Below are 55243 nucleotides of genomic sequence, written 5' to 3' on the forward strand. Positions count from 1 at the left end.
ATGCCCTCCGGCCCCCATGCCCTCCGGCCCCCATGCCCTCCGGCCCCCATGCCCTCCGGCCCCCATGCCCTCCGGCCCCCATGCCCTCCGGCCCCGTACCTCCGGCCCCGTACCTCCGGCCCCGGTGTCCGCGCCAGTGACGGTGCCCGCGCCCGTGGCAGTAGCGGTGCGCCCGGTGGCGGTGCCGTGACGGTTCAGCTCACCCTTGATCCCCGTGTGCGCTACGAGGAGACCGGCGCCGACACCAACTACAACTTCGAGGTCATGCTGCCCGAGATGGCCGACGTGTGGCGACAGTCCGGCGACCCGAACCTCGTCACGATGACCAGGAGGTACACCGACTGGCTCGGCTACAGTCTGCTGCGCGAGCCCGACGGCTCCGGGTGGTTCGCCAACATCGCCCCGAACTCCCGCACCTCGTCGCGGTTCTACGCCGACGTGCGTCCCGACCCTGAGCGGACCGCGCTCGGCAACCAGTTCGTCCCCGTCGTCCCCGGCCTCGCCGCGTTCGTCTCCAGCCGCGAGGACCTGGCGGCGGCGCGGTCCGCGTAGGCCGCCGACCCGGCGCCCGTGCCGGCGTTGGTCAAGCCGGACACCTCGCCGCGCGTCCTGAGCCACTCGATCTACGGCGAGCGCCACCCGAGCAGGGCCGAGCGGACGGCGGCCATCGCGCGGCTGCCGTACCGGCGGGCGCACTTCACCGAGCTGCGCAGCGACCAGGGACAGGACTTCCTGTTCGTGCGGCGGCCGAAGTTCCACCTCGGCGGCTACTTCGGTGTTCGACGAGCAACGTCGTTGGCGCGCACCGGTTTGACGTTTCTGTGGCATCCGGTCGCGGGCACACTCGTGCAGTCGTCCAACAACAACGACCACGCGTGCTGGGGCACCGTGTTCCCCGGCCAGGTCGTCGACTCGGACGGGCCCCAGCGGGCGGAGTTCCACGGGGGCGAGCCCCACCGGTTCCGCTTCCGCGCGGCCTCCGGCTCGGTCGTGACGGACGTGACCGTCGGCGACCGGATCACCAGGACGGTCCGCGCGAACGCGCCCGCGACGGAGCAGATCCCCTTGGTGATAAGGGATTCCGGCACCGTGGCGCTCGACGCGCGGTCTCTCGCTGACCCGCGGCGGGGTGCTCGTGCGGTTCCGCTGGGGCCAGGACCTCGATCCCCCCGGCTGCGCACCGCCACGACGATCTCCTACCCCAACCGGAGGTTGCTGATCCTCACCGTCCCGCACGCCGGGTCGACCACGGTGGTGGTCACCGCGCGTTAGTCCATTGTGGACGAATCGGTTCACCCTGATGTCGCAACGGTTTGACGAATGTTCGCGCTGGTCACGGGGTATTCGAGGGACCCCAACCCCACTGGTTCACCGCTCACACGCGAGGGAGTGGTTGTGATGGCACACGTGCGTCATTGGATCGACGTCCGCACTGGTGACGAGTTCGACCAGCCGGTTCCCTTCGGTCTCGTCTACCCGGTCCGCACCGGGGACGGATCGGCGCCGCCGAGCCAGCGCGGCCGCACGTGGGAGCACCTCGTGGCGTGCGACCGGGAGCTGCGCCCCTTCTCCGAGTCCGTCTCCCTGGCCCCCGCCTCCTGAGTCCTTCGTGGACCCCCTGCCCAAGTGAACTTCGTGTGAAGTCGTCCCGTGCCGGGTATCCCGGCACGGGCGACCCGTGTCGGGCGCCCGCGGGGAAGGGAGCTCGACGTGGACTTCGGACAAGGACTGACCGACGCCTGGCGGGCGGTCGCGACGTTCGTTCCCAAACTGGCGGCGTTCCTGCTGATCCTCCTGATCGGCTGGTTCATCGCCAAAGCGGTGGCCAAGCTGGTCGACAAGGTGCTCGAACGGGTCGGGTTCGACCGGCTCGTCGAGCGCGGCGGTGTGCGGCAGATGCTGGCGCGCAGCAAGTACGACGCGTCCGACCTGATCGCGAAGCTCGTCTACTACGCCCTGCTGCTCATCACCCTGCAGATCGCCTTCGGCGTGTGGGGACCCAACCCGGTCTCGGAGCTGCTGACCGGGATCGTCGCGTGGCTGCCCAGGGCCGTGGTCGCCATCGTCATCGTCGTGGTGGCCGGCGCGATCGCCAGCGCGGTGAAGGACTTCATCGGCAGTGCCCTCGGCGGCCTGTCGTACGGGCGGGTGCTCGCCACCACCGCCTCGGTGTTCATCTGGGCGCTGGGCATCATCGCCGCGCTGAACCAGATCGGCGTCGCCACGACCGTGACCACTCCGGTGCTGATCGCGGTGCTCGCGACCGTCGGTGGCGTCATCGTCGTCGGCGTCGGCGGTGGCCTGATCCGGCCGATGCAGCAGCGCTGGGAGGGCTGGCTCGGCCGGGCCGAGCAGGAGCTGCCGCAGGCCAAGGCCCAGGCGGAGGCGTACCAGCGCGGTCGTGAGGACGCGACGCGGGTGACCGCCGCGGAGACAGAGGTGATGGAGCCGGTGCGGCAGCCGGTGGCCACTACCCGCGGCGAGGTGCCGGTGGAGGACCCGGTGCTCGGCGCGCGCAGGCCCGAGGACCGGTGAGACGCGGGTTCTGACGGAGGCGGGGCGTGCCGCGGCACGTCCCGCCTTTTCAGTTGACCTCGGGCAGTGCCGGCGTGGACAGCGGCCGCACGTCGTGCGCGTGCGCCAGCCGGCAGACCGCCATCAGCCGCAGGCCCAGCCAGGACGTGGGCGACCAGTCGGGGGAGTGGTGGTCGACGAGCCCGCGGGCGTAGGAGGCGAGCAGCACGACGGCGGCCACCGTGCCGCCGCCCTCGACGCCGAGCAGCAGGATGTCCCGCACCGCCGCGCCGTGCTGGTCGACCTCGGCGGCGAGCGCGGGGGTGACGGCCAGGGCCGCCCACCCGGCCACGCCGATCCGGTCGGACAGCTCGGAGATCCACTGCCGCGCGGTGGTCTCGTACCAGGTCACACGCATGCGAACACGGTAGCGGCGTCTTTTCGAAGTGCTGGTTTGAGGGTCCTTCAACCGGGTACACGGGCCGGAAGTGCGTCAAGCAGTCGGCGCGTGACTCCTGGCTGTAAGGCGGAAGATGATCATGGGTACCGGACTTGAGGACAGGTCGTCGCGGCGGGTGGGCGTGATGGCCCTGGAGAACCTGGACAACGCGGTGTGCCTCGCGCTGGCCAACGTGGAGAACGCCCACGAGGTGCTGTGCGACGCGCTGGCCGGCTGCGCGGACACCGTCCTGCCCGCGCAGGTCAGGGCGTGTGTGGAGGCCGCGGAGGAGCACGCGGCGTTCGGTGAGTGGCGCGAGGCGCGGATGCTGCTGACCGTCGCCCACCGCCTGCTCTCGCGCGGCCGTCGCGCCGTCGCGGTGCCCGCTCCGTCGACGCCTGGTGACGTCATCGTCAACCAGAGGTGATTGAGCCGCGTTCGCCCCGGGTATCTCGAACGGGTGTTCGAGCGAAAGGGGACGATCGTGAACCGCACGCCGGAGAAGGACCCGCAGGACTGGACGACCGGTGACGAGCCGATGACCGGTCCGCAGGAGTCCTACCTGCACACCCTCGCCCAGGAAGCGGGCGAGGAGGTGCCGGGCGGGCTGACCAAGGTCGAGGCGTCCCAGCTGATCGACCGGCTGCAGGAGAAGACCGGCCGGGGCGCCTGACCCGTTCGCGGCTCGCTGTTTGCGCGTCGTCGCCGTGGGTAGTCATCGGTGTGGAGATCGATCAGGAAGTCACCAGGACCGAGTCCGCCCAGTCCCGCCCGTCGGCTCTGCTGGCGAGCTTCGAGGACTACGCCGACGCCCAGCACCTCGTCGACAGGATGTCCGACGAGGGCTTCCCGGTGGAGAGCGTCCGCATCGTCGGCGAGGGCGTGCGCACCGTCGAGCAGGTCACCGGCCGGATGACCAGGGGCCGCGCGGCTCTCGCCGGAGCCGCCAGCGGCGCGTGGTTCGGCGTGTTCATCGGACTGCTGTTCGGCCTGTTCACCACCGGGACGGGCTGGATCTGGTTCGTGCTGATCAGCCTCGTGATCGGTGCGTTCTGGGGAGCGGTCTTCGGATTCGTCGCGCACTGGGGCACGCGGGGCCGCCGCGACTTCTCCAGCGTCATGACGTTGCAGGCGAAGAGGTACGAGGTGCACGTCGACCAGGCGATGGCCGCGCAGGCCGCCAGGTACGTGCTGTGAGCTGATGCAGACCTTCCTGCCCTACCCCGGCTTCGCCGAGACGGCGCGCGTGCTCGACCAGCGCCGTCTCGGCAAGCAGCGGGTCGAGACGCTGCAGGTCCACCGCGCGCTGGTGGTGCCGGGCCACGGCTGGCGCCACCACCCGGCGGTGAAGATGTGGGCGGGCCACGAGGAAGCCCTCGTGCGCTACGGCGTGGAGATCTGCGCCGCCTGGCGGGAGCTGGGGTTCGTCGACACCTGCGAGGCCACGATGAGGGCCGACCTCGCGCGGGCCAGGGAGCTCACGACCGTGCGCACCCAAGAGGAGCTGGCCGCCGCGGGCGACCTGCCGCCGTGGCTCGGCGACGAGGCCGTGCACCGCAGCCACCAGTCGGCGCTGGTGCGCAAGTTCCCCGAGCACTACCGGCGGTTCTTCCCGGACGTGCCGGACGACCTGCCCTACGTCTGGCCGGCCACGCTCGCCCGCACGGTGAACCCGTCGGCGTCGCGGCCCATGGACACGTAGTCGCAGGTCCGGTGCAGGATCCACAGCCCCAGGCCCGCCGTGCGGGTGTCGGTGGTCGGCATCAGCCCCACCACCGGGTCCGCGGGACCGGGCCCCTGGTCCGTCACCGCCACGACCACCCGTGACGAGTCCGCCCACACCCGGAACCGCACCGGCGCCACGCCGTGCGTCAGCCCGTTCGAGACCATCTCGCTCGCCGCGTAGACGACGTCGAGCACGCCGTCCTCCGACAACGCCGTCCCGGCCACGGCCGCGCTCACCGCGTCCCGCGCCGCACGTGCCGTCACGTCGACCAGGTCGACCAGCGGTGGGCCCTGCTCCAGCGGGTCCGCCACCTGCCGTGCCCGCGCGGGACCCTCCCGGAACCCGGGGTTCGCCTCGTGCCGCCCCGGCGCCGCCGCGATGTTCGGGTGCGTCCGCACCACGTCGTCGAGCACCTCGGCGGGCGTCGTCCTCGTGTCGTACGGGCACAGGCCCCACACCGGGAACTCCGCGTACGCCCGGTTCACCGCGGCCTCGTACCGCGCCCACCAGTCCCACGACGCCCCCATGCCGGGGTGCGGAACGTCCCCGACGACCCGCATGCCGCGTGCGCCACCCTCGGTGCCCTCGGCGAACAGCGCGCGATACGTGGCGATCGACTCGGACGGCCGCGAGTACTGGTCCGCACCCGGCAGGTACGTGATGTCACGGCCCAACGCGCCGCGCAGCAGACCCGTGTTCCGTTCCGCGCACGCCGCCACCACGGCCTCACCCGCGCGCAGCCCGTCCTCGAGGAACGGCACCACCAGCGCCAGGAAGTCGTCGTCCGAGCCGTAGAAAGCGGTCTCGTGGAAGAAACCGGTCACGACCCCCGATGCTACGCGGAAAACCCGGTGCGCCATATGAGCGAATCCACCGCCCTCCGGTTCACCGGCGAGCCTCTGACGGCGTAGACACGGGGACTGCGCTACGGTCGGGCTGGGTTGAGCAGGCAGCCCGCGTGCCGTCCTCCAGGAGGTTGCCGCGTGCAGGCTTACGGTGAAGTCCCGTTCCGCACCACCAGCGAGAGCAAGGGCACCACCGTGCTCGTGCACGTCGCCGGTGAGCTCGACCATTCCACAGCCCCCGAACTGGCCGAACGCCTGGGCGACGCCGTCCGCGCGGTCGTCCCGCCCGCCCCCGTCGTCGTCGACCTGTCCGGCGTGCGGTTCCTCGGCGCCCAGGGCATCGGCCTGCTGCTCGACCACCAGGACCTCTGCCTGCGCCGCGGCAGCGCGCTCGTGGTCGTCGCGAACACGGCCCCGGTGCTGAGGCCGCTGGAGGTCCTGGAGCTGACGACGGTGCTGGGCGTGCGGTCGTCGGTGCCGGAGATCCCGGCACAACCGGTGGCCGGGAGACTCGGGGAACGCCGCTAGCCGGCCGCCGCGCGTTCAGCCGCGCTGCGCAGCACGCAGAACTCGTTGCCCTCGGGGTCGGCGAGCACGACCCAGCCGGTGCCGTCGGGGTTGCGGTGGTCGGAGACGAGCGTGGCGCCGATGCCCCGCAGCCGTTCGACCTCCTCGTCACGCGTGGAGTCCGGCCGCAGGCACACGTGCAGCCGGTTCTTGCCCCGCTTCGGCTCCGGCACCTGGTTGAAGAACAGCACCGGCCCGTCCTCCAGCAGCACCTCGGTCTCGTGGTCGCCCGGCTTGTCGTCGGGGTGCAGCGGACGGCCCGTCACCTCGCTCCAGAAGCGGGCCAGCTCGTAGGCGTTCGCGCAGTCGATGGCGACGTTCTGCAGGACCGAGACCATGCCGCGCAGCCTAGATCGTCCGGCCCTCCCGCTGGAGCGCGGAGCACTCGACGACCTGTCCCCAAGGTTCTGTCCCTTCTCCCGCCACACCCCGCCCGTGTGTCACCACTCAGCGGTCCCCGCCTCCTCTGCGTGACGTGGCTTTAGTACGCGGGGGCCCCGCGTGCGATCCACGCGAACGAAGGGGCCCCGCGTGCGACAGGGGAAACGCGAAAGAGAGTCGCGGGCGGGGCCGGGGGGTTACGGAGAGTGCTTGTGGAGGCAGGCTTAGAGCATCGGCGGCATCAGCCGGTAGCTCTCCTCGTAGTACGAGGCCGTGCGGTCGCGGTAGTCCTCGTTGTCCTCGCTGTACTCCGGAGCCTTCTCGATCTGTTCCTTGGTGCGGTCCACGAAGACCTTGCGCTCCTCGTGGTCCACCCGGTGCACGACGCCGACCGGCAGCACGACCTTGCGGCCGAAGATCCACCCTCCGGTGTCCACCATCAGGCAGTCGTGGGGGAGCTTGGCGTTGTCCTCGTCGATCTTCCCGATGTCACCGTCGGTGGCGACGACCTCGTAGCCGATCAGGCCGGTGTCCGGACGGCCGGACAGGTCGTCCGAGCGCTGCTCGGTCCACGACGTGTCGCGCCACACCCAGGGCAGGAACGGGATCGGTTGCATGCGTGTCCTCTCGATCGGGGGTCAGCGGTCTCGCGTCACGCCGTCGGCGAGGAGGGACAGGCCGATGCCGAGCATCCACACGTCCTTCGCCAGGCCGGTGCCCTGCTCGGTCGGCCAGATGCTGCCTTCCTGGCGCATCCCCGGCGTCTTGGCGTAGAGGCCGAGCAACGCTCCGGCGAAGCCGGTCAGGGCGGCGCCGGCCACCGCGGCGGGCACGAACGGGGCCAGCAGCAGCGCGCCGGTCGCGATCTCGCCCGCGGACAGCAGGGTCGCGAAGCGGCGGGCGTCCAGCTTGCCGAGCACCGGGTACGTGCTCGACGCCCACCCGTGCATCTGCTCGGCCGCCTCCTGGTCGGCGTTGCGCTTGCCGAGACCGGAGTGCAGCACGAACGCGCCTGTCACGACGCGGACGGGCAGCTGCCGCAGCAGCGAGCGGCTGATCATGTCCAGACCTCCTCGAGGGCGTGGACCCGCCGGGTACCCGTCACACGCCGTCGAGGAACGTCCTCATGAGAGTGATCTGGGCTGTCCGCGACTGCTCGATCCGGCCCGCCAGGTCTTTGACCTCTTGGTGGGCGCCTCCGGCCGCTTCCCAGCGCGCCAGCTGGACGGCGTCGTCCTGGTGGGCGATGAGGACGTTGAGCAGCCGCCGGTCGAACTCCCGGCCGGTCAGCGCCGCCAGCCTGCCCACCTCCTCCGGGTCGGACCTGCGCACGCCGCCGTGACCCGTGTGCGCGTCCGGCGGGGCGGTCAGCGGCTGGCCCCACGCCGTGAGCCAGTTCCGCATCGTCTCGGCCTCGGTCCGCTGGGTCGAGGCGATGGCGGCGGCCAGCATGCGCACCCGGCCGTCCTCCGCGCGGTCGGTGGCGAGCGAGGCCAGCTCCACGCCCTGCTGGTGGTGGGGCAGCATCATCTGCAGGAACATCACGTCCAGCGGGTCGCCGCGCAGCACGGTGTCCGGTTGCGCGGAGCAACCGGACACCATGAAGGCGAACAGCAGTACGAGGAACCGCATCAGAGGCGTCGCCACAGGGCGGGCGTGGTGGGCGGTTCCCACCCGGCGAGCGCGGTGTGCGCCTGCACGCACTCGTAGCTCGCGCCGCCGTAGGTGACCCGGTTGCCGGCTTGGTAGGTCGTGCCTGCCGTCCAGGTCCCACCGGCGGGCGGGGGTGTCGTGGTGGTGGTGGTCGTCGGGGGCGGGGTGGTCGTGGTGGTGGTCGGGGGCGGGGTGCTGCCGCCGCCGAAGTCGACGTCCGAGCACGTGTAGAACGCTTCCGCGCTGCCCACGACGCGCTGCCAGATCGAGTAGATCAGGTGACGGCCGGAGCGTTGCGGGATGGTGAGTGTCCAGCTCGTGTACGTCGTCGGGTTCTGGTTGTTGAACGTGGCCAGGTGCACGAGGTCCGACCAGCGCAGCGGCTGCGTCGGGTTCCAGCCCTCTCTCGTGATGTAGAACTCGAAGTTGCTGTTCGAGTGGGGTGCGGAGGCGTGGTAGGTCACCGAGAGCGACCCGGCCGAGATCCGCTTGGCAGGCCAGTCCGCGCGTTGCAGGTCGAGACCGCGGTACTTGTCGCGGCCCGCGCTGCACAGCTTGCCGTCCGGGATGAGCTGGCGGTGGCGGCCGCCCGCTTCGAGCAGGGAGACCTCGTTCCAGTCGTAGAACGCCTGCGTGCCCCCGGCGGCGACGGCCGCCTTGCAGGCGGCGGACTTCGGGGTCTCCGGACCTTCCTGCTTGCACGTGTAGACCCGGCTCGGCGGGTCGGACAGCGTGCCGTGGGCGCTGGCCGTCGTCGTGGGGACGAGGAAGGCGACGGCCAGAGCGGCGGACGAGGTGAGGCTCGCGAGGGCGAGCCGGGTGCGTGCCTTCATGGCACACCTCCTGGCAGGGGGAGGCGGCGAACGCGGTGAGGGGAACGCGTTCGCGGTGCGGGTCGGCGGCCCGTTCCCGAGTGTAGTCAAGTGGTTCAACCAATCGCGACGGCCGTCCGACATGAATCGATGCAGCTCGCGGGCGGTGTGCGGGTTGTTCGTCGGCGCCCGGCAGCGGTCGGTCGTAGAGTCGGCGGGATGAGCGACGAGAACGTGCTGGGCCACATCACCGAGCTGGTCGACGAGGAGCACCGGCTGCGTCGGCAGCTGGCGTCCGGCGAGATCACGGCGGAGGAGGAGCACGCCCGTCTGCGGTCCCTGGAGGAGGCGCTCGACCAGTGCTGGGACCTGCTGCGGCGGCGCCGGTCCGCGCGGGACCAGGGCGAGGACGCCGACGACGTGCGGTCCCGGCCCACCGGTCAGGTCGAGGGCTATCTCCAGTGAGCCTCAGGCGTTGAGCCGCCGCCAGGCCGTGGGGCTCATGCCGTGCAGCTTGCCGAACGTCCTGGCGAAGTACCCGGCGTCCGGGAAGCCCACCTGCCGCCCGATGTCGCTCACGGTCAGCTCCGTCACGGCCAGCAGCCGCCGCGCCTGCACCATCCGGCGTTCGGTGATCCACTCCTGCACGGTGCGGCCGGTCCGCCTGCGCACCGTCGAGGTCAGGTGGCCGGGGGAGAGGCTGACCGCGGCCGCGACCTCACGCAGCGACAGCGGTTCCGGGTAGCGGCGCTCGATCACGTCGAACACCTCGGCGAGCAACGGCTCCGCGTTCTCACGCAGGTCGCCGACGACGTCCGCGGCCAGCCGGGAGACCCCGACCAGCACCAGCACGAGATGTGCCGACACGGCTTCGCGGTAGCCCTCGCGGCGGTGCCGCAGCTCGTCCTCCAGTGCGTGGATGCGCCTGGTCCACTCGTCCCGCTGTCCCGGCGGCACCTTGAGCCGCAACGCTCCCACGGCCTTGCCCCGCACGAACGGGAAGAGCAACGGGTGCGTGCGCCACGCCAGGTGCGCGCCGGGGGTGTCCGGGCCGAGCGCGTCGGCGGTGAAGAACACGCCCCAGCCCTGTGCGTCCGCGAGGTCGTCGTGCTCGGACCGGCCCACGACGTCGCCGGGGGCCAGGACGAAGAGGTCGCCGGCCTCGACGCGCCTGGGCTCCTTGCCGATGCGGACGATCCCGCCGTCGGCGGCGAAGTAGGCGATGCCGGGGAAGTCGTGCGAGTGGTCCTCGTGGCCGCCGGTGATCTCGGCTTCGTGGCTGAGCGACATCACCGCGACCGCCAGCTCACCGGGCGGCGGTCGCCACGTGTAGGTCGCGGGCTCGTCGCCGGTGAGGGGAGTCCGTCGGGTGCGCACCGTCAAATCGTCCCATTCGAACCGTGGATCGACGCAGAAATGGCGGTATCAACCGGAACAGAATCGGTGCATGACCGGAACTTCGTCCCAGGAGCGGGACTACATACCAGGCATGGGCAAGCACTACCTGCTGCCGTTCTACGAGGTCTTGCACCGGGTGACGGCGCTCGGCCGGGTGCACCGGGACATGGTGGAGCTGGCGGCACCGCGGCGCGGAGACCGCGTGCTGGACGTCGGGTGCGGCACCGGAAACCTGTTGCGCACGACCGGGAAGACCGGTGCCGACCTGTTCGGCGTCGACCCCGACCTGAAGATGCTCGCGCGGGCGGAGCGGAAGCTGCGCAGGGCCGGGATCAGGGCACGGCTGGACCGCGGCTACGCGCAGGAGCTGCGCTTTCCGGACGGGTCGTTCGACAAGGTGTTCTCCAGCCTGATGCTGCACCACCTCGACGTCGCGTCGAAGGACGAGATGCTCGCCGAGGTGCGCCGCGTCCTCAAGCCCGGCGGCGTGTTCGTCCTCGCCGACACCACGCGGGAGAACGCGGGCGAGCGGATCGCCGCGGCCGGGTTCACGGTCGAGCCGACCCGTACGCGCAAGCTCCGCGTGTTCAGGGAGGAGATCGGCATCGAGGTGGCCACTGCCCACTAGCTCGATCGTCGGCACGCCCGCGGTGGTGGCAGGCACGAAACCAGTGGCGGACAGGGAAGGTGGAGCAGAGATCGCCGAGCACATCCAGTCGGCGGACCACCGAGCGGGCTGACTGGGCAAGATCGCTCCCGGTCCGACAAACTGCACGTCATGCAAGAACTCGCGTTGCTCGCCGTGGCGGGCGTGCTGATCATCGTGGCGGTGTCCTACTTCGCCCCGAAGCTGGGCGTGGCGGCGCCCGTGCTGCTCGTGCTCGTCGGCATGGCGTGCAGCCAGCTGCCGGGCGCGCCGCACGTCGCCGTCGCTCCGGAGTGGATCCTCACGGTCGTGCTGCCACCGATCCTGTACTCGGCGGCGGTGAACGTGCCGGTGGTCGACTTCCGGCGCGACTTCACGACCATCGGGTCGTTGTCGGTGCTGCTGGTGGCCGTCTCGGCGTTCGGCACGGGTCTGCTGATCTGGTGGCTGCTGCCGGACATCGGCTTCGCCGCGGCGCTGGCGCTCGGCGCGGTGATCAGCCCGCCGGACGCGGTGGCCGCCACCTCGATCGGCAAGCGGCTCGGCCTGCCACCGCGGCTCGTCACGATCCTGGAGGGCGAAGGGCTGGTCAACGACGCGACGGCGTTGGTGCTGCTGCGCACCGCCATCGTCGCGATCTCGGCCAGCGTGACGTTCGGCGGCGCCCTCGGCGACTTCGCGTACGCCGTGGCGGTGGGCGTGGCGATCGGGTTCGTCGTGGGGCTGGTGACGGTCTGGGTGCGGTCCCGCATCCAGGGACAGCCGGTGCTGACGACCGCGATCTCCTTCGTCGTACCGTTCCTGGCGTTCATCCCGGCAGAGGAGCTGCACGCGTCGGGTGTGCTCGCCGTCGTGCTGGCGGGCCTGGTCACCGGCCACCTGAGCGCGCGCAAGTTCAGCGCCCACGACCGCGTCTCCGAGCGCACCAACTGGCGCACCATCCAGCTGCTGCTGGAGAACGGCGTGTTCCTGCTGATGGGCTTCGAGCTCACGTCGGTGGTCGCCGACGTGGAGGACGACGGCCTGGGCAGGGCGATCACGATGGGCGTGCTGGCGACGGTGGCGCTGGTCGTCCTGCGGGTGACGTTCATGATCCCGCTGATCGCGGCTCTGCGCCGCCAGCAGCGCAGAGCCGACGCCGTCGGCGACAAGATCGCCACGTTCCTCGAACGCTTCACCGCACGCGGCCCCGGCGGCAACGACCGGCGCTACGACCGCGGCATCCGCGCGATCCAGCGCAAGCAGGCCGATGTGGCGTTCTACGCGAGCGAGGGCTTGAGCTGGCGCGGCGGCGCGGTGCTGGCCTGGTCCGGCATGCGCGGCGTGGTGACGCTGGCCGCCGCCCAGACGCTGCCGACGGACCTGCCGCACCGCCCGGAGCTGATCCTGGTCGCCTTCACGGTCGCGATCCTCACCCTGGTCGTGCAGGGCGGCACCCTGCCGCTGGTGATCCGCCGGCTCGGCATCCGCGGCAACGACGAGGAGCACGAACGCCGCGAGTACGCGCGGCTCGCCGTGGAGCTGTTCGCCGCCTCCCAGGAGGTGGTGCAGAACCCGGAGCTGCGCCGGGAGAACGGCGAGCCGTTCGACCCCGGGGTGCTGGACGAGATCCGCACGCGCACCGCGGCGCTCAGCGCGAACGTCGACAAGATGCTGCTGATGGAGCAGGAAGCGCATGACCGCCGGCACCAGTTCATGGAGCTGCAACGGATGATGGCGGACGCGCAGCAGAACGCCCTGCTCGACGCACGGGCGAGCGGCACCTACTCCTCGCACACCCTGGCACGCGCCCAGAACTTCGTCGACAGCCAGGCGGTCCGGATCCTGTAGGAGCCCTCAGAACGGGTCGCCGCCGAACCGCGCCTGCACGTCCACCGTGCCGCGCGCGGCGGCGTCGCCGAGCGTCAGCCGGGACACGATGCGGTACCGGTCGCCCCGGTAGATCGAGTGCACGTACTCGACCTGCCGCCCCTCCGCGTCGGTGGTCAGCCGTTCGAACAGCAACGCGGGCGCGAAGACCGGCACACCGAGGATCGACGCCTCGGACTCGTTCGTCACCGTCGGCTCGATCGACTGCACGGCCTCGTGGACGTGGACGCCGTGCTCGCGCAGCCGGTCGTAGAAGTCGCCGGACTCCATGTCGTGCACCGTGAGCCCTGGCGCGATCGACGCGGGCACGTGCAGGTACTCGACGGCCATCGGCTCGCCGTCGACCAGGCGCAGGCGGGCGATGTAGTGGATCTCCGCGGCGGGGGAGAGGTGCAGCCGCCTGCCGACGCGCGCGCCGGCGGGGATGCGGGCGTGTTCGAGCACGCGGCTCTCCCAGGTGCCCGAGGCGCGAGGGAGCGCCATCGCCCCGGTGTCCGCGACCATCTCCTGGGTGATCTTGGCCCTGGCGACGAACGTGCCGCGGCCGTGCTGGCGGACGAGCAGGCCGGTGTTCACCAGCTCGTCCACGGCCGAGCGCACGGTGGGGCGGGAGACCGAGAGTCGCTGGCACAGCACGCGTTCGGCCGGGATCGGGGCTCCCGCCGGATGGGTCTCGATGAGTTCGAGCAGGTAGTCGCGGACCTGCTCGCGCTTCAGGATCGCCTCGCCCATGCCTCTCCGCTCCGTCGGCGGCCAGTATGTCATACCACTGGTAAGTAACCAGTCCGTTCGATCACGGAAGCGCTCTCATGCGTCCGAGCTGGGTATTGACCTGACAAGTGGTCTATGCCACTTTCTACTTCGCCCCATCGACCTGACCAATTGGTCACATCTCGGCGAGAGGTGAGTCGTGTCGCGCTCCGCTGCCTTACTGGTCCTGGCGCTCGCGCTGTCCGCCTGCGGCACCTCCGCGGGAGGGGGTGATGAGAAGCAGGAGATCACCGTGTGGCTGATGAAGGACACGGCCACCGAGGACTTCGTGACGCGGTTCGAGAGCGAGTTCGAAAGCGAGCACGCGAACCTCGACCTGAAGATCCAGATCCAGGAGTGGAACGGGATCACGCAGAAGGTGACGAGCGCGCTGGCCAGCACCGACCCGCCCGACGTGATCGAGGTCGGCAACACCCAGGTCGCCCAGTACGTCGCCAGCAAGGGCGTCACCGACCTGACGGACAAGAAGGCCGAGCTGCAGGGGGACGACTGGATCCCCGGCCTCGCCGATCCGGGCGCCGTGGACGGCAGGCAGTTCGGCATCCCGTTCTACGCGGCGAACCGCGTGGTGATCTACCGCAAGGACCTGTTCGAGGCCGCCGGGGTCACGCCGCCGAAGACCCGCGACGAGTGGCTCGCCACCACCGCCAAGCTCGACCAGGGCGACCAGCAGGGCATCTACCTGCCGGGACAGAACTGGTACACGCTGTCCGGCTTCGTCTGGGACGAGGGCGGCGACCTCGCCCGGCAGGACGGCGGCAGCTGGAAGGGCACGCTCGACACCCCCGAGGCGTTGGCGGGCATGGACTTCTACAAGCGGCTCCAGGCCCTCGGCGACGGCCCGAAGGACTCCGACGAGGCCAAGCCGCAGCAGACCGACGTCGTCGCGGGCGGCACGGTCGCGCAGTTCATCGCCGTGCCCGGTGCGGCGAAGGTCGTCACCAAGGCGAACCCGGCGCTGGAGGGCAAGCTCGGCTTCTTCCCGATCCCCGGCAAGACCGCGGACTCGCCCGGTGCCGTGTTCACCGGCGGCTCCGACCTGATCATCCCGCTCGCGTCGAGCCGGCAGGAGGGCGCCTACGCGGTCGTCAAGGCGCTCGCCGGACAGAAGTGGCAGGTCGAGCTCGCGAAGGCGATGAACTACGTGCCCAACCGCAAGACGCTCGCGTCCTCGGTCGGTGACGACCCCGGCACGGCGGCGATGGCGGCCGGCGCGGTCAACGGGCACGCCACCCCGAACTCGCCGAACTGGGGCGCGGTCGAGGCGCGCAACCCGATCAAGGAGTTCCAGACCGCCGTCCTCACCGGCACGGACCCGAAGACCGCGGCCGCGAGGGCGGACGAGGTCATCACCCAAGCGCTGAACTCCGGCACATGACGCTCGTGGCCGAACGGCCGGTGCGGGAGACCGCGCCGGCCGCCCCGAAACGCCGACGGCGGCCGGTCCTGCCGTACCTGCTGATCGCGCCGACGCTGCTCACCACCGCGTATCTGCTGGTGTACCCGTTGGTGCGCAACGTGGTCATCTCGCTGCAGGAGTTCGGCCTGCCGCAGCTCGTGCGCGGTGACGCGAAGTTCGTCGGGTTCGCGAACTACGTGCGGGTGCTGAACGACCCGGAGTTCTGGGGCGTCGTGCGCAGGACGCTGTGGTTCACCGCGATCAACGTCGTGCTGATCATGGTGCTGTCCACGCTCGTCGCGCTGCTGCTCGTCCGGCTCGGGAGGTGGTTGCGGTTCCTGGTGATGGGCGGGCTGGTGCTCACCTGGGCCACGCCGGTCATCGCCGCCACCACGGTGTTCCAGTGGCTCTTCCAGTCCCGGCTCGGCGTCGTGAACTGGGCGCTGGTCGAGCTGGGCTTCGAGCAGTACCGCGACTACACGTGGTTCGCCGACGGCGAGGCGACGTTCGGCATCCTCGTGACGCTGATCGTCTGGCAGTCGGTCCCGTTCGCGGCGCTGTCGCTGTACGCGGCGATGACCACCGTGCCGCAGGAGCTGTACGAAGCGGCGCGGATCGACGGCGCCGGGGCGTGGCGGGTGTTCTCCACCATCACGTTCCCCATGCTGCGGGCCATGTTCGGACTGATCACGTGCCTGGAGGTGATCTGGGTCGTCAAGGCGTTCGTGCAGATCTGGGTGATCAGCCAGGGCGGACCGGGCCAGGCGACGACGACGTTGCCGGTCTACGCGTTCCAGGTCGCGCAGTCGTTGCAGCGCTACGACCTGGGCGCGGCCGTGTCGATGCTCATGGTGCTGCTGCTCGTGCTCGCGCTGCTGGCGTACTTCCGCCAGCTCTACCGGCAGGAGCAGGAAGCATGATCGGCCGGATCTCCCGCACCACGGCGGCGCTCGTCGTGTTCGTGGTCTCGGTGTTCCCCGTCTACTGGATGGTCCTCACGGCCTTCAAGCCCACCAGGGACATCCAGAGCGCGACGCCCACGTTCTTCCCCACCTCGATCACCTTCGAGCACTTCGGCACAGCGGTCGCGGCCAAGGGCTTCTTCTCGTTCTGGCGCAACAGCCTCCTCGTCGCGGGCGGCGCCGTGCTGCTCGCGTTGCTCGTCGCCCTGCTGGCGGCGTTCGCGGTCGCACGGCTGCGGTGGAAGGGGCGCAAGGCGTTCGTGCTCATGGTGTTCGTCGCGCAGATGACGCCGTGGGAGGCGCTGCTCATCCCGATCTACGTGATCGCCAGGGACACCGGCATGCTCGACACGCTCTGGATGCTCACGCTCGTCTACTTCATGATGACGCTGCCGTTCACGATCGTGACGCTGCGCGGGTTCCTCGCCGCCATCCCGGTCGACCTGGAGGAGGCGGCGCAGGTCGACGGCTGCTCGCGCGGGGAGGCGTTCCGCAAGGTCGTGTTCCCGCTGCTCGCGCCCGGCCTGCTGGCGACGTCGCTGTTCGGGTTCATCACGGCCTGGAACGAGTTCGCCTTCGCCAACGTGCTGATCATCAAGAACCAGGACGACCGCACGTTGCCGGTCTGGCTGTCGTCGTTCCAGAACACCTTCGGCACCGACTGGGGCGCAACGATGGCCGCCTCCACGCTGTTCATGGTGCCGGTGCTGCTGATCTTCGTCGTGTTGCAGGGCCGGGTCACGACCGGCATCGTCGGAGGGGCGGTGAAGGGATGATCGTGCCGCTGCCGAGCAGGTTCGTGCGGCGCAGCAGGGGTTTCACCCTCGACGCGGACACGGCCGTGCGGGTCACACCCGGCGCGGAGAAGGCGGCGCGGCTGCTGCGCGGCCTGCTGCGGCCGGCCACCGGGCTGCCGTTGCCGATCAACGACCATGGCCAAGTCCTCATGGCCCTGGACGCCAAGCTCGTCGGGCTCGGGGCGGAAGGCTATGCGCTGACCGTCAACGAGCACGGCGTCATGCTGCGCGCGGGTACGGCGGCGGGCCTCGCGCACGGCGTGCAGACGATCCGGCAGTTGCTGCCCGCGGAGGTCTTCCGCTCCAGCCGGGTGTCCGGTGTGGACTGGACGTTGCCCGGCGCCGACATCCGCGACGTGCCGCGGCTGCCGTGGCGCGGGTTCATGCTCGACGTCGCCCGGCACTTCCAGCCGGTGCCCGTGGTGCGGCGGTTCATCGACCTGATGGCCCTGCACAAGCTCAACGTCCTGCACCTGCACCTGACCGACGACCAGGGCTGGCGCCTGCCGGTGCCGGGCCACCCGCTGCTGACCGAGGTCGGCGGCTGGCGCGCCGAGACCAACGGCGACGGCACCCCGCACGGCGGCACCTACACGCGGCCCGAGCTGGAAAACCTCGTCAGCTACGCGGCCGACCGCGGTGTCCGAGTCATGCCGGAGGTCGAGATGCCCGGCCACGCCCGCGCCGCGCTCGCCGCCTACCCGGACCTCGGCGTCACGCCGGAGCCGCTGCCGGTCTGGACCCGGTGGGGCATCAGCGATGCCGCGTTCGGCCTGCACGCGCTCCCGTTCGTCCGCGAGGTGCTGGCCGAGGTGCTGGAGATCTTCCCTGGCGAGCACGTCCACCTCGGCGGCGACGAGTGCCTGCTGCCGCCCGACGTGCACGGCCGGTTCCTCCGCGAGGCGGGCGAGTTTCTGCTCGACCGCGGCAGGACGCCGGTCGCGTGGGAACCGACCGGCGACCCGCGTTCGGTCGTCATGCCGTGGAAGGACGAGGCCCAGGCCGCCGCGGCGCTGCGGCGCGGCCAGCCGGTGGTCATGGCCCCGCACACCTCCACCTACCTCGACTACCCCCGCTCCGGCGACCCCGGTGAACCGCCCGGCCAGCCGGGGTTCGTCGTCACCACCCGCGACGTCTACGACGTGCCGCTGCCCGACGGCGTGCTCGGTGCCCAGTGCCAGCTGTGGACCGAGCACGTCCGCACCAGGGAACACCTGGAGTACCTGGCGTTCCCCCGACTCGTCGCGCTGGCCGACACCCTCTGGTCGGCGCGTCCCGAGTGGACGGGCTTCACCACCCGGATGCACCGCCACTCGGAACGGCTCGCCGAACTGTCCGTCCCTGCCCACCCGAGGAGAGAACCTTGCGAGCGCTCCTAGCCGCGTCCTGCGCGGCGATGTCCGTGATCGCGCTGGCGGTGGCCCCCGCCGCCTTCGCCGCCGACGCGATCACCGCCCAATACCGGACCAGCGCGTCCGGTGCGTCCGTCGACCAGGCCGAACCGTGGCTCAAGCTGGTCAACAACGGCACGACGAGCATCCCCCTGTCGGAGCTCAAGGTCCGCTACTACTTCACCGGCGACACCCCGGACGTGGGGTACCGCTTCGCCTGCTCGTGGGCCGTGCGCGGCTGCGGCAACGTCACGGGCCAGTTCGGCACCCTGACCGGCGGCCCCGCCGACCGCTACCTGGAGGTCGGCTTCACCTCCGGCGCGGGCGCACTGGCCCCCGGCGCCGACTCCGGCGACCTCCAGCTGCGCTTCTACCGCACCAACTGGGGCCCGATCACCCAGTCCGACGACTACTCGTTCAAGGCCGACACCGCGTACTCGGCGTGGAACAGGGTGACCGTCCACCGCGGCGGCACCCTGCTGTGGGGCACCGCCCCCGGCGGCACCGCGCCGACCACGACGACCACCACGACCACGCCGGGCAACCCCAACGGTCCCAAGCTGTTCGACGACTTCGCCTACACCGGCTCGACCGACTCCCGGATCAGCCAGCGCGGCTGGACCGTCCGCTCCGGCGGAGGCGGCCCCGGCGTGCCCGGCGCCGAGTGGGACGCGTCCCGCGTGACGTTCCCGACCGTCGACGGCCAGAAGGTCCTGCGCCTCGACTCGTGGAACAACGGCTCCGCCGCCCGCCAGACCGAGCTGTACCACCAGCGCAAGTTCTTCGAGGGCACCTACGCGGCCAGGGTGAGGTTCAGCGACACCCCGGTCTACGGCCCGGACGGCGACCACGTCGTGCAGACGTTCTTCACCATCACCCCGCTCGACCGGCCGATGGACCCGGACTACGGCGAGATCGACTTCGAGTACCTGCCCAACGGCGGCTGGGGCGAGCCGGCCAACGTCATGTACGAGACCACCTGGGAGACCTACCAGAACGAGCCGTGGGTCGCCGACAACATCCACGACGCCCAGCGCCGGAGCTACAACGGCTGGCACGACCTCGTCTTCCAGGTCGCGAACGGCCGGGTGAAGTACTACATCGACGGCGCGCTCGTCGCCGACCACGGCGACAAGTACTACCCCGAGACGCCGATGTCGATCAACTTCAACCTGTGGTTCATCGCCGGTGGGTTGCAGGGCAGCTCGGCGGAGCGGGCCTACCAGCAGGACGTCGACTACGTGTACTTCGCCAAGGACCAGGTGCTGAGCCCGGCCCAGGTGCGCAGCGCGGTGCAGGACTACCGCAACGCGGGTGTCACGCACGTCGACAACGTGTGAGTTCGCGTCCCGGGGCCGTCCGGCGTCGTGCCGGACGGCCCCGGCCGTGTGTTCCGGCTGCGCGGCATAGAGCCCCTCTGTTCCCGTGACCAGAGAACATATTTCCCGGGAAAATGTTGGGTAGCCTGTTTCAGGCGCTGCGTGCAACCTTTGTTGCGACCGCAATGTGTGTTGGTACGCGAAAAAATCCGGTACGGGAGTTATTGCTGGATTGGCTGAACAGGTCGAGGCTGGACGGCCTCGCCCATCGCTCGTCGTTCTGTGCGGTCAATCGAGAGTGTCAACCATTGAGTGTTGCTCGCCACTCCGGCGCGTTAGGGCTCTGAGCAGGATTTTCTTTGGGGCAGCGACCGTGTCGGCACCGTTGCTCTGGGTGCCGCGTTCAGCCAAGGTGACACTCACCGGCAATACTGACGATGGAAACATTAATCCGAGATGCCCGGGGGGAGATGCAAGAATGGGACGAGACGAGGAGTCGATCGTCGTGTGATGCGTACGCAAGCAGGGACGTGGCCAGCTGTGCCGCCGCGTCAAGTTGCGAACAGGTGTTTGTCGGCTCGTTGCACGAGACTTTGGCGTGAGAAATAGCCGAATCGGCTACTTTGCATCTTTCACGTGCGCATTTTCTGCAGGCGTTTCCGATCGTGTGTCCTGCCATTTTCCTAGCTTGCCTAGGTTTAGGAGTCTCTCGGTGGATGGTGGAGCCGGAAGCGACGAGACCCCGTCGGTTACGTTAGAGAAAGTCACTGCGTGTCAAGTCGGTACCCACCTGCCACTGCGTCTAGTGCGAAACTTGGCAACTGCCGTCGCGGGATCTGTGAACGCAATGGCTCGTGATTCCGGGCTTGCTCCAGTCGTTGTGCCTATTCGAAGGTGACGTTCGCCGAAATCGAAAATTGGTCCGACCGCCGCGTCATGAATTCGTGCGGTGGATAGCCGGGAGGGATCTCCGGTCTAAATGCTTCTGTTCGTCCTGTGTCATGTGCTTGTCGAATAGATCTCGTGCTCCTGCTGGGCAAACTCGTACTACGCCTCGGGTTGAGGTCTTCAACCTCGATTTTTATCTTCTTTCAGAAGAGCGTCGCGGATGATGGTTTTGTGGTCAAAAGCTATCGTGGTCGCGTCCGAAAGGACTGTCTGCACGGATACCCAACTGGCGTCAGCAGCGTCGCTTCCGGCGTTCGGGATCAGCGGTTCAGGCAAGTTCCCCATATATGATGAGCTGACGACACGTCCGCGGGGATCCCTGCCTGGGTCATCGTAGATGCCGAGTAGTGTCAAGGACGCCGGCTCGACGTTGATTCCAGTCTCCTCGCGCAGTTCGCGCGCCGCCGCGTCATGTGACTGCTCTCCTGGGGCGACGTGACCTCCTGGCAGGGCAAGTACACCGAGGTAAGGCTCTTTGCCGCGTCGCACGGTCAGCACGCTCAGATGGCCCTCGATCACGGCGAAGAGCACGACGTCTGCGGTGAACACTGTTGGCTCGGCGCTCGGCTCCGATGTCGTCACGTGGATGACGATACCTTTTGGTGAATCTGACGGCAATCAGGTGCGAAGCGAGCTGGGCATCAGGATCGGGCGTGATAGAACTTCTGCCTTGCCTGAGCGGTACAGTGCGGCGGGCCGTCCGTTCGTCGATTCTTCGTTGTCGGTCCGCTCCACAAAGTTCGGCGTTTCCCTGACCTTGCGGTGGAAATTCGGCGCGTCCAGCTTCACGTCCCACACGGTCTCGTACACCTCCCGCAGTTCTTTGATCGTGAACTCGGATCGGCAGAAAGCAGTGGCGATGGTGGTGTACTGCAATTTGTCCCGCGCCTTGGCGAGTGCGTCGGAGACGATCTGCCGATGGTCGAAGGCGAGATTGAAGTCGTTGATGACCTGCCGAACAGAAAGCCATCCGGCGAACTCAGCGTCGGAGTCCCCGCGAGCATCTGCCAGGTCGGGGGCGATCGCCAGGAAGGACGTGGTGATGATTGGTCCTCTTGGATCACGTCCTGGTTTCGAATAGGTATGGACTTGCTCGAGCGGGAGGCTCTTCGCTGGAACGGACGTCTCTTCGACGAGTTCCCTCTCCGCAGCGTCTTCGAGTGACTCGCCAGGGCGCACGAAACCACCAGGAAGGGCGAACCATCCCTTGAACGGTTCCTTCTTGCGGGTGACAGTCAGTACGCACAGTTCGGGGTCATCGCCCGGTGGAGGGGTTCCTGGAGCACGGTCGGGCGTGCGGATGGTGAACACCACCAGGTCGGCTGTGCAGCGGAACGGCTGATGTGGACGCGAAGTGGACACGTCGCATTTTAGCTTGTGGTTGCTTTGGCGAAAAAGTAGACTGCGCCGATCAGTTCCCGCACCCGCGGAGGAGTGATCTTGTTGAGCAACTCCGCAGGCGACGTCCCGACCTTGCGGGACTGCCTGCGGGCCGCGAAAGCCGTTTCTGCGAGCCCGAATTCCAAGCGGGTGATGGCGACTGTGCGCCCGCGTGCTGTTGGAGGGGTGGTCCGTGACCGCTCGCCTCTTGCGCTGATCCTCTACGTGGCCGCGCTTGACCGTCGCCTGGTCTGGCAGGGGATCGACGGCTTCGCCCTCCTCGAACCGCCCCCGGTGCGGCCGGGACGGACCAGGTGGTGGGGCGCTCGTCATTGGCTGTTGAACCTGGCGGATCGGCATTGGCCGGCGACGATGATGCTCGCTCCGAGTCTGCTGGCCTTTGTCGTCGCCCTGGCGATGACCCCCTTTCCTGCTTTACGCCTGACCGCGGTCTTGATCGCCGCCGCACCGCTGCTGTGGATCACCTTCTTGATGACGGGCGGTCTGGTGCGTCAGGTGTTCGTTCGCGACTCGTCGCACAGCGACGCGGTCGCCCTACGGCTCTTGTCCGGCGAGAACTGGACGATGAGCCTGTTCCACCAAGACAACCACCAACGTGACGACGAGTTGTTCGATCGTGTTCGCGCACGGCTCCTCGAGTTGATCAGCCGCGACGTGAGGAGTTTCGGAGACGAGTCGGGGCTCACCTTCCAGGAGGCCCACATCACGGGCAGGCTCGTCTGCCTGCACGACGGAGTGACGTCTGACAGGGCCCGTTCGCGGCTGGCGGAACGTCATCCGGACACGACTTGGATCGAGGGAGCGAGGTTTTCCGTGTCCGACTTCCCCACGCGGCGAGGCGACGCTGAGAAGGGGCCTCTCCGGCTGCTGAGCTTCGGGCGGTTCTACGTGCTGTGCGTCGGAGCGGTGGTTCTGATACTGGCGTTGATGCTGTATTGGGGCGAGTTGAGCGCGTGTGCACAGCGAACCTGCGCCGCCCCCGTGGACTCCTACGGGGACGCTGTCATCTGGATGGCGTACCGGCTGGTGTACCAAGAGCCTCCAGGGCTGACCGCCGTCAGCGCGAACGCCACCGCGTGGGGATGGATGATGGGCCTGCTCCTGCCCATGACGGCCGCGGTTGTTCTAGTCGCGTCTGTTCGCAAGGCGGGTCAGCTTCGCAGGGTCGCCGTTCGGTACAACGGGGGATCGGCCAAGGCTCGCCTCTTGGTGGTAGCTGTGACCGAGGTCGAGTGCTCCGCGATCATCGACGTCTTCGAGGCATACACGAATCGCACCGCGGAGGTCGATTACGAGCTTTCGGTCCCGGTGTTCAGGTTGGGCCCGGTCAGCGACGTAGAGGTGTTCCTGGTGCAGGCGGGCGACGCGGGTTCTGTCGACGTCGCTGCGGTCCCCAGGGTGGCCGGAGACGCGATCAGGGATTTGAAACCGTCCTGTGCTGTGATCACTGGGATCTGTTACGGGCTGAAGCCGAAGGAACAGGACTTCCGGCAGATCCTGGTGTCCTCGCGCATTCGCGACTTGGACCACGCCAAGATGCTCCAGAGCGGTGACATGATCGTCAGCCAGGACCGGGGAGAGGTCGTGTCGCCGTCTCCTCGTCTGCTTCAAGCGGCGAAGACGGCGAAGAGGCAGTGGGAGCGGGAGAACAACGTTCCCGTCCACTTCGGGCAGATGTTGTCATGGAACAAACTGGTCAACGCCGAGCTTGTGGTGTCGGACCTGCGAGAGCGGTATCCGGACGCCATCGGGGGGGACATGGAGGGGACCGGGTTCTACGCCGCTGTCCGGTGGGCTGGGATCGAGGGGATCCTGATCAAGGCCATCTCGGACTTCGGGCAGGAAAAGGACGACAGCCACCAGCGCCCGGCAGCGGTGAACGCCGCTCGATACGTCCTTCACCTGGTGAAGGTCGGCGCCTTGACGAACGTGGGTGGACGGCGCGACGCGGGTCCCACCGGCAGAGGATGACGAAGGCCCGGCGCCGGATGCGGGATCCCAGACGCCGGGCCACCATGTCGAGCAGTCGCTTCGTCAGCACTTCAGCGCGACGACGAACCGCCGGTTCAGCGCGTCGGACACGGGGTCCGGCGCAGCCGTCTTGGAAGGGAACGGTCCCCAGCCTTCTCCGGCGGTGCGGACCCTGTTCTGCTCGACTCCGCTTTCACGCAAGACGCGGCGGACCTGTTCCGCGCGTGCCAGTGAAAGCCCGTTCGGGTCATCGTCCCCGTAGTGGGCGACCGACCCCGTCACCGTGGCGGTGGTGCCGGGGTTCCCCACGAGCCAGTCCGCCACCTTCTTCAACGCGGCACGTGCCGCGTTCTCGTCGCGAAAGGCCGTCTCTCCCTCGACAAAGCCGGTGTCACCCTTGTCCTGGTAAGGCAGCGTCACATCGCATCCGAGTGAGACCCCCTCGGACGAAGGGACCGGTACCTGACTGACCATCGGCAGCTCGGTTCCCGAGGCGGTGGTGTTCGGTGCCATCACGGTTACCACTTCGCGCGCCCCCGACTTTTCGGCGATGCGCTGCCACAGTTCGATGAGGCGTCCTCGCTGGCCTTCGTCCAGAGCAGCCTGCGGTGGCGCGGTGTACCCGATGTTGGCCAAGATCACTTTGCGGCCGGAGAGATCTGGTAATGCTCTCATGCGGACGAGTTCGGAGACGATCCGGTCCGGGTCGCCGTCGAGAAGGCCGTCCGAGCGGAAGTCGAGCGGCAACGCGGTCTGCAGGCCCGAGTCGATCAACGCGACCGTCCCGTCAGGGCCCGCGGCGGCGCCAGCCTTTCCGAGCGCGGCGAGGGTGTTCGCCTCAGGTTCGATCGCACGCAGCTCTCGCACGTCATGGCGCACGGTTTCCCTGAACCTCTCCCGGGCGTAGGTCTTGGCTTGCTCCGTTCCCTTGGGGGGCTTGTAGAAGCGCACACAACCGATGGTCGGCACACCATCGGCGCGAACCAGCGTCACTCCCAGGTCGGACCTCCCGGACTCCACGTCGGACAGAAGCTTCGAGAGCTCTTCCTCGAGCTCGGTCGGCCAAGACGGCCGAGGACTGTTGGACCGGTCGCTCGCCGCGATGGCCAGTCCGCGTGGTGGGTTCTCGGTCGGACATGCCTGCGGCTCCTCCGACGAGCAGGCTGCGGGGACAATCCCGACTGCGCCGAGCAGGACGGAAACGAGCACGATGCGAAGGTCCGGGCGGCGCTGAGTTCTTGTCACGTTCGCCTCTCTCGATGTTGGGGAACTCACTGGCTTACGGGCGGTGGGGCATGGGGGACGGCGACCGGTCGGGCTCCGTCATCCCGTCGGTCGCCGACGGGTTCTGCAGATGAGCAGCGATCAGCACTGCGGAGTAACGCTTCAGCTTGCTCGCCCAAGCCGTCCGCAAATCCTTTGCAGACTTGTAATTCTGGTCTTCCCTCTTGAGACTCGCGGTGTGGACTTTCAACACGCCCACCGCTCGCTCGTAGCGGTGTTGCGTACGGGCCAGGCTCTTGAGGGCGCGTTGGTTCGCCCGGAACGCGGTGCGGTAGCGAGTGCGGTAGGGGTTACGGGTGAGGAACTCGCCCACTGCGGCCACAGCGCCGGAGACGAGGTACAAGCCGCCGAACATGACTGCTCCGGCGATCATGGTCTGGTCCTGCGAGAGCCCGGTCCCGCTGCCCCCGGATGTGGCCGACTCGGCGACGAGCATCCGGACCACGAAGACGACAACGCCGAGCAGGAGCCACGGCACCAGCACCACGAGGATCCACCGCCCGGTTCGCGGACCATACCCGGCGATCGTGTCCCTGGCGAACCGTCCGACGAAGTGCGCCAGCGTGAGGGAGCCCGCGGTAAAGCCGGCGACCAGCATCCCGATGATCAATTCGGAGGAGTCCTGCATGACGATCGAGGCAATGGCATAGAAGACCGCGACATCGGCCGCTGCGGTGATCAGAAGAGCCAGAAGGTGCAGCATCTCACCCATCGACCGGCCGGCGACTTCCGCAGGGTGTGCGTAGCCGTTTCTGGCGAGGTCCTGTGGAGACGCGGTTTTCACGACTTCGACGTCGTCGTCCATGCTCGATGCTCCTACCGGTTGCCGTGGTTGTGGTTCGTAGCTGGCGATGTGGTGGTGTTCTCACCCGCCAACGGAAACATCCTGCGGACGGTCGCAGCGTCACCGTCGCCCACGACAGTCCTGTCCTGAGGGGCGCCATCGCGGGCTGCGGTGGGATCGCTCTCGATTCTCTTGCCGCCACGGGGTGCTCCCGGATCGTCGCCCTCGACGATGGAGCTCGTTGCCCAGCCGGGAACTGGACCGAAATCCTCGTTCTCCACCTGACCGAGGGTCGAACCGACCTTCCGCTGGTCGAAGCGGATGGGTGCGGAGTCCTCGAGCTGCTTCGTCTCCTTGCCCGTCAGATCACGGAACGCCGCGTCCAACGCCTCGCGGGTGTGCAGGCAGCGAGTGAGCTTGCTGTCGTACAGAGGCTTGATTCGCGCCACCTCCGTGCGGGCCAGCCCGATGAGGATCTCGGCAACCGCCTGGCGTTCATCGCGTTCGCCGTCGAGTCGTGCGACCGCGACATCGAGCCAGTCGTTGATCAAGTTGAAGAGGACCTCTCGCGAGCCGGCGTCCAAGCCCCCTGGCTGGAGCCGAGACATCAAGTCGTCCACTTCCTGCCGGCCCCGCTCCAGTTCCTCATCGGACATGTCGTAGGGCGGAGGCATCAACAGGCCGAGGTCGCCATCGAGGTTGCGCAGGTCCGCTTCTGCCCGCTTCTTCGATCGGGCCGAACGGGCTTGGCGTATCTTGTTGAACAGATTGATCATCGCCGTTCTCCCTCTGCCACCGGTGACTCGTGACTCGCCACGGCCTGCTCCAGCTCGCGCGGTGTCGTCCACGCACACCACCGGGGCTTGTCCTCCCAGTCGGGGCGGACGAGCAGACCGATCTGCTCACCCTGGGGGTGCATGCGGACCAGGTGGGCCAGGTACACGGCGGACCGCCGCCGCACGTACGCCTCGACGATCTCCGCCTGGGTGCGGACGTACTCGAACTTGACCTTGATCGTCTCTTCGAGCTTCGCGATTTCGGTGTCGATCGAGTCCAAGGCAGTGCGGTGCTTGCTCACCTCAGCTTCGAGCGACTTGCGCCGTTCACCGTGCTCGCGCATGCGCCTGGCGATCCGGATCTCATCGGAAGTTCGCTCCTCGCCACTTACCCTGGCTTCGAGTTGCTGCTGGGTCGGCATGCTGAGGTTTTCGACGGTGTGCTGTGCCAGTTCGAGTCGGTCACGCGCGATCTTCTGCCGTGCCCGCGCCTGCGTGAGTTCGATCCGGACCGGGCCCACCTCGTCCTGGTAGCGCAGCAAGGACTTCTCGGTCCAGCCTCGGCCGAGTTGGCCGAGGAACGCGGTACGAGGGGTCGACCAGGTCCGCTCTCCGGGCGCGGAGTCCACATCGCCGCCCTTGAGCAGCACTTCGGGCAGCGGCGCTCGCGCGTCCTTGCGCGCGCACCAGCGATCCGAGAGCCGAGCGAAGAACCCATAAGGGATCGCCTTGTCGTGTCTCCGGGTCCAGTGCTCGATCCGGTCGCGTTTCGTCTTCTTGCTCATGTTCTCTTTCGTCTCCTGGTTCACTTCGCCTGGACCAAGGTCTGACCCGTCAGCGAGCCGGCGATCTCCCCGAAGATCACGTCCAATGGTTTGGCGTCCGCGATGATCGACGCCGCCAGCCCCATCACGCCGTCGCCGCTGAAGTGCTCGACCACGATTGCGTCGAGCGCGCCACCGGTGAGGCCGCTCGGCCTGCCCCAGCCCGTCTCCACGGGGACCACGGCGTACACGCGTGTGTAGCCGCCCCTGCGCAGAGATTCCGCCAGCGCGTCCGGTGCGTCGGCCACGACGCCGTCCGTGATGATCACCAAGGCGCGGGTCGAACACTGGTGTTCAGCAGGCGTGTCCGACCTCGCCGAGACGAGAGCGTCGACAGCAGGCGCCAAAAGCGTGTTGTCGTAGTCGATTCCATCCGGGACGCCGGGTGGGGAAGTGAGACCGGACAGCGCGGTCGGTGGCAGGGCTGTCCGGGCAGATCCCGCGAAGAAAGATTCCGAGAACAGGTCGTCGTCACCCAGTTCGCGCGTCGCGAAGTCGAACAACGCCTGCTCGGCGGCCATTCGCTGCGGGGTGAACGCCGCCATGGAGCCGGACACGTCGACCGCTTCGTCGAGACACACAGGACCCGTTGTCAGCCTCGGGCCTGCCAGCATCGAGTTCTCCAGGCTGCTGGGCTTCTCCGACTCCTCGAGAGCCAAGGTGAGCAGGAGGAGGAACAGGCTGCTGACGAGGAACCGCAAGGCACGTCGCAGCCATGCCGGAGCTTTTCTCCTGCGCGGAACGGAAATTACCTGGCGGCCCACGGCGGAGCGCTCGATGAGTGATCGCCGGATGCTCGACGTCTTCATCACACGGCACCTCCCTGTCCGGCTTGTGGCGGTGGGTGGCGGCGGGGACCAGGCCCCGCCGCCCTTGGAAGTCGACGGCATTCCGCCGTCAGCACCAGCATCCGCTGGGCTTCTACCGAACTTTTACCGGCAGGACATGGTGACGCTGTCCCAGTTGGTCCCGTTGGTGCAGATGACCTCCGCAGAGGCCGTTTCCGCGGCCGACGTGGTCGTGATCAGCGCGGCTGTGATGGTCACGAGGACCATCACGAGGCGGTGACGGAGGGAGGAGGAGAGCGTGTTGGGGCGCATGGCGAAGTCCTTTCGGGAGGATTTCGAAGTCGAAACAGGAGTGCGCCGTCCACCGCTCGGCCGAGGCGGTGTATCAGGGGGCCAGTCCTTGTCGGGCGCCGGAATGCGTCTCGAGACCCGTCAGCTCGATCAGGGCCGACGGGACAACAAGTGCTCGTCGTGGCGACCGCGGTCGCGGCGTCGAGAAGCTTGTTGTCATAACGACAATAACCGGCTCCGCCGCTTGTTGTCAACACGACAATATGTCGGGTCGCGCTGAGCTTCCGGGCAGCGATCACATGCTTCGGCCCGCGTTCGTCGAGGACGATCTTGGAAGGAGAAGGCCGCAAGGCTCGCTGGCAGCCGCGCACCAGGCCGCCTCATTGTGGACGCCGTCCGCGATGACCGTGTTCAGAGTTCGCCGACACCGCAGACCCGGTGTTCGTTCGAGAAGGAGCGCCTGACGTCCTCTGCCGACGGTCAGCCGGTGATCCTGTCCTCCGCGGGCAGGTCCGCCTCCGCGTACAGCGCGTCGATCCGCGCACTGATCCGGCGGACTGCATCCTCGTCTTGGTCGAGAGCGCGCGCCATCGCGTTCAGGGCTGCCGCCTGCAGATGCGTCGCGCGGCATTCAGCGAAGCGGGCTGCGGCGAGTTCCAGTTCGGCGATCTGGCGCTTGGGCACTCCCTGCTCGGCGAACAGTTCGGCGGTGGACAGGCACACTCGACCCTCGAGGATCCCGTCAGCCTCACTGCGGGCGATCCCTGCCGCTTCCTCGAGCAGGGTCTGCGACCGTTTGGTGTCGCCTTCGCGCAGCGCCACGACGCCGAGCCCGTGCAGGGCATAACCGCGGGCGAGGCCGGTGGTGTCCCCGTCCTCCGCGAGCATCGAGTTGAACGCTGCCCGGGCTTCGGCGACGGAACCGAGGGTCAGGTGGGCTTGTCCCGTCCAGTAGCGCGTCTGTGCGATCAAACGCGACTTCCCGATGATCAGCGCGATGTCTTCGGCTTCGAGCAGCACGCCCAGTGCCTTCGCGTACTCGGCGCGGTCGAGGTGGGTCTGCCCGAGGTAGCGCAGCGACTGCCAGCGGCCGACGGTGTCGCCGCTGGCTTCGTAGTGTTCGAGCGCTTCGCTGAACGCGGCTGACGCCTCGGTGAGACGTCCATGGCGGCGCAACGCGTTCGCCAATGTCCGAAGGGCGATCGCTTGACCGTGGCGATCCCCGCATTCCGTCAGCAGATGTACCGCGCGCCGCAGTTCCGCGACGTCCGACACTCCGTCCGCGCGACGGCTGGCCACCAAAGCGGGCTGTCCAAGGCAGGCGAGGACAGCGCCTTCGCCGCGTGAGTCACCGGCAATCCGGCATGCGCGCAACGCCGTGACGTGCGTGGTGTACCAATCATCGAAGTAGGAGCGAACGGTGTAGAACTCGTGTGCGGAGACGGCGAGGTCCCAGCATAGATCGCTGAGGCCGAGCTCGGCACAGTGCTGCACCGCCGCGCGGATGTTCATCCGCTCCTTCTCGAACCAGTCGAGTGGCGCTTGGTCGATCTCGGACAGGACCTGGGACGGTGCCTCCCACGCCGTGACCGCGCTGTGCACGACCTCGAAGTCACCGTCGTACAGAGACATGTGCGCTCGCCGCACGAGTGTGAGCAGCGCGGCGTAGACGGCGATCAGCTGCGCGCGGCGCGCGTTCTCATTCGGGTGTTCGACCATGCCACGCTCGAACGCGTAGCTTCGCGTGAGGTCGTGGAACCGGTAACGCACCTCGACTTCCATCACGTCGACCATGGCGCTGGCCGCCAGGCGGGACAACGCGGCGCCCGGGTCGGCGCCGAGGTGGTCCTGCAGCGCCGCGGCCGTCCAGTGGCCGAAGGTGGGCAGCGGAAGCAGGCCGAGACCGAAGAAGAGGCGACGGGAGTCCTCGTCCAACTGGTTGACCCCTGCGCCGATGGTGCGCGCGAGGTTCAGCTCGCCGTAGGCGAACGCGTCGGGTCCCTGTTCGGACAGCCTACGGACGAGCTCCGAGGTGGGGCGCGGGTGGTCGTGCACGCGCAGCGCCGCTGCGATGCGCAAAGCGAGCGGCAACCCCCCGCACAGAGACACCACTTGATCGACAGCGGTCGTCTCGTTCCGCAAGGTGATGCCTGCGCTCCGCACGATCGTGAGGAACAGTTCGGTCGCCTGAGCGGGGCTCAACGGACTGAGCGGAGCGACGTGGTGCGCACCAGGCACGTCGGGCAGCCGTCGCCGCGAAGTGACCAGGACACCGCAGCCAGAGCCGGCTGGAATCAGATCACGGATCTGGGCGCCGCTGTGGGCGTCGTCGAGCACGAGGAGGACGCGGCGGTCGGACAGCAGCGTGCGGAACGTGGAGATGCGTTCCGCCGTGCTCTCCGGTACGGCTATCACCTCAAAGGCACGCAGGAACTGGGCGACGATCTCGCCGGTGTCCATCGGCCTGCCGCGCGCGTCGCTGAGTCGCGCGAAGAGTTGCCCGTGGGGATATCGGGAGGCGAGCAGGTGCGCCGTTCGCAGGGCGAATGAACTCTTCCCGATGCCTCCCTGCCCGGTGATCACCACGACCGGTGCGGAGTTCGCCTGCTCCCGCCCGAGCAGCCAGGTCACTTCGGCGACGAGGTCTTCTCGTCCGACGAAGTCCACCGAGTCGGGTGGCAGTTGCCGGGGGACCGCCGTCACGCCGGTTTTCGCGTCGCGCTTCTCCACGCCGGCGCGGTGGGCGATCGCGGTCTCGACCGATGCGATCGCCTCGTCGTCCTCCCGGACGATCGCGTAGTGAAGATCACGCAGCGCTGGCGTGGGCGCCGCTCCCATTTCCTCGCCGAGCATGGCGACGTGCCGCTCGTAGGCGACGGTCGCCTCCCGGAGGTGACCGCTGCGATAGAGGACGACCAGCAGTTGCTCGTGCAGCTTGGTGCTCATCGGGTACTGCTCAGTCAGCATGCTGGCCTCGCTCACGAGGTGTTCGTACCGGCCGCGGGCTATCTCGAGGTCGAACAATCGGATCGCGGCACGTTGGCGGCGCAGTTCGAGTTGCTCCAGGTGCCCCCGGAACTCCTGGGTGCGCACGTTCGGCATCGAATGTGGTCCTCGCCACATCCCCAGTGCGGCCCACAGCGAAGAGACCTCGTCATCAGTGCGCTGCTCGCTGCGTGCTGATGCCGCTTGGCGAACGAAGCGCTCGAACGTCAGCAGATCGAGATCCTCTTCGGCGACCTGGATCTCGTATCCGAACCGGTGATGGGTGACGAGGTCTCCCTTGCGGCCGATCTTGTCGAGGAATTCGCGGATCGTCCCGATGTGCTTGGGCAACTGGTCTTCTTTGACGTCCGACCTTCCCCACACGCATCGCATCAAGTCCGCTTTCGTCATGCGGCGGTTCGCGTTCAGCAACAGGACCGCGAACAAGGTCAGCGCGTGTCCGCGCGGAAGCTCGAGACTCCGGTTCTCGTGGCGGATTTCGAACTCGCCCAGAATCGCATAGGCCATCAGACGTGCCCCGGCTCGAGCGTCGCCACGCGATGACGAGGCAGCGGGGACGCCACGTCGGTTGCCGGGACACATGGCGTGGCATCGGGAGCGAGGCGGTAGCTCATCGGTAGATCTCCGTGGATGAATGCTGGCAGGGGGCTCAAGAGCGAGGAAGGCTGTGATTGGTGGTGACCAAGTTCGAGCGATCTGCATCGGCCATCGGTGACTTCATCCGATTAGTTACAAAGTGCGTCCTTTCGGGTGTCGTCGCTGGTCTTGTCTCCCTGACTGGAATCAGGGGTGTCTACCGGGCTTATTCCCAGCTCGTGACCTGTATTCCCGGTCGAGGGGAACTTCAGGGCGGTCGAACGTTGCCGCGAACACTCCGTGTCCGCGCGGTCGTGCCGCCGAATCTGTTGGGCCAACGATGTCACGGAAGTATGCAGGCGATTGCGGAAAGTGAACACCGTCCGCTTCGTTCCATCGGGGCGAGCGCCTGCGACGTGACAGCCAGCACCAGCGCGTTGCTGGCCGAGCTCTTCGAGTTCCAGAGCGTCCGCATCTTCATCGGCACCCGACCGCTGGGAACGGACCTGCCGCGCGTGTCGCACGCCGTAAGTTCGGGACAAGGACTCGTGCTCGTGGAGTCCGTGCTCTGGCCGCCTGGTGACTACGAGGTGGAGTTCGACGGCCGCGTCTACTGCGACGGGGTCTACACGGGGCAGACGGTGGCTCATCTAGCCACCGCGACACGCCTGTGGCGGCAGATACTGCCCAGAGGACATCAAGTCAGGGCGCTGGTCATCGTGTATTCCGAAGGCGGAGGGAGGATGACGTTGCCGGCCGGAGGGCGCGGCGATGTCGCCTGGGTGCGTCCGGAAGGCGCCGTGCCAGCTATCTGCCGCCTCGGGATGGAAGGAAAACGGGATGTGAACAGGCGTGCGCTTGCGACGCTGATCGCGGCCACGTCGGTCCAGGGATGATGCCCGCTCTGCCTGGAACGGGGTAGGCCAGCAAGTTTGTCCCTGTGCACGAAGACTTCTCGTGAGCGGGCAACCATCGACGAGTCCACCGCGCAAACGTGGATTCACCGTCATATTGACACTGTTGGGGGCGTGACCCGCCTCGTCGAGGCCAAATTCCACCGCCTGATGCCGCACCCGCGCATCGATGACCAACGGGCGCAGGGCACTGGAGAATCCACCGGACCGTGTGCTGATGCTCCTGCTCGACGAGGACTTCGGCGTGACCGAGGTAGCGATGACATGACACGGGTTCACCGACGTGGACTAATGAGGTGTTTTCGCGGCGGAACGCGAGACATGCTCAGGTTCCCGAAACGTCAGCCAACCAGATCTCGATCATATGGAGGGCTCTGGAACTACTACTGCGAAGGGCTCGTCGCAATCAGGCGATCATGCTCTGGCAGGTGGCAGTATTGCGTTTGGAAACATGGCGGCGCAGGTGGCTGTGTTCTACGCACTCGACCGCTGGGGCGGCGTCGTCTGCCAAAGATCGCTCGCGCTGACGCGGGCCAGGGTGCTCGCCAGTGATCGCACGAGCGTCCGCCTAAGTGCGTGGAACGTTTCGAGTTCAACCTCGTGGCGGCACGCCGGTGCTGCCGCACGTGTCAGGACATTGGATCAATGGCGTGTACTTGTTTCCCAAGGACGTTCACGGTCTGCTCTGACGTCAGCTGCTGGTGACCGTCTCACAGCGGACCTCCCGGCCGGGCAGCCCGGTCTTCCGCGCCAGGTCCTTGATGCCGTCCAGCAGGATGCGGCACGACAGCACCTGGTCACCCTTGGGCGTGGCGGTGACGGACGCCTTCTCGCCCGCGTTGACGACGGCGTCGTACGTCCACGGTGCCGGTGCGGAGACCGAGTGGGTCTGCGACGGTTCCTTGCGGAAACGGTCGGCGGACTCGGTGTAGGTGACGTCCACTGCGGTCTGGGCGGGCTCCGAAGACACCTCGTACGTGACGGCCCACGCCTTGCCGGTCAACGCGTTCCAGCCGCCGTAGTGGTTGACCAGGGCGACGGTCCCGCCGGCCAGCAGGATCAGCACGGCGAGGACCACGAGCGTCGTCTTCATGGGCACCGACCGTAGAGGTGGACGCGTGCACGGGCATCGTTCGGTGGTCGGAACCGGAGGTCGTCCCCGGGGACTACTCGCCGCGCGCGAGGTACTTCTTGATGCAGTGGACGACGCCTTGGCGGCTGGCGAAGGCGTTGAAGTCGGCCAGGCGGTGCACGGTGAAGCCCAGGCCGGTCCACAGGCGGTCCATCTCGTCGTCGATCACGGCGAGGTCGGCGTTCTCGCCGTGGCCGAACGTGGGCAGGTAGACGTTCTGCCCGGCTTCGGCGCTGTTCTCGACGAGGCAGTTGTTCCAGGTGATGTGGTGCCACGGCCGCACGTTCACCGTCGACTCCGCTTGGGCGCCCGCCGCGGCGAGCTCCGCGACGACGTCGCGCAGTTCGGCGCCGTCCGGGGTTTCGGAGAACGCTCGGAGGCTCGCGAACGTGAGCCGCTGGGAGATGTGCGGCCGGTGTGCCAGCGGGTTGCGCACGACCTCGAACCCGCGGGCCTCGAACCCGGCCGCGATCTCGTCGTAGGCGTTCTGCAGCGCGAACGGCGAGGTGGTGCCGAGCAGGTCGTCGGCGAGCTTCGGGCTGCCGACCAGGACGCGGAACCGGCCGTCGGCGCGGCCGGTCAGGGTCACGAACATGTCGATGTGGAAGATCGGCTGGACGTCGCCGACGCCTCCGCCCGGGAGGTCCAGGTAGTACTCGCCGTCCGCCACCGTCGCGTAGTAGCTCTTGAGGCCGAGCGGCCGTCGTGTTCCGACCAGGACCAGCTCGCGGTCGCTGTCGACGTGGCGGCGGAACAGCTCGCGCACGAAGTCCGCGGCGGTCTGTCCGGGTGGGACCGACACGGGCAGCTCGCCGCTGCCGACGAGGTCCAGCGTGTCCAGGAAGTAGTCGGTGCCGAGCAGCCAGAAGTCGTCGCCGATCAGGCAGTTGCCGCCCTGGAACACGAGCGGTGCCTGGGTCGCGCGGACCGGGCCGTGCTCCTCGACGGCGTCGGCGATCAGCGAGTCGCCGGAGCGCGGGAACGACCACGGCTCCAGCAGGTACGTGCCCTCCTCGCCCTGGTCGACGAGCGCGAGGTAGCCGTCCTCCGCCCAGTCGGTGAAGTCGATGTAGTCGGGCATCGGCACGAACCGGGCGCTGTGTCCCGCCTCGGTGAACCACGCCTCGACGGTCTGGCGGTCGCTTTCGTGGTGCACGACGACGAACTCGGTGCCCTGCCGCAGCGCGCCGATCACCGAGCGGTAGCCCGCGGCCAGTTCGGGCGCGTGCACGCCGTACGAAGGGAACGCGAGCAGCAGCTGGTCGATCGACCCCGACCAGGACGAGACCAGGCTGGGGCGGGCGATGCCGGGCGTGACGCGCAGCTGGTTCAGCGTGCCGAGGCGGGACGGTCCCGGGGAGGGGAACCGGTCGCGGTCGGTGCGCCGGTGACCGGGTGCGTCAGGAACGAGGAAGCGGAAGGCCGCGTCGCCGTACATGCCTCGATCATGGCACCGAACGACCCCGGCCGCCGCTACTTCAGCAGGAGCCGCACCGTCAGTTCGAGCCGGTTCGCCACGTCCGTCGCCGTCGCGCGCCGCGTCACCCACGCGACCAGGTTGGACAGCCACACGTCGCTGATCACGCGGGCGATGGCCTTCTGCTCGTCGGTCGGCGGCTCGGTGCTCATGGCCTTGGTGAAGATGCTCTCCATCAGCCACGACACCCGGTCGATCTCGGCGCCGGCGGACGCGTCGGCGAAGGTGAACGCGCGCGTCATCGCCTCGGTGAGGTGCGGGTTGCGCTGCAGGCCGCGCGTGATGCGGCCGAGCACGAACAGCACGCGCTCGTACGGGCTCTCGCCGGGGATCGCGAGGCGGTCCATCTTCTCCTGGGCGCGCTCCAGCTCCACCGCGAGGCTCGACACCAGGAGGTGGACCTTCGAGGGGAAGTAGCGGTACAACGTGCCCAGCGCCACGTCGGCCCGGTCCGCCACGGCGCGCATCTGGACGGCGTCGAACCCGCCCTTCGACGCCAGCGCGATCGTCGCGTCGACGATCCGCTTGCGCCGTTCGCGCTGGGCGGCGGAGCTCAGCTCCTCGCCCGCCATCAACGGGTCCGTGCGCGACTTCGAAGGTGACACGGAGATGATCCTCCTGGAACGTGTTGCAGCTGCCCCCGCATAGTACTCGATCGGTTTCCCGGGCATGATCTGTTGCTCGAAATAGAACACGTTCTATAAACTTCCTCACGTACTGGAGGAGGCAGCGTGCCGATCGCCACGACGGGGGAACAACGAGCGTTGCGCGACAGCGTCGACGCGGCCGGGGGCGGGTGGGCGGATCTCGTCCGCGTCGGGTTCTTCGAGGTGACGCGGGAGGGCGGTACGGTCGCCGACCTCGCGGTGATGCTGGAACGGGCGGCCGAGCACCTGGTGCCGGGGCCCCTGCTGCCCACGGCCCTGGTGTCGGTGCTGGTCCCCGGTTTCGAGGGCGTGGCTGGATTCGGGTTCTCGCCGCGGCACGTGGTGGGCGCCGCCGAGGCCACGCACGTTCTCGTTGACGCGGACGGGTGGACGTTCGCGCGGGTCGAGGAGATGACCGAGCTCGAAGCCGTCGACCTGTCGCGGTCGCTCGGGTCTGTCCGCGTCGGGCAGGGCGAAGCGGTAGAGGACCCCACGGACCTGGCGATCACGCTGATGGCGGCCGAGGCCAGCGGGGTGGCGGCGTGGTGCCTGAACACCGCCGTCGAGCACGCGAAGCAGCGCAAGCAGTTCGGGCGGGCCATCGGGTCGTTCCAGGCGGTCAAGCACCTGTGCGTGGAGATGCTGTGCCGGGCCGAACAGGCCAGTTCGGTCGCGTGGGACGCGGCGCGGTCGGTGGGCGAGGACGAGCACCCGCTGGCCGCCGCGGTCGCCGGTGCCGTGGCGTTCGACGCTGCCGTGCGCAACGCCAAGGACTGCATCCAGGTGCTCGGCGGCATCGGGTTCACCTGGGAGCACGACGCGCACCGCTACCTGCGGCGGGCCTGGGCGTTGCAGCAGCTCGCGGGCGGTGTCGAGCGGTGGCGCCGAAGGGTCGCGGAACTGGCGCTCGGCGGCGCGCGCCGGACGCTCGGCCTGCGGGTCGAGTCCGATCCGGACGTCGCGGAGGTCGTGGCCGAGATCGCCGGTCTCGACCCGGCCGCGCGACGGGAACGGCTGGCGGACACCGGTCTGCTGGTGCCGCACTGGCCGCCGCCGTACGGGAGGGGCGCGGACCCGAAGCGCCAGCTCGTGATCGACAGCGAGTTCGCGCGGGCCGGGGTGCGCAGGCCCGACCTGGTCATCGGCGGCTGGGCCGGGCCGACGATCCTCCGGCACGGGACGCCCGAGCAGCGGGAACGGTTCGTGCGGCCGACGGTGCGCGGCGAGCTGACGTGGTGCCAGCTGTTCAGCGAGCCGGAGGCGGGATCGGACCTGGCGTCGTTGCGCACGAAGGCCGTCCGCGCCGACGGCGGCTGGCGGCTCACCGGGCAGAAGGTGTGGACGTCGCTCGCGCACCAGGCCGACTGGGCGATCTGCCTGGCCCGCACCGACTCCGCTGTGCCCAAGCACAAGGGCATCACGTACTTCCTCGTCGACATGCGCTCGCCAGGCGTCGAGGTGCGGCCGTTGCGGGAGATCACCGGTGACGCGCGGTTCAACGAGGTCTTCCTCGACGACGTGTTCGTGCCGGACGACTGCGTGGTCGGCGAGGTGAACGACGGCTGGCGGCTTGCCCGCACGACGCTCGCCAACGAACGCGTGGCGATGGGCTCGGCGCTCGGCGAGCCGCTGGAACGTGTTCTCACCTCGTCCGTCGAGCCGGACCGGATGGGACGGCTGGGCGCGTTGGTCGCGCAAGGACTGGCCGTGTCCGTGCTGGACCTGCGGGCGGGCCTGCGGGTGCTGGACGGGCAGGAGCCCGGCGCGGAGTCGAGCGTGCGCAAGCTCGTGGGCGTGCGGCAGCGGCAGGACGTGGCGGAGTTCGCCGCCGAGGTCCTCGGCCCGGACGGCGCCGCGGACAGCGAGCAGATGCACGAGTTCCTGCTGTCGCGCTGCCTGAGCATCGCGGGCGGGACCACGCAGGTGCTGATGAACCTGGCCGGCGAACGGATTCTCGGTCTACCGAGGGAGCCCTAGATGGACTTCGAGCTCGACGAGACCCAGCGGGACGTCGCCGCGCTGGCGGCCGAGGTGCTCGGGAGGGAGGGCGACGAGCCCTGGAAGGCGCTGGGGGAGGCGGGCCTGCTGGCCCTGGCCGTTCCGCGACGGCTCGGTGGCGACGGGCTCGGCCTGCCGGAGACGGCCGTGCTGCTCACCGAGGCCGGGCGGCGGGCGGTGGACGTGCCCGCGCTGGCGACGCTCGCCCTGGGCGTGCTGCCGATCGTCCGGCACGGCACGCGAGAGCAGCAGGACGAGGTGCTGCCGCTGGTCACCGAGCAGCACGCCGTGCTGACGGCGGCGCTGAGCGAGCCGTCGCACCCGTTGCCGGTCAGGCCGGGGACGACGGCGGGACCGGACGGCATCACCGGCGTGAAGATCAACGTGCCGTACGCGGCCGAGGCGGTGCGCATCCTCGTGAGCACCGATGTCGGCGTCTACCTCGTGGACCCGGCCCAGCCCGGCGTGTCCACAGAGGACGGGACCGTGCGGTTCGAGGGCGCACAAGGCGAACGGCTGGACGGCGCGGCCGACGACCTCCGCCGGTTCGCCCTGGCGGGAGCGTGCGCGCAAGCGGACGGCGTCCTGGCCGGGGCGCTCGACCTCACGGTCCGGCACGTCGGCACGCGCCACCAGTTCGGCAAGCCGCTCGCCACCTTCCAGGTCGCCGCCGCGCTGGTCGCGGACGTCTACATCGCCGCCCGCACCTTGCACCTGGCCGCGGTGACGGCCTGCTGGAACCTCGACGACGACGACCTCGCCACGGCGGCGTACTGGCTCGCGGCGGAAGCGCTGCCCGCCGTGCACACGTGTCACCACCTGCACGGCGGCCTCGGCCTCGACATCACCTACCCGATGCACCGCTACTACGGCATGGCCAAGGAGCTGACGAGGTTCGTCGGCGGAGTGGAGCACCGCTTGGGGGCCATCGATGTTCATTGACCTCACCACCGAACAACGCCGGTTGCGCGACGAGCTGCGCGAGTACTTCGCGACCGTCATGTCCGACGCCGAACGCGACGCGATGCTCACCGAGCGGCACGGCCGGACATACCGCGAGCTGGTCAAACGGCTCGGCAGGGACGGACGGCTCGGCGTCGGCTGGCCGAAGGAGTACGGCGGGCTCGGGTTCGGGCCGGTCGAGCAGCAGATCTTCGTCAACGAGGCCGCACGGGCGGACGTGCCGTTGCCGTACGTGACGCTGCAGACCGTCGGGCCCACGCTTCAGGCGTACGGAACGCAGGAGCAGAAGGACTTCTTCCTGCCGAAAATCCTCAGCGGCGACCTGCACTTCGCCATCGGTTACACCGAACCGGAGGCGGGCACCGACCTGGCCTCGTTGCGCACCAAGGCGGTCCGGGACGGTGACCACTACGTCGTCAATGGCCAGAAGATCTTCACGACCGGTGGCCACGACGCGGACCACGTGTGGCTGGCCTGCCGCACGGGCGCCCCGGACTCACGGCACAAGGGCATCTCGATCCTCATCGCCGACACGGGGGACCCCGGCTACTCGTGGACGCCGATCATCACCTGCGACGGCGCGCACCACGTCAACGCCACGTACTACAACGACGTCCGCGTGCCGGTGTCACGGCTGGTCGGCGAGGAGAACAAGGGCTGGCGGCTGATCACCACCCAGCTCAACCACGAGCGCGTCATGCTCGGCCCGGCCGGGCGGATCGACGCGCTGGTGCGGCGGGTCCACCGGTGGGCGTCGGAACGCGGGCTCCTCGGTGAACCGGACGTGCGCAGGGCGCTGGCCGAGGCACGGGCGGTCGTCCGGGTGAACGAGCTGCTCAACTGGCAGGTCGCGAGCGGGGAGGTGCAGGTCGCGGACGCCAGCGCCACCAAGGTGTTCGCCGCCGACCGCACCCAGCGCGTCGGCAGGCTGCTGGAAGAGCTGGTCGGACGGCACGGCGGCGACGCGGAACTGGCGCGGTGGCTGGACGTCCAGGCACGGCGCAACCTCGTGCTGACGTTCGGCGGAGGAGTGCAGGAGATCCAGCGCGAGCTGATCGCGAACATCGGGCTCGGCCTGCCGCGGGTGGTGCGATGACCGACATCGAGAAGGAAGCGGCCCGCATCGCCGAACAGGGCGAGAGCGCTCCCCGGCTGGCGCGTGACCCGGTGAACCTGCCGATGATCAACAACTGGCTGGAGGCCATCGGCGACAAGCATCCCGGCTACACCGAGGTCGCGCCTCCCGCGATGGTGCAGGTGTGGACGATGCCGGGGCTGCACGGCCGACGCGCGCCCGACGACCCGCTCGGGCAGATGATGGCCATCCTCGACGAGGCCGGGTACACCTCCGTCGTCGCCACCAACAGCGACCAGACCTACCACCGCTATCTCAAGGTCGGCGAGCACCTCTCCATGGCCACCAGCCTGGAGGACGTGACGGGACCGAAGCGGACGGGACTGGGCGAGGGCTGGTTCGTCACGACCAGGAGCACCTGGTACGTCGGCGACGAACCGGTGGCGGAGATGCGGTTCCGCGTCCTGAAGTACCGGCCCGCCCAGAAGCCCGAGCCCGTCGCGGAGACACCCGAGGCACAACCCATCCGGCCGTCGGTCAACCGCGACACCGAGTACTTCTGGGAGGGCTGCCGTCAGAACGAGCTGCGCATCCAGCGGTGCGGCGGCTGCGGGCTGCTCCGGCACCCGCCCGGACCGATGTGCCCGGAATGCGGTGCCACCAAACCGAAGTACCTCGTCTCGGACGGGCTCGGCGTGGTCTACAGCTACGTCGTGCACCACCACCCGGCCGTGCCGGGCAAGCGGACGCCGTTCGTCATCGCCCTGGTCGAGCTGGACGAGGGTGTGCGGATGCTGGGCGAGCTGGACGGCGAACCGGCCATCGGGCAACGGGTCGAGGTCGTGTTCACGAAGGTCGACGACGAGCTGACGATGCCGAGCTGGAGGCCCCGTGCGGATCGGTGACCCCCTTCCCGAGTGGCACGTCGAGGCCACGCCCACGTTCGTGATCAGCACCGCCCTCGCCACGCGCGACTTCCAGGACGTCCACCACGACCGCGACCTCGCGGTCCGGCGCGGTTCGAAGGACATCTTCATCAACATCCTCACCACGACCGGGCTCGTGCAGCGGTACGTGACGGACTGGGCGGGTCCGGAGGCGCTGGTGCGGCAGATCAACGTGAGGCTCGGCGCCCCTTGCTTCGCCTACGACACCTTGAAGTTCTTCGGCCAGGTCGTCGAACGCCAGGAGCAGGACCTGACCATCGAGGTCGTCGGCAGGACGGCGCACGGCGACCACGTCACCGGAACCGTCCGGATCGAGGTGCCCGCGTGAACGCCGCGATCGCCGGGATCGGCGCCACCGACTTCTCCAAGAACTCGGGCCGCAGCGAGTTGCAGCTGGCCGCCGAGGCCGCCCGGGCCGCATTGACGGATGCGGGCCTCGAACCGTCCGATGTGGACGGCCTGGTCACGTTCACGATGGACACCAACGCCGAGGTCGCGGTGGCGCGTGAGCTGGGCATCCCGGAGCTGACGTTCTTCAGCCGCGTCCACTACGGCGGCGGGGCGGCGTGCGCGACCGTGCAGCAGGCGGCGATGGCCGTCGAGACGGGGATGGCCGAGGTCGTGGTGTGCTACCGGGCGTTCAACGAACGGTCCGGGCACCGGTTCGGCCAGGTGCAGACCGCGGCGGCGGCGAACATCGACAACAGCTGGTCCTACCCGATGGGGCTGGGAACCCCGGCCGCGATGGTCGCGATGTTCGCCCGCCGGTACATGCACGAGTACGGCGCCACCAGCGAGGACTTCGGCCGGGTCGCGGTCGTCGACCGCAAGCATGCCGCCACGAACCCGGACGCGTGGTTCCACGGCAGGCCGATCACCCTGGACGACCACCAGGCGTCGCGCTGGATCGCCGAGCCGTTGCGGCTGCTCGACTGCTGCCAGGAGAGCGACGGCGCAGTGGCGCTGGTCGTCACGTCCGCCGAACGGGCCCGCGACCTGCCGAACAAACCCGCGGTCATCAGCGCGGCGGCCCAGGGCAGTGGCCGCGACCAGTTCACCATGACGAGCTACTACCGCGACGACCTGACCGGCCTGCCCGAGATGGGGGTGGTGGCACGGGGTCTGTGGCGGAGGTCCGGCATTGGTCCGTCCGATGTGGACGTGGCGGTGCTCTACGACCACTTCACGCCGTTCGTCCTGGTGCAGCTGGAAGAACTCGGGTTCTGCGGCAAGGGAGAGGCCAAGGACTTCGTCGCCTCCGGCGCGTTGGAGCTCGACGGCGCGCTCCCGCTCAACCCGCACGGTGGCCAGCTCGGTGAGGCTTACCTGCACGGCATGAACGGCATCGCCGAGGCCGTGCGGCAGGTGCGCGGCACCGCGGTGAACCAGGTCGCGGACGTCGAGCACGTCCTGGTCACCGCCGGTACCGGGGTTCCGACCAGCGGACTAGTCCTCGGTCAGGGATAGCACCGCGTCGGCGAGGACGGGACGGTCTCCGGCCGAGGTCAGCACGACCAACCGGCGACCGTCCCTCCACACCCGAGTGGTCAGGGTCTCGCCGGGGAACACCACGCCGGCGAACTTCGCGCCGAACGACGCCACCTGCTCCGGCCCGTCGAGCACCGTCTCGACCACGGCCCGGCACACCACCCCGTACGTGCACAGGCCGTGCAGGATCGGCGCGTCGAACCCGGCGCGCCGCGCGAACTCCGGGTCGGCGTGCAGCGGGTTGCGGTCGCCGCACAACCGGTACAGGTATGCCTGCTGGGGCAGCGTCGGTGTGTCGATGACGAAGTCCGGCTCGCGGCCGGGCACGTCGACCTTGCCGGACGGCCCGCGCTCGCCGCCGAACCCGCCCTCGCCGCGGGCGAAGATGCTGGACCGCGTGGTGAACAACGCGGTGCCGTCCGGAGCCACGGCCGTGGCCTCCTGCACGATGACCGCGGCCTTGCCCTTGTCCCACACGTCCGAGATGCGGGTGCGCAGCACGGCTTTGCCCTCGGCGGGCAGCGGCGAGTGCACGGCGATCTCCTGCGTGCCGTGCAGCACCCGCGCCAGGTCGATGTCGACTCCGGGGAACGCCACGGCGGGCGGTGCGGTCTCGTGGAACCGCGGCGCGACGACGCCGAACGTCGGCAGGACCCGCAAGCCCTCCTCGTAGACGTACCGGAGCTCGGTGGCGCCCAGGGCCAGGTGGTAGAGCAGGACGTCCGAGTGCGTCCAGGTGAACTCGACCTCGGGCAGCTCCGCCCCGATCGCGACGGACGGGTCGATCGGCATCCAGCACCCCTCACTCGTAGGTGATCTTCACCGTGTCGGTGACCGGGACCGACTGGCACGCCAGCACGATGCCGTCGGCGATGTCCTCGGGGTCGAGCACGTCGTTGTCGAGCATCTTGACCTCGCCCTCGACCAGCCGGCACGCGCACGCGCTGCACGCGCCCTCCCTGCACGAGTACGGCGCGTCGAGCCCTTTGTCCAGCAACAGGTCCAGCAGCTTCGTCCGGGCGGGCCACGGGAACCGGTGCCGCTCGCCGTCCAGCTCGACCTCGACGACCGCGTCCGGCCGGTCGCTCGCCACCGGCTTCACGGAGGCGAACGGGTCGCTGGACAGCGATACGAACTTCTCCACGTGCACCACCGGGACGTCGTGCAACGCCTTACGTGCGGCTTCCATGAACGGCGCCGGTCCGCACACGAACGCTTCGTCACACGGCCGGACGAACGCCCGCAGCCCGTGCGGCAACCCCTGCACCGACTCCAGCCAGTGCACGACGGTGAGCCGTTCCGGATGCTCGCGCGTCAGCGCGTCCAGTTCGCGCGCGAAGATCACCGACGACTCGTCGCGGTTGGCGTAGAACAGGAACACGCTCCCGGAACCCTGATGGAGCACCGCCCTGATGATCGACATGACCGGCGTGATCCCGCTGCCCGCGGCGAAGGCGAGCAGCGAGGAGTCCAGCGACGACGGCGTGAACACCCCGGCCGGTGCCAGCACGTCCAGCTCCATGCCGACCTTCAGGGCGGAACACATCCACGCCGACCCGTAGCCGTCCGGCGTGCGCTTCACGGTGATCTTCAACGGCTCGCCCGGCGCGCTGGACAGGGAGTAGCAGCGCGCCACCTCACCCGCCCGCACGGTCAGGAACTGGCCCGGCCGTGGCGTGAAATCCGCCCCCGACAACACGAACGAGCGTGCGTCCGCGGTCTCCTCGATCACGGCGTCGACCCGCACCCGGTGCACCTCAGCCATCGGCGACCTCCAGCGTCCCGTCCCGCACGGCCTTCTCGATGCTGTCGCGCAACCTCAGGCAGGTCGGCACCAGCGCCGCTCTACGGCCGCACAGTTCCGGGCAGTCGCGGGTGTCGGAGAGCCACTGCACGCTCGTGTGCTGAGGGCTGTTCTTCTTGACGAGAACCAGGTTCCCGCAGTCGCAGACCACCGGCACCATGCCGCCGCGCAGGAACTCGTCGCGCTCGCTCACGTCGCCTGCTCCTGTTGCTGGGCGAGGTTCTCGGCGACCTCCTTCTCCCACACCTCGACGGCGCGGCTCGTGTCGACCTCGAACTCGAAGCGCCGCACCATGTCCTCGGTGACGTCCTCGACGTCGACGTAGAACTGCTCGTACCAGCGCCGGAGCTGGTAGACCGGCCCGTCCTCCTCGCACAGCAACGGGTTGTCGATGCGGGTCTTGTTCTGCCAGATCTCCACGTCCTGGAGGAACCCGACCCCGATGCCGCGGGCGAACTTGGCCGCGATCTTGTCGGCGTGCACGTCGTCGACCCCGGGCAGCTTCTTCACGATCGCGCCCCACTGGAGCTTGAACGACGTCGGCGAGATCGGGTAGTGGCAGTTGATCAGGACCGTCTCGATCTCCAGTCCCTTGTAGTCGTTCCACAGGTAGTCGATCATGTACGACGGCCCGTAGTACGCGGCCTCCGAACGGACCTCGACGTCACCGGTGTAGTTCGAGCCCATCGCGACGTCCGGACGGCCCCGCGTGGTCAGGTACTGCGCGGCGACGTGGCCCTCCATCACGTTCTTGAAGTACGTCGGGAACGCGAAGTGGATGTAGAAGAAGTGGGCCATGTCGACGACGTTGTCGATGATCTCGCGGCAGTTCGCGCCGTCGATCACCACCGAGTCCCACGTCCAGTTGCTCCACTCGTCGGAGAACGCGGCGTCGATGCGCGGGATCGTGACGTGCTCGGGCGGCGGGTTGCCCTGCGGGTCGTTCCAGACGAAGAGCTGCTTGTTCTCCTCCAGCGTGATCCACGACCGCGTGCGTGCCCGCAGCGGAACGCGCTTGGCGTACGGGATGTCGACGCACCGGCCGTTGCCCGCCCAGCGCCAGTCGTGGAACGGGCAGGCGATGGTGTCGCCCTTGACCGTGCCCTGGGTGAGGTCGCCGCCCATGTGCCGGCAGTACCCGTCGAGCACGTTGATCTTGCCGTCGGCGGTCGCGAACACGACGAGCTTGGTGCCGAACGCCTCGACGGCGTGCGGCTTGCCGTCGCGGAAGGTGGAAGCCAGCCCGAGGCAGTGCCAGCCGCGCGCGAACCGCGCCGGAGGTGCCCCGGAGTCGATCGTGCGTACGGCGTCCTGCGTCATGGCGTTCCTCCAGAGATGTCGAGTCCGGCGAGGTACCCGAACGTCATCGCCGGTCCGAGGGTGGCGCCCGCGCCCGCGTAGGAGCGGCCCATGACGGACGCGCTGGTGTTGCCCGCGGCGTAGAGGCCCTCGATGACCGTGCCGTCCTCGCGCAGCACCCGTGCGCGGGTGTCGGTGCGCAGGCCGCCCTTCGTGCCGAGGTCGCCGGGCACGATCTTCACCGCGTAGAACGGCCCGGTGGTCAGCGGCGCCAGGTTGGGGTTCGGCAGGTTCCGGGGATCGCCGTAATAACGGTCGTACGCGCTGTCACCGCGGTGGAAGTCGGCGTCCTTCCCGTCCACGGTCAGGGTGTTGAACCGGCGAACCGTCTCGATGAGCTCCGGCAGGTCCGCCTCCTGGGCGAGTTCGGCGATGGTGGGCGCGGTGAGCACGACGTCCTTCCAGCGCCGGGGGAGCGCACGGCGCGGCGGAACACCGCAGAACGGGTACCGGCCGCGGTAGTCGTGGTCGAAGACCAGCCAGGTTTCACCGGTCATCGCGTTGACCACGTCGATGTACGGCGCGGCCTCGTTGACGAACCGGCGGCCGGTCTTGTCGACGAGGATGCAACCGGGCAGGGAACGCTCCGCCAGCAGGAAGAACGGGCCACGCGGGAGCGGGACGGACGGGCCCCACCAAGCCTCGTCCATCAACGCGACGGACCCGCCCGCCCGCACACCGGCCTCGATGCCGTCACCGGTGTTCGCCCGTGCGCCGACGGTCCACTCCGTGCCGATGCCCTGATGCTGCTTGCGGAGCTGCTCGTTGTGCTCGAAACCGCCCGACGCCAGCACCACGTGGTTCGCCGAGATGATCCGGCCGTCCGCCACGATGCCGGCCACCCGGCCGTTCTCCTGGTGCAGGTCGGTCATCGGGGTGTTCAGCCTGACCTCGACGCCCGCCGCCTTGAGCCCCGCGCGCAGGCCCGCGGTGAGCGCCTGACCCATCGTGAGGCGCCGTCCGGGCAGGAACCGTCGTCCGAAGACCTTGGCGGCGGTGAGCAGGCCGCGCGGGTGGCGGCTGATCAGGTTCAGCCAGCGGTAGTCGGTCTGGGTGATCACGATGCCCGCCGGGGTGGGCACGTACGGGGGTTCGAGGTCCGCGATCTCGTCGCCGAGCAGCTTCGCGTTGAACGGCAGCGGTTCGACGGACCGGCCGCGTGGCTGCCCACCAGGCGCTTCGGGGTAGTAGTCGGCGTAGTCGGTGACCCAGCGGAACCTCAACGGCGTGTGCTTCCGGACGAACGCGAGCATCTCCGGTCCGGCGTCCAGGAACGCCTCCCGCAGCTCCGCCGGGACGTCCGGGGCGATGTGCGCCAGGTAGGTCCTCGCCCGCTCCGGCGAGTCGGGCACGCCGCTCGCGGCGACCACCGCGTTGCCGGGCACCCAGATGCCACCGCCGGACCGCGCCGTCGACCCGCCGTAGCGCCCGGCCTTCTCCACGACCAGGGTCCGCAGGCCGCGCACAGCGGTGCAGAGCGCGGCCGTCATGCCCGCCGCGCCACTGCCGACGACGATCACGTCGTACATCGCACCTCCCGGATGCCGAGACTAGAACAGGTTATAGTTCTGAGCCGGTTTGGCGCTATGGTGTAGGAGTTCCAGCCAAGAAGGCCCACCAAGAACCTGTTTCTGGAGGGGTGTGTGGAGGTCATCGCGGACGTCGTGGTCATCGGTTTCGGCGCGGCGGGCGCGTGCGCCGCCATCGAGGCCGCGGCGACCGGCGCGTCCGTGGTGGTGCTCGACCGGTTCGCCGGAGGCGGCGCGACCGCGTTGTCCGGCGGCGTCGTGTACGCGGGTGGCGGGACGCGGCAGCAGGGGGAGGCCGGAGTCGCCGACTCGGTCGAGGCGATGGAGTCCTACCTGCGCACGGAGGTGCGGGACGCGGTGTCCGAGGCGACGCTGCGCCGGTTCTGCGAGGACAGCGCCTCGATGCTGGCCTGGCTGGAGGAGCAGGGCGTGCCGTTCTCGTCGGCGGTCTGCCCGTTCAAGACGTCCTACCCGACCGACGACTACTACCTGTACCAGTCCGGCAGCGAGGACGCGTGGCCCGACCCGGCCCCGCGCGGGCACCGGACCAAGGCGAAAGGCACGTCCGGCGGGGTCTTCTTCGCGCGGCTGGCCGAATCCGCACGTCGGTCGGGCGCTCGGGTCCTGACGCAGACGCGCGCGGTCGAGTTGGTCGTGGACGGCCGGGTGACGGGTGTGCGGTGCCGCACCTTGACCGGCCTGCCGAAACTGCTGCACGGCCTGCTGTCGAAAGCGGGCGCGAAGCCGTGGCTCTACTACCCGCCGCTCGGCAGGAAGCTGTTCGGGCCGGCGGCCTGGCTGGAACGCTTCAGCCGTCCGCGCACCGTGACCGCCCGGCGAGGCGTGGTCATCGCCGCTGGTGGCTTCATCGCGAACCGGGAGATGGTGCGGGAGCACGCTCCGGCGCACCGCGGCGGTCTCGCGCTGGGCACTCCCGGTGACGACGGCGCCGGAATCCGGCTCGGTGTCGCGGCCGGCGGCAAGACCGCGCGGATGGACAAGGTGTCGGTGTGGCGGTTCGTGACGCCGCCCAGCGCGTTGCAGCGCGGCGTGCTGGTGGACGCCGACGGGCAGCGGTTCGGTGACGCCACCCGGTACGGCGCGGCCATCGGTGACGAGATCGTCCGGCGTGGCGGCAAGGCGTGGCTGCTGGTCGACGACGACATCCTGCGCGTCGCGCGGGCGCAGGTGCGGACTCAGACCGCGCCGTTCCAGCGTTGGCAGGCGCGCTACCTGCTGAACCGCGGCCTGGTGACCGCGCCGACCGTCGAGGAGGTCGCGGACAAGGCCGGAATCGGTGTGCCCGAACCGTTCGGGACGCCGCCCTACTCGTTGATCGACGTGTCGGTGCGCGGCGGGTTCGGCTACCCGTGCCCGATGCTCACGCTCGGCGGGCTCGTCGTCGACGAGGACACCGGTCAGGTGCGCGGAGTCCCCGGTCTCTACGCGGCCGGGCGGTCGGCGGTCGGGCTGTGCTCGGAGTCCTACGTGAGCGGGCTCGCGCTCGCCGACTGCGTCTTCTCCGGTCGCCGGGCAGGACAGCACGTTGTGAAGGAGGACAGGTGCTGACCACGCAGAACAGGGAGGCCGCCGCCGAGCTGCTGAGGACGGCCGAACGCGACCGCGTGCCGATCAAGCCGCTCGTCGAGCTGTTCCCGGAGATCGACGTGGTGGACGCGTACGAGATCCAGCTGCTCAACGTCCGCCACCGCAACCGCGACGTGATCGGCCACAAGGTCGGCCTGTCGTCGCTCGCGATGCAGAAGATGATGGGCGTCGACGAACCCGACTACGGCCACCTGCTCGACGACATGCAGCTGCACGGCACGGCGGACTCGTCGGCGTACCTCTACCCGCGGGTGGAGGTGGAGATCGCGTTCCTGCTCGGCCGCGACCTGCCCGGCGAGGGCTGCACGGTCGAGGACGTGCTGGCCGCCACCGAGTTCGTCGCCCCGGCCATCGAGCTGATCGACAGCCGGATCGAGAACTGGCGGATCGGCCTCCAGGACACCATCGCGGACAACGCGTCGTCGGCCGGGTTCGTGCTGGGCGACGCGCGCGTACGCCCGTCCGAACTGGACATCGGCGCGGTGGTGGCGACCTTGCGGCGCAACGGTGAGGTGGTCGCCGAGGGACGCGGTGACGCCGTGCTCGGCGATCCGGCGGTCGCCGTGGCGTGGCTCGCGCAGAAGGTCGCGGGTTTCGGCGTCCGGCTGCTCGCGGGTGACGTCGTGCTGCCCGGCTCGTGCACCCGCGCGATCGACGCCGGGCCGGGAGACGAGTTCCACGCCGAGTTCACCGGGCTCGGTTCCGTCGATCTGAAGTTCGAGTGAGGTGACTCGGGTGAAGGCCGCCATCGTCGGCTCCGGCAACATCGGCACCGACCTGCTCCACAAGCTCCTGCGCTCGCCGGTGCTGGAACCGCGCTGGATGGTGGGCGTCGACCCGGCCAGCGAGGGCCTGCGACGGGCGGCGTCACTGGGCCTGGAGGTCTCGGTCGACGGCGCGGAGTGGTTGCTGCGCCAAGACGAGCTGCCGGACATCGTGTTCGAGGCGACGTCCGCGGCCGTGCACCGGGCGAACGCGCCGCGCTACGCGGAGGCGGGCATCCGGGCGATCGACCTGACGCCGGCGGCGGTCGGGCCGTACGTCGTGCCGCCGGTGAACCTCCGCGAGCACCGGGACGCACCCAACATCAACCTGATCACGTGCGGCGGGCAGGCCACGATCCCGATGGTGCACGCGGTGTCGCGGGTCGTCCCCGTGTCGTACGCGGAGATCGTCGCGAGCGTGGCCTCCGTGTCGGCGGGGCCGGGCACGCGCGCCAACATCGACGAGTTCACCCGCACGACCAGCCACGGCATCGAGACGATCGGGGGAGCGGGCCGCGGCAAGGCGATCATCGTCCTCAACCCGGCCGACCCGCCGATGATCATGCGCGACACGGTCTTCTGCGCGATCCCCTCCGACGCCGACCCGGACGCGATCACCCGCTCGATCGCCCGGATGGAGACCGAGATCCAGACCTACGTCCCCGGCTATCGGCTGCTGCGCGAGCCGCAGTACGACGCCGGCCGGGTGGCGATCTTCGCGGAGGTCGCGGGAGCGGGCGACTTCCTGCCGCCCTACGCAGGGAACCTCGACGTCATGACGGCCGCCGCGACCAAGGTGGGGGAGGAGATCGCCCGTGCCGCAACGACTTCGGCTGACCGACACGTCACTGCGTGACGGCTCGCACCACAAACGGCACCAGTTCACCGCCGACGACGTGCGTTCGATCGTCGGCGCGCTCGACGACGCCGGAGTGCCGGTGATCGAGGTGACGCACGGCGACGGCCTCGGCGGCTCGTCGTTCACCTACGGCTTCAGCCACACACCGGAGCAGGAGCTGATCAAAGTCGCGGCCGAGACCGCCCAACGGGCCAAGATCGCCGTGCTGATGCTGCCGGGCGTCGGCGTGAAGGAAGACATTCTGGTGTCGCAGGACAACGGCGCCGCGATCGTCCGGATCGCCATCCACTGCACCGAAGCCGACGTGTCCGTGCAGCACTTCGAGCTGGCCCGCGCTCGCGGACTGGAGACCGTCGGGTTCCTGATGATGGCGCACTCGCAGCCACCCGAGGCGTTGGCGAAGCAGGCGCGGATCATGGCCGACGCGGGCTGCCAGTGCGTCTACGTCGTCGACTCGGCCGGGGCCCTTGTCCTGGAACAGGTCTCGGACCGGGTGGCGGCGCTCGTCGCGGAACTGGGCGATGACGCGCAAGTCGGGTTCCACGGCCACGAGAACCTGGGGCTGAGCGTGGCGAACTCCGTCGCCGCGGCACGGGCCGGGGCGAAGCAGATCGACGGCAGCGTGCGCGGGTTCGGGGCGGGCGCGGGGAACACGCCGCTGGAGGCGTTCGTCGGCGTCTGCGACAAGCTCGGCTTCGAGACCGGCGTCGACTTCTTCAAGATCGTGGACGCGGCCGAGGACGTCGTCCGGCCCGTCATGCCCGACGAGTGCCTGCTCGACCGGATGGCACTGATGATGGGCTACGCGGGCGTCTACTCCAGCTTCCTCAAACACGCGTACACGCAGGCGGAGCGCTACGGCGTGTCCGGCGCGCAGATCCTCGTCCGCGCGGGTGAGCGCAAGCTCGTCGGTGGCCAGGAGGACCAGCTGATCGACATCGCACTGGAGCTGAGCAGGGAGAAGGTCCGATGAGCGAGGAGATCCTCGGCCGCGTGCGGGAGCTGCTGCCTGCTCTTGCCGAACGCGCGCCCGAGGCGGAGGAGCTGCGCAAGGTGCCGCCGGAGTCGGTGAAGGCGTTGCAGGAGGCCGGGTTCTTCCGGATGCTGCAACCGGAGCGGTACGGCGGTTTCGAGTCGCACCCGCTCGACTTCTACACCGCCGTCAGGATGATCGCGAGCGCGTGCGGCTCGACGGGTTGGGTCGCGTCGGTGCTGGGCGTGCACCCGTGGCACGTCGGGCTGTTCGACGTGCGCGCACAGGACGAGGTGTTCGGCGACGACCACGACACCCGGATCTCCTCCTCGTACGCGCCGACCGGCCGTGCGACCCCGGTCGAGGGCGGGTTCCGGTTCAGCGGCAAGTGGAGCTTCTCGTCCGGCTGCGACCACGCCACGTGGGTGCTGCTCGGCGGCCTGGTGATGAACGACGAGGGCAAACCCGTCGACTTCCGCACGTTCCTGCTGCCGATCGCCGACTACACGATCAACGACGTCTGGGACACGGTCGGCCTGCGCGGCACCGGCAGCAACGACATCTTGGTGCAGGACGTGTTCGTGCCGGAGCACCGGACGCTCAGCATGGCGCACACCGCCCGCTGCAAGTGCCCCGGCCAGGAGGTCAACCCCGGCCCGTTGTTCCGCATGCCGTACGGGACGGTCCACCCGTACGCCGTCACGGCGCCGATGATCGGCATGGCCACCGGCGCCTACGACCTGCACGTCGGCGCGACGCGCGAACGCGTCCGTGCCGCGTACCTGGGGGAGAAGTCGGTCGACGACCCGTTCGCCCAGGTGCGGATCGCCATCGCGGCCAACGACATCGACACCGCGTGGTGGCAGCTGGAGAAGGACATCACCGACGAGTGGGAGCACGCCGTCGCCGGTACGAAGATCCCGGTCGACCTGCGCCTGCGGGCCCGCCGCAACCAGGTGCTGGGCAGCGGGCGGGCGCTCGGGGCGATCGACCGGCTCTTCGAGAGCGCGGGCGGCAAAGCGATCAACCAGGACCTGCCGCTGCCCCGGTTCTGGCGTGACGCGCACGCCGCACGCGTGCACGCGGCCAACGATCCGGAACGCGTTCTGGTGCTGTACGGCAAGCACGAGCTCGGCATCCAGGTCCGCGACGGTCTGTTCTGAGGGGAGCGCGGATGAAGGTCCGGTTGCACTACCACGAAGAAGGGCCTGGCAACGAAGCAGGCGCGGACAACGCCGAGACGCTGGTCCTGCTGCACGGCGGCGGGCCCGGCGCGTCGGCGCTGAGCAACTTCCGCGCGAACATCCCGGTGTTCGCCAAGTCGTTCCGGGTGCTCGCGGTCGACCTGCCCGGCTACGGCCGGTCCGACAAACCCGCGGAGCACGACCAGTACTTCTCGTTCGCCTCACGGGCGGTGAAGGACCTGCTCGACGACCTGGAGGTCGAACGGGCGCACATCCTCGGCAACTCGCTCGGCGGCGGCACCGCCGTCCGGTTCGCGCTGGACCACGGCACACGGGCGGGACGGCTGGTGCTGATGGGACCGGGTGGCCTGTCGCTCAACGTCTTCTCGCCCGACCCGACCGAGGGCGTCCGCAAGCTCAGCGCGTTCGCCAGGACGCCCACGCGGGAGAAGATCGAGGAGTTCCTGCGGATCATGGTGTTCGACCAGTCGCTGGTCACCGACGAGCTGATCGACGAACGGTTCGAGGCCGCGTCGAAACCGGAGGCGTTGCGCGCGATGGCCGCGCTCGGCAAGTCGTTCTCCGGCCCGGACTTCGAGCTGGGCATGCTCTGGCGCGAGGCGTACAAGCTGCGTCAGCGCGTACTTCTCGTGTGGGGCCGCGAAGACCGCGTCAACCCGCTCGACGGCGCGCTGCTCGCGTTGAAGCTGATCCCGCGTGCGCGGCTGCACGTGTTCGGCGGGTGCGGGCACTGGGCGCAGCTGGAGAAGTTCGACGAGTTCAACCGGCTCGCCCTCGACTTCCTGAGTGAGGCGTGATGGGGATTCGTTCGCTGGGATACCTCCGCATCGAGGCCACCGACGTGGCCGCGTGGCGCGAGTTCGCGTTGAAGGTCCTCGGCATGGTCGAGGGCAAGGGTTCCACCCCCGGTGCCCTGTACCTGCGGATGGACGACTTCCCGGCCCGGCTCGTGATCGTGCCGGGCGCGGCGGACCGGTTGCAGGCGTCCGGCTGGGAGGCCGCCACCGAGGCCGAGCTGGACGAGGTCGCGAAACGCCTCGCTTCGGCCGGTGTCGCGTACGTCGAGGGCACCGCCGAGGAGCTGGCGGAACGCCGGGTGACCGGCCTGATCCGGTTCGACGACCCGTCCGGCAACACCCTGGAGGTCTTCCACGGTGCCGCGTTGCAGCACCGGCGGGTCGTGTCGCCGTACGGGCACCGGTTCGTGACGGAGGAGCAGGGACTCGGGCACGTCGTGCTGTCCACTTCGGACGACGAGGCCGCGTTGCACTTCTACCGCGACGTGCTCGGCTTCCGGCTGCGCGACTCGATGCGCCTGCCGCCGCAGTTCGTCGGCAGGCCCGAAGACGGCCCGCCCGCGTGGCTGCGGTTCTTCGGCTGCAACCCGCGCCACCACAGCCTCGCGTTCCTGCCGATGCCGACACCGAGCGGCATCGTGCACCTGATGGTCGAGGTCTCGGACACCGACGACGTGGGCTTGACGCTCGACCGCGCGCTGCGCCGCAAGGTGCCGATGTCGGCGACGCTCGGCAGGCACGTGAACGACCTGATGCTGTCGTTCTACATGAAGACACCCGGCGGCTTCGACGTCGAGTTCGGCTGCGAGGGACGGCAGGTGTCCGACGACGAGTGGATCGCACGCGAGAGCACGGCGGTGAGCCTGTGGGGACACGACTTCAGCGTGGGCGTCCAGAAGTAGCGGCCCGCTACCGATCCGTCCTCGGTCACTTCTGCACCGGGGTGACCGTGGTGACCGGCATGTCACCGGAAGGGCCCGTCGGGTTCGCCTGCCAGGCGTTCGCGGCGCTGTCGCTCGACCCGCCGCTGGTGCTGTTCTGTCCACAACGGACCTCGGGCAGCTGGGCGGCGATGGCGCCGTCCGGCGCGTTCTGCGTGAACGTGCTGGCCGACGACCAGAGGGAAGTGTCGGCGGTGTTCGGCAGGTCGGGCGCCGACAAGTTCGCCGGGGTGTCGTGGACCCCGTCGGGCACCGGCGCCCCGGTGCTCGACGGAGCCCTCACGTGGGTCGACTGCCGGGTCACGACCGTCCACGACGCAGGCGACCACCACCTGGTCATCGGCTCGGTCGAGGAACTGGGCCCGGTGCGCGACGCGCAGCCGCTGCTGTTCTACCGCGGCCGCTACGCCGTGCACGCCGAACTGGACCCGCGCGGCTGGTCCGGCGAGGTGCTGGACAACCTGATGACGTGGCAGCGCCAGTCAGAGTGGAGCTGACGCGGTGACCTTCCAGATCCCGCCCGGCATCCGCACGACACCGTCACCGATGAACGGGTCGAACACACCGCGCACCTCGGCGAGAATCCGCTCCCGGTCGGCTTCGCCGGCTTTCCGCAGCGCGAGAC

The 55243-nt window shown here is 69.1% G+C and carries 60 protein-coding genes (1 of these 60 cut by a window edge); 33 read left to right on the plus strand and 27 right to left on the minus strand.

All coding sequences use genetic code 11. From position 1 onward, the window contains the following. The first annotated feature begins 186 nt into the window (after positions 1-186). The 4 genes from BLT23_RS38120 to BLT23_RS38135 all read left to right on the plus strand — a co-directional run bounded on the left by BLT23_RS38120 (position 187) and on the right by BLT23_RS38135 (position 2535). Positions 187-552, plus strand: coding sequence for a hypothetical protein (locus tag BLT23_RS38120; protein WP_143036192.1), 366 nt, complete (start codon positions 187-189; stop codon positions 550-552). A gap of 18 nt (positions 553-570) precedes the next feature. Then, complete coding sequence (locus BLT23_RS38125) at positions 571-1272, plus strand: hypothetical protein (protein ID WP_090059945.1); 702 nt, start codon at positions 571-573, stop codon at positions 1270-1272. Between the two features lie 126 nt (positions 1273-1398). Continuing rightward, a complete protein-coding gene (locus BLT23_RS38130) occupies positions 1399-1602 on the plus strand; it encodes a hypothetical protein (protein WP_090060061.1) in 204 nt (67 codons plus the stop codon). 108 nt (positions 1603-1710) lie between these two features. Continuing rightward, positions 1711-2535, plus strand: coding sequence for a mechanosensitive ion channel family protein (locus BLT23_RS38135; protein ID WP_090059947.1), 825 nt, complete (start codon positions 1711-1713; stop codon positions 2533-2535). 49 nt (positions 2536-2584) lie between these two features. On the opposite strand, the gene BLT23_RS38140 is transcribed toward BLT23_RS38135, so the two are convergent. Then, complete coding sequence (locus BLT23_RS38140; protein ID WP_090059949.1) at positions 2585-2932, minus strand: DUF6401 family natural product biosynthesis protein; 348 nt, start codon at positions 2930-2932, stop codon at positions 2585-2587. Between the two features lie 121 nt (positions 2933-3053). Between BLT23_RS38140 and BLT23_RS38145 the strand changes: the two genes are divergently transcribed. Genes BLT23_RS38145 through BLT23_RS38160 form a run of 4 tightly spaced genes read left to right on the plus strand, consistent with a single transcriptional unit; the run spans position 3054 to position 4655 of the window. Then, positions 3054-3380 carry a hypothetical protein gene (locus BLT23_RS38145; RefSeq protein ID WP_143036193.1) on the plus strand — a complete coding sequence of 109 codons (327 nt, stop codon included), beginning with the start codon at positions 3054-3056 and terminating at the stop codon, positions 3378-3380. Positions 3381-3413: 33 nt separating this feature from the next. Further along, positions 3414-3626, plus strand: coding sequence for a DUF3072 domain-containing protein (locus tag BLT23_RS38150; RefSeq protein ID WP_176947139.1), 213 nt, complete (start codon positions 3414-3416; stop codon positions 3624-3626). 50 nt (positions 3627-3676) lie between these two features. Continuing rightward, positions 3677-4150, plus strand: a complete 474-nt coding sequence (locus tag BLT23_RS38155; protein WP_245744574.1) for a YflT domain-containing protein — start codon at positions 3677-3679, stop codon at positions 4148-4150. A gap of 4 nt (positions 4151-4154) precedes the next feature. Further along, positions 4155-4655, plus strand: coding sequence for an MSMEG_6728 family protein (locus tag BLT23_RS38160; protein ID WP_090059953.1), 501 nt, complete (start codon positions 4155-4157; stop codon positions 4653-4655). Here BLT23_RS38160 and BLT23_RS38165 read toward each other — a convergent pair. After that, a complete protein-coding gene (locus BLT23_RS38165) occupies positions 4589-5503 on the minus strand; it encodes a sensor histidine kinase (protein ID WP_218134007.1) in 915 nt (304 codons plus the stop codon). The genes BLT23_RS38160 and BLT23_RS38165 overlap by 67 nt on opposite strands. A gap of 159 nt (positions 5504-5662) precedes the next feature. Here BLT23_RS38165 and BLT23_RS38170 point away from each other — a divergent pair, with 159 nt between their 5' ends. Beyond that, complete coding sequence (locus BLT23_RS38170; protein WP_176947140.1) at positions 5663-6052, plus strand: STAS domain-containing protein; 390 nt, start codon at positions 5663-5665, stop codon at positions 6050-6052. On the opposite strand, the gene BLT23_RS38175 is transcribed toward BLT23_RS38170, so the two are convergent. The 5 genes from BLT23_RS38175 to BLT23_RS38195 all read right to left on the minus strand — a co-directional run bounded on the left by BLT23_RS38175 (position 6049) and on the right by BLT23_RS38195 (position 8958). Further along, a complete protein-coding gene (locus tag BLT23_RS38175) occupies positions 6049-6429 on the minus strand; it encodes a VOC family protein (protein ID WP_090059959.1) in 381 nt (126 codons plus the stop codon). The genes BLT23_RS38170 and BLT23_RS38175 overlap by 4 nt on opposite strands. A 267-nt stretch (positions 6430-6696) precedes the next feature. Beyond that, positions 6697-7089, minus strand: a complete 393-nt coding sequence (locus tag BLT23_RS38180; protein ID WP_090059961.1) for a PRC-barrel domain-containing protein — start codon at positions 7087-7089, stop codon at positions 6697-6699. A 21-nt stretch (positions 7090-7110) separates the two neighbouring features. Further along, entirely contained in the window at positions 7111-7533 is a 423-nt protein-coding gene (locus tag BLT23_RS38185) for a hypothetical protein (RefSeq protein ID WP_090059963.1), read from the minus strand. A gap of 40 nt (positions 7534-7573) precedes the next feature. Next, on the minus strand, positions 7574-8104 hold the full coding sequence (locus BLT23_RS38190; protein ID WP_090059965.1) for a DUF305 domain-containing protein: 531 nt from the start codon (positions 8102-8104) through the stop codon (positions 7574-7576). Continuing rightward, positions 8104-8958, minus strand: a complete 855-nt coding sequence (locus tag BLT23_RS38195; RefSeq protein WP_090059968.1) for a lytic polysaccharide monooxygenase auxiliary activity family 9 protein — start codon at positions 8956-8958, stop codon at positions 8104-8106. The genes BLT23_RS38190 and BLT23_RS38195 overlap by 1 nt, the downstream gene beginning before the upstream one ends. Before the next feature lie 198 nt (positions 8959-9156). On the opposite strand from BLT23_RS38195, the gene BLT23_RS38200 reads away from it, so the two are divergent. Next, a complete protein-coding gene (locus BLT23_RS38200) occupies positions 9157-9402 on the plus strand; it encodes a DUF2630 family protein (protein ID WP_090059970.1) in 246 nt (81 codons plus the stop codon). A gap of 3 nt (positions 9403-9405) precedes the next feature. On the opposite strand, the gene BLT23_RS38205 is transcribed toward BLT23_RS38200, so the two are convergent. Continuing rightward, positions 9406-10314, minus strand: a complete 909-nt coding sequence (locus BLT23_RS38205) for a helix-turn-helix transcriptional regulator (protein ID WP_218134008.1) — start codon at positions 10312-10314, stop codon at positions 9406-9408. A 70-nt stretch (positions 10315-10384) separates the two neighbouring features. Between BLT23_RS38205 and BLT23_RS38210 the strand changes: the two genes are divergently transcribed. Further along, entirely contained in the window at positions 10385-10963 is a 579-nt protein-coding gene (locus BLT23_RS38210) for a class I SAM-dependent methyltransferase (RefSeq protein ID WP_090059972.1), read from the plus strand. A gap of 150 nt (positions 10964-11113) precedes the next feature. After that, positions 11114-12811 carry a cation:proton antiporter gene (locus tag BLT23_RS38215; protein ID WP_090059974.1) on the plus strand — a complete coding sequence of 566 codons (1698 nt, stop codon included), beginning with the start codon at positions 11114-11116 and terminating at the stop codon, positions 12809-12811. A gap of 6 nt (positions 12812-12817) precedes the next feature. Here BLT23_RS38215 and BLT23_RS38220 read toward each other — a convergent pair whose 3' ends face one another. Beyond that, positions 12818-13582 carry a GntR family transcriptional regulator gene (locus tag BLT23_RS38220; protein ID WP_176947141.1) on the minus strand — a complete coding sequence of 255 codons (765 nt, stop codon included), beginning with the start codon at positions 13580-13582 and terminating at the stop codon, positions 12818-12820. Positions 13583-13760: 178 nt separating this feature from the next. On the opposite strand from BLT23_RS38220, the gene BLT23_RS38225 reads away from it, so the two are divergent. Genes BLT23_RS38225 through BLT23_RS38245 form a run of 5 tightly spaced genes read left to right on the plus strand, consistent with a single transcriptional unit; the run spans position 13761 to position 19510 of the window. Then, positions 13761-14999 carry an extracellular solute-binding protein gene (locus tag BLT23_RS38225; RefSeq protein WP_218134009.1) on the plus strand — a complete coding sequence of 413 codons (1239 nt, stop codon included), beginning with the start codon at positions 13761-13763 and terminating at the stop codon, positions 14997-14999. Beyond that, on the plus strand, positions 14996-15940 hold the full coding sequence (locus BLT23_RS38230; protein WP_090059975.1) for a carbohydrate ABC transporter permease: 945 nt from the start codon (positions 14996-14998) through the stop codon (positions 15938-15940). Before BLT23_RS38225 ends, BLT23_RS38230 begins: the two co-directional genes overlap by 4 nt. Further along, a complete protein-coding gene (locus BLT23_RS38235; RefSeq protein WP_090059977.1) occupies positions 15937-16758 on the plus strand; it encodes a carbohydrate ABC transporter permease in 822 nt (273 codons plus the stop codon). Before BLT23_RS38230 ends, BLT23_RS38235 begins: the two co-directional genes overlap by 4 nt. Beyond that, positions 16755-18158 (plus strand): beta-N-acetylhexosaminidase, encoded by a 1404-nt coding sequence (locus BLT23_RS38240; protein ID WP_090059979.1) that lies wholly within the window; start codon positions 16755-16757, stop codon positions 18156-18158. The genes BLT23_RS38235 and BLT23_RS38240 overlap by 4 nt, the downstream gene beginning before the upstream one ends. Next, the gene (locus BLT23_RS38245) at positions 18143-19510 is read left to right on the plus strand and encodes a cellulose binding domain-containing protein (protein WP_218134010.1); all 1368 of its coding nucleotides are present in this window, start codon (positions 18143-18145) and stop codon (positions 19508-19510) included. The genes BLT23_RS38240 and BLT23_RS38245 overlap by 16 nt, the downstream gene beginning before the upstream one ends. 1047 nt (positions 19511-20557) lie before the next feature. Here BLT23_RS38245 and BLT23_RS38250 read toward each other — a convergent pair. Continuing rightward, complete coding sequence (locus BLT23_RS38250) at positions 20558-21019, minus strand: NUDIX domain-containing protein (protein ID WP_176947142.1); 462 nt, start codon at positions 21017-21019, stop codon at positions 20558-20560. Positions 21020-21055: 36 nt separating this feature from the next. Then, positions 21056-21751, minus strand: coding sequence for an NUDIX hydrolase (locus BLT23_RS41960; protein ID WP_245744575.1), 696 nt, complete (start codon positions 21749-21751; stop codon positions 21056-21058). A 129-nt stretch (positions 21752-21880) separates the two neighbouring features. Between BLT23_RS41960 and BLT23_RS38260 the strand changes: the two genes are divergently transcribed. Continuing rightward, on the plus strand, positions 21881-23809 hold the full coding sequence (locus BLT23_RS38260) for a 5'-methylthioadenosine/S-adenosylhomocysteine nucleosidase family protein (RefSeq protein WP_245744576.1): 1929 nt from the start codon (positions 21881-21883) through the stop codon (positions 23807-23809). Positions 23810-23872: 63 nt separating this feature from the next. Here the strand turns inward: BLT23_RS38260 and BLT23_RS38265 are convergent, their stop codons facing one another. From BLT23_RS38265 to BLT23_RS38295, 7 genes are all read right to left on the minus strand, one after another. Then, positions 23873-25018: an OmpA family protein gene (locus tag BLT23_RS38265; protein WP_143036195.1), complete on the minus strand. Its 1146-nt coding sequence runs from the start codon at positions 25016-25018 to the stop codon at positions 23873-23875. A gap of 70 nt (positions 25019-25088) precedes the next feature. Further along, positions 25089-25898, minus strand: a complete 810-nt coding sequence (locus BLT23_RS38270; RefSeq protein ID WP_090059994.1) for a hypothetical protein — start codon at positions 25896-25898, stop codon at positions 25089-25091. Positions 25899-25909: 11 nt separating this feature from the next. Next, complete coding sequence (locus BLT23_RS38275) at positions 25910-26653, minus strand: hypothetical protein (protein ID WP_090059996.1); 744 nt, start codon at positions 26651-26653, stop codon at positions 25910-25912. Further along, on the minus strand, positions 26650-27438 hold the full coding sequence (locus BLT23_RS38280; RefSeq protein WP_143036196.1) for a hypothetical protein: 789 nt from the start codon (positions 27436-27438) through the stop codon (positions 26650-26652). The genes BLT23_RS38275 and BLT23_RS38280 overlap by 4 nt, the downstream gene beginning before the upstream one ends. 20 nt (positions 27439-27458) lie before the next feature. Then, complete coding sequence (locus BLT23_RS38285) at positions 27459-28286, minus strand: vWA domain-containing protein (protein WP_143036197.1); 828 nt, start codon at positions 28284-28286, stop codon at positions 27459-27461. Between the two features lie 123 nt (positions 28287-28409). Then, the gene (locus BLT23_RS41205; protein WP_176947144.1) at positions 28410-28577 is read right to left on the minus strand and encodes a hypothetical protein; all 168 of its coding nucleotides are present in this window, start codon (positions 28575-28577) and stop codon (positions 28410-28412) included. Positions 28578-29036: 459 nt separating this feature from the next. Further along, positions 29037-32069 (minus strand): AfsR/SARP family transcriptional regulator, encoded by a 3033-nt coding sequence (locus BLT23_RS38295; RefSeq protein ID WP_176947145.1) that lies wholly within the window; start codon positions 32067-32069, stop codon positions 29037-29039. A 422-nt stretch (positions 32070-32491) separates the two neighbouring features. Here BLT23_RS38295 and BLT23_RS38300 point away from each other — a divergent pair, with 422 nt between their 5' ends. Beyond that, complete coding sequence (locus BLT23_RS38300; protein WP_090060010.1) at positions 32492-33034, plus strand: hypothetical protein; 543 nt, start codon at positions 32492-32494, stop codon at positions 33032-33034. A 709-nt stretch (positions 33035-33743) separates the two neighbouring features. Here BLT23_RS38300 and BLT23_RS38305 read toward each other — a convergent pair. From BLT23_RS38305 to kstR, 3 genes are all read right to left on the minus strand, one after another. Continuing rightward, complete coding sequence (locus tag BLT23_RS38305; protein ID WP_143036198.1) at positions 33744-34145, minus strand: hypothetical protein; 402 nt, start codon at positions 34143-34145, stop codon at positions 33744-33746. Between the two features lie 73 nt (positions 34146-34218). Then, positions 34219-35622 (minus strand): hypothetical protein, encoded by a 1404-nt coding sequence (locus tag BLT23_RS38310; RefSeq protein ID WP_090060016.1) that lies wholly within the window; start codon positions 35620-35622, stop codon positions 34219-34221. A gap of 35 nt (positions 35623-35657) precedes the next feature. Beyond that, on the minus strand, positions 35658-36233 hold the full coding sequence (gene kstR / locus BLT23_RS38315; protein ID WP_245744578.1) for a cholesterol catabolism transcriptional regulator KstR: 576 nt from the start codon (positions 36231-36233) through the stop codon (positions 35658-35660). Between the two features lie 159 nt (positions 36234-36392). Between kstR and BLT23_RS38320 the strand changes: the two genes are divergently transcribed. From BLT23_RS38320 to BLT23_RS38345, 6 genes are read left to right on the plus strand one after another with little or no spacing between them, the layout of a single operon-like run. Further along, a complete protein-coding gene (locus tag BLT23_RS38320; protein WP_245744577.1) occupies positions 36393-38285 on the plus strand; it encodes an acyl-CoA dehydrogenase family protein in 1893 nt (630 codons plus the stop codon). Beyond that, positions 38286-39248 (plus strand): acyl-CoA dehydrogenase family protein, encoded by a 963-nt coding sequence (locus BLT23_RS38325; RefSeq protein ID WP_090060019.1) that lies wholly within the window; start codon positions 38286-38288, stop codon positions 39246-39248. Further along, complete coding sequence (locus BLT23_RS38330) at positions 39238-40365, plus strand: acyl-CoA dehydrogenase family protein (protein WP_090060022.1); 1128 nt, start codon at positions 39238-39240, stop codon at positions 40363-40365. The genes BLT23_RS38325 and BLT23_RS38330 overlap by 11 nt, the downstream gene beginning before the upstream one ends. Next, entirely contained in the window at positions 40362-41249 is an 888-nt protein-coding gene (locus BLT23_RS38335; protein ID WP_090060025.1) for a bifunctional MaoC family dehydratase N-terminal/OB-fold nucleic acid binding domain-containing protein, read from the plus strand. The genes BLT23_RS38330 and BLT23_RS38335 overlap by 4 nt, the downstream gene beginning before the upstream one ends. Next, entirely contained in the window at positions 41236-41619 is a 384-nt protein-coding gene (locus tag BLT23_RS38340; RefSeq protein ID WP_090060027.1) for a MaoC family dehydratase, read from the plus strand. The genes BLT23_RS38335 and BLT23_RS38340 overlap by 14 nt, the downstream gene beginning before the upstream one ends. Then, positions 41616-42758: a lipid-transfer protein gene (locus BLT23_RS38345; RefSeq protein ID WP_090060030.1), complete on the plus strand. Its 1143-nt coding sequence runs from the start codon at positions 41616-41618 to the stop codon at positions 42756-42758. Before BLT23_RS38340 ends, BLT23_RS38345 begins: the two co-directional genes overlap by 4 nt. On the opposite strand, the gene BLT23_RS38350 is transcribed toward BLT23_RS38345, so the two are convergent. From BLT23_RS38350 to BLT23_RS38370, 5 genes are read right to left on the minus strand one after another with little or no spacing between them, the layout of a single operon-like run. Further along, positions 42738-43571, minus strand: coding sequence for a MaoC/PaaZ C-terminal domain-containing protein (locus BLT23_RS38350; protein WP_090060032.1), 834 nt, complete (start codon positions 43569-43571; stop codon positions 42738-42740). The two genes, BLT23_RS38345 and BLT23_RS38350, sit on opposite strands and share 21 nt — an antisense overlap. A gap of 10 nt (positions 43572-43581) precedes the next feature. Continuing rightward, positions 43582-44544 carry a ferredoxin--NADP reductase gene (locus tag BLT23_RS38355; protein ID WP_090060035.1) on the minus strand — a complete coding sequence of 321 codons (963 nt, stop codon included), beginning with the start codon at positions 44542-44544 and terminating at the stop codon, positions 43582-43584. Beyond that, a complete protein-coding gene (locus tag BLT23_RS38360) occupies positions 44537-44776 on the minus strand; it encodes a hypothetical protein (RefSeq protein ID WP_425434452.1) in 240 nt (79 codons plus the stop codon). The genes BLT23_RS38355 and BLT23_RS38360 overlap by 8 nt, the downstream gene beginning before the upstream one ends. Continuing rightward, positions 44773-45903 carry a 3-ketosteroid-9-alpha-monooxygenase, oxygenase component gene (locus BLT23_RS38365; RefSeq protein WP_090060037.1) on the minus strand — a complete coding sequence of 377 codons (1131 nt, stop codon included), beginning with the start codon at positions 45901-45903 and terminating at the stop codon, positions 44773-44775. Before BLT23_RS38365 ends, BLT23_RS38360 begins: the two co-directional genes overlap by 4 nt. Then, on the minus strand, positions 45900-47471 hold the full coding sequence (locus BLT23_RS38370; RefSeq protein WP_090060040.1) for an FAD-dependent oxidoreductase: 1572 nt from the start codon (positions 47469-47471) through the stop codon (positions 45900-45902). Before BLT23_RS38370 ends, BLT23_RS38365 begins: the two co-directional genes overlap by 4 nt. Before the next feature lie 114 nt (positions 47472-47585). Between BLT23_RS38370 and BLT23_RS38375 the strand changes: the two genes are divergently transcribed. Genes BLT23_RS38375 through hsaB form a run of 8 tightly spaced genes read left to right on the plus strand, consistent with a single transcriptional unit; the run spans position 47586 to position 55115 of the window. Next, a complete protein-coding gene (locus BLT23_RS38375) occupies positions 47586-49040 on the plus strand; it encodes an FAD-binding protein (RefSeq protein WP_090060042.1) in 1455 nt (484 codons plus the stop codon). Next, positions 49034-49804: a 2-keto-4-pentenoate hydratase gene (locus tag BLT23_RS38380; protein ID WP_090060044.1), complete on the plus strand. Its 771-nt coding sequence runs from the start codon at positions 49034-49036 to the stop codon at positions 49802-49804. The genes BLT23_RS38375 and BLT23_RS38380 overlap by 7 nt, the downstream gene beginning before the upstream one ends. A 1-nt stretch (position 49805) precedes the next feature. Continuing rightward, on the plus strand, positions 49806-50699 hold the full coding sequence (locus BLT23_RS38385; RefSeq protein ID WP_090060085.1) for an acetaldehyde dehydrogenase (acetylating): 894 nt from the start codon (positions 49806-49808) through the stop codon (positions 50697-50699). Beyond that, positions 50659-51675, plus strand: coding sequence for a 4-hydroxy-2-oxovalerate aldolase (dmpG, locus tag BLT23_RS38390; protein WP_090060046.1), 1017 nt, complete (start codon positions 50659-50661; stop codon positions 51673-51675). The genes BLT23_RS38385 and dmpG overlap by 41 nt, the downstream gene beginning before the upstream one ends. Next, positions 51672-52838 carry a 3-hydroxy-9,10-secoandrosta-1,3,5(10)-triene-9,17-dione monooxygenase oxygenase subunit gene (gene hsaA / locus BLT23_RS38395; RefSeq protein ID WP_090060048.1) on the plus strand — a complete coding sequence of 389 codons (1167 nt, stop codon included), beginning with the start codon at positions 51672-51674 and terminating at the stop codon, positions 52836-52838. Before dmpG ends, hsaA begins: the two co-directional genes overlap by 4 nt. Positions 52839-52849: 11 nt before the next feature. Next, on the plus strand, positions 52850-53677 hold the full coding sequence (gene hsaD / locus BLT23_RS38400) for a 4,5:9,10-diseco-3-hydroxy-5,9,17-trioxoandrosta-1(10),2-diene-4-oate hydrolase (RefSeq protein WP_090060050.1): 828 nt from the start codon (positions 52850-52852) through the stop codon (positions 53675-53677). Further along, on the plus strand, positions 53677-54579 hold the full coding sequence (hsaC, locus tag BLT23_RS38405; RefSeq protein WP_090060053.1) for an iron-dependent extradiol dioxygenase HsaC: 903 nt from the start codon (positions 53677-53679) through the stop codon (positions 54577-54579). The genes hsaD and hsaC overlap by 1 nt, the downstream gene beginning before the upstream one ends. After that, positions 54543-55115 (plus strand): 3-hydroxy-9,10-secoandrosta-1,3,5(10)-triene-9,17-dione monooxygenase reductase subunit, encoded by a 573-nt coding sequence (gene hsaB / locus BLT23_RS38410; protein ID WP_281248961.1) that lies wholly within the window; start codon positions 54543-54545, stop codon positions 55113-55115. The genes hsaC and hsaB overlap by 37 nt, the downstream gene beginning before the upstream one ends. On the opposite strand, the gene BLT23_RS38415 is transcribed toward hsaB, so the two are convergent. After that, on the minus strand, positions 55101-55243 hold the end of the coding sequence (locus BLT23_RS38415; RefSeq protein ID WP_090060055.1) for a class I SAM-dependent methyltransferase. Its footprint extends 673 nt past the window's final position; only the last 143 of its 816 coding nucleotides appear in the window; its start codon lies off the right edge, out of view — the gene reads right to left on this strand; its stop codon occupies positions 55101-55103. The genes hsaB and BLT23_RS38415 overlap by 15 nt on opposite strands.

The organism is Lentzea fradiae (genome assembly GCF_900100955.1).
In the GTDB taxonomy this organism is placed as follows: Bacteria; Actinomycetota; Actinomycetes; order Mycobacteriales; family Pseudonocardiaceae; genus Lentzea; species Lentzea fradiae.

Excerpts from the sequence above, each read along its gene's own strand:
- hsaD (WP_090060050.1), top strand. The coding sequence starts at position 52,850 with ATGAAGGTCCGGTTGCACTACCACGAAGAAGGGCCTGGCAACGAAGCA.
- BLT23_RS41205 (WP_176947144.1), bottom strand. The coding sequence starts at position 28,577 with ATGCGCCCCAACACGCTCTCCTCCTCCCTCCGTCACCGCCTCGTGATG.
- BLT23_RS38335 (WP_090060025.1), top strand. The coding sequence starts at position 40,362 with ATGACCGACATCGAGAAGGAAGCGGCCCGCATCGCCGAACAGGGCGAG.
- BLT23_RS38195 (WP_090059968.1), bottom strand. The coding sequence starts at position 8,958 with ATGAAGGCACGCACCCGGCTCGCCCTCGCGAGCCTCACCTCGTCCGCC.
- BLT23_RS38185 (WP_090059963.1), bottom strand. The coding sequence starts at position 7,533 with ATGATCAGCCGCTCGCTGCTGCGGCAGCTGCCCGTCCGCGTCGTGACA.
- BLT23_RS38365 (WP_090060037.1), bottom strand. The coding sequence starts at position 45,903 with ATGACGCAGGACGCCGTACGCACGATCGACTCCGGGGCACCTCCGGCG.
- BLT23_RS38330 (WP_090060022.1), top strand. The coding sequence starts at position 39,238 with ATGTTCATTGACCTCACCACCGAACAACGCCGGTTGCGCGACGAGCTG.
- BLT23_RS38220 (WP_176947141.1), bottom strand. The coding sequence starts at position 13,582 with ATGGGCGAGGCGATCCTGAAGCGCGAGCAGGTCCGCGACTACCTGCTC.
- BLT23_RS38190 (WP_090059965.1), bottom strand. The coding sequence starts at position 8,104 with ATGCGGTTCCTCGTACTGCTGTTCGCCTTCATGGTGTCCGGTTGCTCC.
- BLT23_RS38285 (WP_143036197.1), bottom strand. The coding sequence starts at position 28,286 with ATGAAGACGTCGAGCATCCGGCGATCACTCATCGAGCGCTCCGCCGTG.
- hsaA (WP_090060048.1), top strand. The coding sequence starts at position 51,672 with ATGAGCGAGGAGATCCTCGGCCGCGTGCGGGAGCTGCTGCCTGCTCTT.
- BLT23_RS38310 (WP_090060016.1), bottom strand. The coding sequence starts at position 35,622 with ATGTACGGCGACGCGGCCTTCCGCTTCCTCGTTCCTGACGCACCCGGT.
- BLT23_RS38350 (WP_090060032.1), bottom strand. The coding sequence starts at position 43,571 with ATGCCGATCGACCCGTCCGTCGCGATCGGGGCGGAGCTGCCCGAGGTC.
- BLT23_RS38295 (WP_176947145.1), bottom strand. The coding sequence starts at position 32,069 with ATGGCCTATGCGATTCTGGGCGAGTTCGAAATCCGCCACGAGAACCGG.
- BLT23_RS38160 (WP_090059953.1), top strand. The coding sequence starts at position 4,155 with ATGCAGACCTTCCTGCCCTACCCCGGCTTCGCCGAGACGGCGCGCGTG.
- BLT23_RS38305 (WP_143036198.1), bottom strand. The coding sequence starts at position 34,145 with ATGAAGACGACGCTCGTGGTCCTCGCCGTGCTGATCCTGCTGGCCGGC.
- BLT23_RS38270 (WP_090059994.1), bottom strand. The coding sequence starts at position 25,898 with ATGGACGACGACGTCGAAGTCGTGAAAACCGCGTCTCCACAGGACCTC.
- BLT23_RS38240 (WP_090059979.1), top strand. The coding sequence starts at position 16,755 with ATGATCGTGCCGCTGCCGAGCAGGTTCGTGCGGCGCAGCAGGGGTTTC.
- hsaC (WP_090060053.1), top strand. The coding sequence starts at position 53,677 with ATGGGGATTCGTTCGCTGGGATACCTCCGCATCGAGGCCACCGACGTG.
- BLT23_RS38215 (WP_090059974.1), top strand. The coding sequence starts at position 11,114 with ATGCAAGAACTCGCGTTGCTCGCCGTGGCGGGCGTGCTGATCATCGTG.
- BLT23_RS38180 (WP_090059961.1), bottom strand. The coding sequence starts at position 7,089 with ATGCAACCGATCCCGTTCCTGCCCTGGGTGTGGCGCGACACGTCGTGG.
- BLT23_RS38130 (WP_090060061.1), top strand. The coding sequence starts at position 1,399 with ATGGCACACGTGCGTCATTGGATCGACGTCCGCACTGGTGACGAGTTC.
- BLT23_RS38140 (WP_090059949.1), bottom strand. The coding sequence starts at position 2,932 with ATGCGTGTGACCTGGTACGAGACCACCGCGCGGCAGTGGATCTCCGAG.
- BLT23_RS38300 (WP_090060010.1), top strand. The coding sequence starts at position 32,492 with ATGCAGGCGATTGCGGAAAGTGAACACCGTCCGCTTCGTTCCATCGGG.
- BLT23_RS38355 (WP_090060035.1), bottom strand. The coding sequence starts at position 44,544 with ATGGCTGAGGTGCACCGGGTGCGGGTCGACGCCGTGATCGAGGAGACC.
- BLT23_RS38370 (WP_090060040.1), bottom strand. The coding sequence starts at position 47,471 with ATGTACGACGTGATCGTCGTCGGCAGTGGCGCGGCGGGCATGACGGCC.
- BLT23_RS38275 (WP_090059996.1), bottom strand. The coding sequence starts at position 26,653 with ATGATCAATCTGTTCAACAAGATACGCCAAGCCCGTTCGGCCCGATCG.
- kstR (WP_245744578.1), bottom strand. The coding sequence starts at position 36,233 with ATGGCGGGCGAGGAGCTGAGCTCCGCCGCCCAGCGCGAACGGCGCAAG.
- BLT23_RS38210 (WP_090059972.1), top strand. The coding sequence starts at position 10,385 with ATGACCGGAACTTCGTCCCAGGAGCGGGACTACATACCAGGCATGGGC.
- BLT23_RS38230 (WP_090059975.1), top strand. The coding sequence starts at position 14,996 with ATGACGCTCGTGGCCGAACGGCCGGTGCGGGAGACCGCGCCGGCCGCC.
- BLT23_RS38175 (WP_090059959.1), bottom strand. The coding sequence starts at position 6,429 with ATGGTCTCGGTCCTGCAGAACGTCGCCATCGACTGCGCGAACGCCTAC.
- BLT23_RS38280 (WP_143036196.1), bottom strand. The coding sequence starts at position 27,438 with ATGAGCAAGAAGACGAAACGCGACCGGATCGAGCACTGGACCCGGAGA.
- BLT23_RS38325 (WP_090060019.1), top strand. The coding sequence starts at position 38,286 with ATGGACTTCGAGCTCGACGAGACCCAGCGGGACGTCGCCGCGCTGGCG.
- BLT23_RS38145 (WP_143036193.1), top strand. The coding sequence starts at position 3,054 with ATGGGTACCGGACTTGAGGACAGGTCGTCGCGGCGGGTGGGCGTGATG.
- BLT23_RS38235 (WP_090059977.1), top strand. The coding sequence starts at position 15,937 with ATGATCGGCCGGATCTCCCGCACCACGGCGGCGCTCGTCGTGTTCGTG.
- BLT23_RS38200 (WP_090059970.1), top strand. The coding sequence starts at position 9,157 with ATGAGCGACGAGAACGTGCTGGGCCACATCACCGAGCTGGTCGACGAG.